Raw genomic sequence first — 57,157 nt, 5'->3', positions numbered from 1 at the left:
GGCCGGGTCGCCCGATCCGGACGACGACGTGGCGCGGGTCGAGGCGGTCAGGCAGGCCGCCCCCGGAGCGCGCCTGCTGCTCGACCCGAACGGCGCCTGGAGCGCCGAGCGGGCCGTCCGGCTGCTGGAACGGATGCCCTACGTGGACGCCGTGGAGCAGCCCATCGCGCCGGGCCGTCCCGACCTGCTCGCCTGGGTCGGCCGGCGGGTCCCGATGCCGGTGATCGCCGACGAGGACGCCGGGGGAGCGGCCGAGGTCGAGCGGCTGGTGGGAGCCGTCCGGGGGGTCAACGTCAAACTCGCCCGGTGCGGCGGCGTGCTGGCCGCGCTCGGCGTCATCGACGCGGCGCGGCGCCACGGCATGGACGTCATGCTCGGCTGCCTGGTGTCCAGCTCGCTCGGCATCGCCCCCGCCGTTCACCTGGCGGGACACGCGCGCTGGGTCGACCTCGACGGGCACCTGCTGCTGGACCGCGACCCGTGGACCGGCCTCGGCGGGAGGACGGCGTGCTGCGGCTCTCCGGCCTCCCCGGTCTCGGCGTGCGGCCGGCGACATGAGGGCGTTCTGGTCCTTCCCGCTGTCGGTGCGGCTCCTGCTGGTCAACCAGATGGGCGTCAACACCGGTTTCTACCTGCTGATCCCCTACCTCGCCGGCCATCTCGGCGGGAGCCTGGGCATGTCGGCCGCGGCCGTCGGGGTGGTGCTCGGTGTGCGCAACCTCAGCCAGCAGGGCCTGTTCCTGATCGGCGGGACGGCCTCCGACCGGCTCGGTGCCCGCACGGTCATCATCGCCGGGTGCGCCCTGCGCGCCGTCGGCTTCGGACTCTTCGCGCTCGGCGGCTCGCTGCCCGTGCTGCTCGGCGCCTCGGTCCTGTCCGGTCTGGCCGGGGCGCTGTTCAACCCGGCGGTCCGCTCCTACCTGGCCGTCGAGGCGGGCGACCGCCGCGCGGAGGTGTTCGCCCTGTTCAACGTGTTCGCCAACACCGGGGCGCTGCTCGGCCCGCTGCTGGGTAGCGCGCTGCTGCTGGTCGACTTCCGGGTGGCGGCCGTCGCCGCGGCGCTGATCTTCGCCGGGCTGACGGTGGCGCAGGCGCTGACGCTGCCGTCGCGGCCCGTGCCGCCCGGCGGGGGGTCGGTGCTCGCCGACTGGCGGGAGTGCCTGGCCAACCGCGGGTTCGTCGCCTTCACGCTGGCGCTGAGCGGGATGTTCGCCCTGCAGAACCAGCTCTACCTGATCCTGCCGATGCGGGCCGAGGAGGTCACCGGCTCCGCGGCCTCGGTCGCGGCGCTGTTCCTGGTCTCCACCGTGGCCACCCTGCTGCTGCAGGTACGGATCACCCGGTGGCTGCGGGACCACCTCGGCGGGAGCGCCGCCATCGCGCTCGGCCTGGCGGTGATGGGCGCGGCCTTCCTGGTCCCGCTGCTGCCGGGCCTGCTCCCTGTGCTGCTCGCCGCGTTCGGGCTGGCCCTGGGAGTGATGATCGCGCAGCCGTTCGTGCTGGAGCTGATCCCCGCCTTTGGCAGGGAGGGCGTCATCGGCACCTATTTCGGGATGTTCTACCTCGCCTCGGGCCTGGTCGCCGCGGCGGGCAACGTCGTCGTGGGCTGGGCGGGCGACACGGCGGACTGGCTCGCCTGGCCGCTGTGCGCCGCGCTCGGGCTGGGCTCCGCGATCGCGGTGCGCCGCGCCGGCGTACCGGAGGCGGTGCCACCGGCGGAGACCTCCCCGGTACGGGGGCCGGACCCGGCCGGCCGGTCACGCGGCGCGCCGGAGAGCGGTTCCCCCGAGGACTCCCCGGCGGAGGAGAAGGCGCCGTGACCCCCCAGGCACCGGAAAGGACCGTGCGGCCGTGAACTTCCTGACCGACAATCCCGAGCTGTACGAGCTGCGCTTCCCCGACCCCGACCGCCTCGCGGCCCGGTTCGCCGGCGATCTCGCCCGCCGCTTCGGCGGCGGGACCCGGCTGCTCGACATCGGCTGCGGCACCGGCCGCGACGCCGGTCACCTGGCGGGCGAGGGCTACGCCGTCACCGGCCTGGACGTCTCCGAGCCGATGCTCGCCCACGCGCGCGGCCGGTATCCGGGCGTGGAGTTCGTCAACGCCGACATGAGGTCGTTCGACCTCGGCCGCCGGTTCGACGTGGTCACCTGCCTGGACAGCGCGCTGCTCTACTGCCACGAGAACGCCGACCTGACCGCGTTCCTGTCCCGCTGCCGCGCGCACCTGGCGCCCGGCGGGCTGCTCGTCGCCGAGATGCGCAACGGCGCGTTCTTCCTCGGCAACACCGAGCTGCTGGAGGGGACGGTCACTGGGACCGTGCTCTGGGACGGGGTGCCGTACACCTCCCGTACCCGGCTGTGGATCGACCACGCGGCCCAGCTGCTCCGCAGGCACCGCACCTGGGAGTGGCCGGGTCGCGCCGGGCCGCTGCACCAGCGCTCGGCCTGGCGGCTGCTCTTCCCCCGGGAACTGGAGTACTTCCTCGACGTCGCCGGTTTCGAGGTCCTGGCCCTGTTCGACGGGCCGGGGCCGCGCACCCGGCCCCCCCTGGACCCCCGGTGCGCCGCCGTCGGACGGCCTGTCCGGCGACCGGCTCCATGTCGTGGCCCGCCTGCGTCCCCCGCCCGGCGGCCCACCCGACCGCACCGCGAATCGTCCGGCCGCCTGACCGGCCGATGTCACCGCGGATCGTCCGGCCGCCCGCGCGGCCGGCCCCGCCACCGGCACAACCGATGAAAGGACCCTTTTCCATGCACTCCCTGAACCGCCGCGGTTTCCTCGGCACCGCCGCCGGGCTGTCCGCCGTCCTGCTCTCCGGGTGCGGCACCGGCCCCAGCACCGGCCCCAGCACCGGCCCCGGCGGCGGTCCCGCCGCCGGGACCGCCGCCGCGGGCAAGCCCCGCGCGGGGGGCCGGCTGCGCGTCGTGTTCGCCGGGGGGCGGGGCCCAGGAGACCCTGGACCCGCACCTGTCCAACCTGTTCGTCGAGGCGTCCCGGTCCAAGGCGCTGTTCGACAAGCTCGCCGACTACGGCCCCGACCTGTCGGTCGTGCCGCGCCTCGCCGAGCGCTGGGAGCCCTCCGCCGACCTCACCACCTGGCGGGTCACCCTGCGCAGGGCGACCTTCCACGACGGCAGGCCGGTGCGCGCCGCCGACGTCCTCTACAGCTACGCCAGGATCGCCGACCCCGCCCGTGCCTTCCGCGCCAGGTCCACCCTGGCGGTCATCGACCTGGCCGCCAGCAGGGCCGTCGGCGACCGTACGGTCGAGTTCGCGCTCAGGCAGCCGTTCGCCGAGTTCCCCAACATGCTGGCCGCCTTCGGCGTGTTCGTCGTCCCCGAGGGCACCGAGGACTTCACCAGGCCGATCGGGTCCGGTCCGTTCGCCTTCGGCTCCTTCGAACCGGGCCGCTCCCTGCTGCTCAAGCGCAACCCCGACTACTGGGAGGGCGCACCCCACGTCGACGAGCTGCGGTATCTGATCGCCAACGAGGAGTCGGCCCGGGTCAACGCCCTGCTGGGCGGGCAGGCCGACTACGCCCACGACATCACCGCGACCACCGCCAGAACCTATGCGGGTGACGACCGCCTGGCCGTCACCCGGCTCACCAACAGCGGCATGCAGGCGTTCGCCATGAAGCTGGACCGCCCGCCCTTCGACGACCGGAACCTGCGCGAGGCCATGTTCCTGCTGGCCGACCGCGGGGAACTGGTCGACACCGTGCTGGCCGGCGCCGGGCAGGTCGGCAACGACCTCTTCGGCAGGGGCTACCAGTACTACGCCGAGGAGATCCCGCAGCGTGTCCGTGACCTGGACAAGGCCAGGTGGCTGGTGGAGAAGGCCGGTGCGAAGGGGTTGAAGGTGCGGCTCGACACCTCGGCGGCGGCGAGCGGCTTCGTCGAGTCGTCGAGCGTCTTCGCCGACCAGATGCGCCAGGCCGGTCTCGACGTCGAGGTCGCGGTGGGCGACAAGGACACCTACTGGAAGGACGTCCTGGACAGGGGCACGCTGTGCTGCTTCCGGTCCGGCGCGATGCCCATCGAGTCGCACTTCGCGCAGCGCCTGCTCAGCACGTCCACCACCAACATCACCAAGTGGAAGCGCCCGGAGTTCGACGCGCTCTACGCCAAGGCCGTCTCGCTCGCCGACGAGAAGGCGCGCCACGACGTGTACGCCGAGATGCAGCGCGCCCAGCACTCCGAGGGCGGCTACCTCGTCTGGGGTTTCGCCGACTGGCTCGTCGCGACCGCGCCGGGGGTGGGCGGCGTCGCCGACGCCCCGGCCAACACCCTCGACTGGGCCCGGTTCGACAAGGTGTGGCTGGCTTGACGATCCTTCGGCCCGCCCCGCCGTCCCCGCGCTCCCGCTCCGGGGGCCGGACGAGCCTGCCCGGGTACGCCGCGCGGCGCCTGTCGCTCGGCCTGGCGCAGGTCGTGGCGGTCACCGCGCTGGTGTTCGCCCTCACCGAGGCGCTGCCGGGAGACGCCGCCGTGGTGCTGGCCGGGGACACGCCCGACCCGGCGCGGATCGAGCGGATCCGCCAGGAGCTGGGACTCGACCGGCCCGCGCCGGTCCGCTACGCCGAGTGGCTGCTCGGCCTGTTCCGCGGTGACCTCGGGACGTCGCTGACGGCCGGGCGCCCGGTCGCCGGTTTCCTCGCCGACGCCGGTGGGCCGACCCTCCAGCTCGCCGCGATCACCCTGCTGCTCCTGGTGCCGCTGGCGGTGGCCGCGGGCGTCGTCGCCGCGATCCGCGAGGGCCGGTTGCTCGACCGGGTCCTCACCTCGGCCGGCATCGCCCTGTACTCGGTGCCGGAGTTCGCCCTCGCCGTGCTCTTGGTCGCGCTGTTCTCCCTGAGGCTCGGCTGGTTCCCGCCCACCGCGGTGGGCGTCGGCCCGGACCTGCTCGCGCAGCCGGCCGTGCTGGTGCTTCCCCTCCTGGTCCTGCTCGCCCGGCCGATCTGCTCGATCAGCAGGCTGGTCAGGGCCGGGATGATCGACGCGCTGGGCTCCGAGTACGTCCGCCACGCCCGCAGGCTCGGGCTCTCCGGCCGGAGGGTGGTCGTGGCGCACGCCCTGCCCAACGCGGTGGCGCCGGCCGTGCAGCAGCTCGCCAGGACCACCGACTGGCTGCTCGGCGGCGTGATCACCGTGGAGGCCGTCTTCGTCATCCCGGGTCTCGGCACCTCCCTGGTGAGCGCGGTCTCCGCCCGCGACATCCCGGTGATCCAGGGACTTGCCCTAGTCTTCGCGGTCACCACCGTGGCCGTGAACCTCACTGCCGACGTCGTCGCGTTCCGTCTCGCCCCGCGCGAGGCGGGTGCGACATGAGGCCGGGACGGGAACCGGGCCCGAGGGGGAGGACGGGGCCGGTGCCGAGGTGGGGGCTGGGCGGGGTGCTGCTGGGCGTGCCGCTGGTGATAGCCCTCGCCGGTCCGTGGTTCGCGGGCGAACCGGCCCCCCGAGGTGTCCCGTTCGGCTCCGGCCCGTTCCTGGGCACGGACTTCGTCGGCCGTGACGTGTGGCGGCAGGTACTTCTCGGTGGCCGTACGGTCGTGGTGGTCGCCCTGGCCGCCACCGCCCTGGCCTTCCTGGCCGGCACGCCACTGGGGCTGCTGACCGCGATGACCCGGCGGCGATGGCTCGACGAGCTGCTGATGCGCCCGCTGGACCTGCTGCTGGCCGTTCCCTCGCTGTTGAGGCTCATCCTGCTCGCCGCCGTCGCACCGCCAGGCCCCGTCACCCTGGTCGTCATCGTCGCGGTGATCAGCCTGCCGGAGGTGGCCCGGATCTCCCGTGCGGCGGCCCTGGAGATCGCCTCCAGGCCCGCGATGGAGGCGATGCGGCTCCAGGGCGAGAGCTGGTGGCGCCGGGCGTTCGGCTACGTGGGCCGGTCGATGCTCCGTACCCTTCTGGCCGACCTGGGCGTCCGCGTCGTCGGCGCGCTCTATCTCGTCGCGACGGCGAGTTTCCTGGGGGTCGGCGTCTCCCCGGACGCCGGCGACTGGGCGGTGATGGTCGACCGGAACCGGGCGGGCATGTTCCTCCAGCCGTGGGCGGTGCTCGTCCCGGCGCTGCTGCTCGTGGCGCTGTCGGTCGGGCTGAACCTGCTCTTCGACGAGGCACGGCGCGGCCGGGGGGAGGCCGCGTGATCCGCGTCGTGGGACTGCGCGCCGAGGCCGGCGGCGCCACGCTGGTCGACGGCGTCTCCTTCGAGCTCGCGCCCGGCCGGGTGCTCGCCCTGGTCGGGGCCTCGGGCAGCGGCAAGACCACCATCGGGCGGGCGCTGCTCGGCGAGCACGCGCCCGGCGTGGTCCTGTCGGGGACGGTCGAGGTGGCCGGGACGGTGGGCTACCTGCCGCAGCACCCCGCGTCCGCGCTCAACCCGGTCCGCCGCGCGGGGGCGGTGCTGCGCGAGGTCGCCCGGCGGCACGCGCCGGGCGGCGCCGTGGCGAATGAGTCCGTGGTGGACGAGTCCGTGGCGGGCCGGATCTCGTCCGTGCTCCGCCGCGTCGACCTGCCCGCCGCCGGGGAGATGGCGCGCCGCTACCCGCACGAGCTCTCCGGGGGGCAGCGGCAACGCCTGGTGCTCGCCCAGACGCTGCTGACGGCGCCGTCGGCGATCGTGGCGGACGAGCCCACCACCGGCCAGGACGCCATCACCAAGCGGGAGGTCGTGGCCGAACTGGAGGATCTCGTACGGCAGGGCATCGCGCTGGTCCTGCTCAGCCACGACCTGGACGTGGTGCGCGCGCTCGCCGACCACGTCGTCGTGTTGCGCGCGGGCCGGGCGGTGGAGAGCGGGCCGGCCGGGGAGGTGCTCGTTCGGCCCCGGCACGACTACACCCGGCGCCTGCTCGCCGCCCGGCTCCCGGTGGTCCCCTCTCCCCATGAGTCCGGTTCGTCCACCGGCCTCATGGGGAGAGCGGAGCCGTTCCCGTCCGAGGTGGGCTCGTCTCCCGGAGGGACCGGTTTCTCCGGAGGGGGCCGGCCCTCCGGTGAGGCCGCGCCGCCGCGGGAGGCCGTGCCGGGCCGGTCCGGCTCGGCGTCGACGGCCTGACGGCGAGGCACCGCTCGGTGCCGGTGCTCCACGATGTGTCGCTGCGGGTGGCCGCCGGGCGGTGCCTGGCGCTGGTCGGACGCTCGGGAAGCGGGAAGACGACCCTCGCGCGCTGTGTCGCGGGGCTGCACGAGCCCGCGCGGGGAGCGGTGCTGCTCGACGGGAGGCCGCTGGCGGGGTCGCTGTCACGACGGCGGCGCGAGGACGTGGCCCGCGTGCAGTACGTCTTCCAGGACGCGCACGCCTCCTTCGACCCGAACCGGACGGTGGCCGACCAGGTGAGCCGCACCGCCGTGCGGTTGCGCGGCCTGAGGTCCGGCGCGGCTCGGGACGCGGCGCTGGAGATGCTCGAACGCGTCGGGCTCGGTGCCGCGTCGGCGGCCCGCCGGCCTGCCGGACTGTCCGGCGGGGAGCTCCAGCGCGCGGCGCTCGCCCGCGCGCTGCTCGCCTCCCCCGAGGTCCTCGTCTGCGACGAGATCACCTCGGGGCTGGACACGATCACCCAGGCCGGGGTGCTCGACCTGCTCGACGAGCTGCGCCGCGGGTCCGGGCCGGCCCTCGTGCTGATCAGCCACGACATGGGTGTCGTCGCGCGGCTGGCGGACGACGTCGTGATCCTCTCAGGGGGGAGGGTCGTGGAGGAGGGCGCCGTCGCCCGCGTCCTCGGCCGGCCTCGGCACCCGCTGACCCGCGAGCTGCTCGCTTCGCACGTCCCCCCGGATCCGCGCGTCACACCGGGTTCGTACGTTCCGCCGGAGCCGCGCGTTCGCCGGACGGGCCGGGGCTGAGCGCGTGGAGGACGGGCCGGGACGGGGCGGGCGGGCGGCCCGGTCAGGAGCCGCCGGTGAGGTCGTACGCCTGGGCGATGAGCTCGAAGGAGCGGGTCCGGTCGGCGGTGCTGTGGACCATCGTGGTGATCATCAACTCGTCGGCCTCGGTGCGCTTGCGGAGATCCTCCAACCCCTGCCGCACCTCGACGGCGTCTCCCAGCACCACCTTGGACAGGTGGTCGTCGATGAAGTCCTGCTCCAACGGGTTGTACGGGTAGCTCTCGGCCTCCTCGGGCGTGGGGATCGGCTGCGGCGCCCCGCGCCGCAGCCGCAGCATGGACAGCCCGCCGGAGCGGGCCAGGCGCAGCGCCTGCTCGCGGCTGTCGGCGGCGATCGCGGAGACGCCGATCATCGCGTACGGCCGGTCGAGGACGGCGGAGGGCTCGAAGGACGACCGGTACAGCTCCAGGGCCGGGATGGTGTTGTTGCCGCTGAAGTGGTGCGCGAAGGCGAACGGCAGGCCGAGCATCCCGGCGAGCTGGGCGCTGAAGCCGCTGGAACCGAGCAGCCAGATCGGCGGGCGGCCCGACTCGGGGGAGCGGGGCACCGCGACGACCCGCTCCAGCGGGTGGCCCTGCGGGAACGTGCCGTCCAGGAAGGCCGTCAGCTCGGCCAGCTGCTCGGGGAAGTCGTCGGCGTCCAGGCTGTGCCGCCCGCGCAGGGCCCTCGCCGTGGCGGGGTCGGTGCCGGGGGCCCGGCCGAGCCCGAGGTCGATGCGGCCCGGATGCAGCGCGTGCAGGGTGCCGAACTGCTCGGCGACGATCAGCGGGGCGTGGTTGGGCAGCATGACGCCGCCGGACCCCAGCCGGATGCTCCTGGTCGCGGCGGCCAGATGGGCGATCAACACGGCGGGCGAGGAACTGGCCACGGACGGCATGCCGTGGTGCTCGGCCACCCAGATCCGGTGGTAACCCCACTCCTCCGCACGCCTGGCCAGCCGGGTGCTCGCCTCCAGGGTTTCGGTGGGTGTCACTCCCGAACCGACGGTCGCCAGTTCGAGGATCGACAGGGGTACCTCGGAGGAGCCGCGGGCCGTCCCACGGATGTCGTCATCAGCCATGTAGGCGGCAACCAGGCGAAGCGGGGGTTTATTTCTGTTGACCACCTGAGATTGATCTTGCAAGGGTGACATCACTGAGTCAGGATCTGTCATGCGGCTTGAAAACCGCACCGCCCACGGGCACGCTTCTCCACCCCCCTCGGAGGCCGTTTTGCGTTTCCCCGCCCGTTTCCCCGCCCGTTTCCCCGCCCGTTTCTCCGCCCGTTTTCCCGTGCATTTCCCTCTCCGTTTCCCCGCCCGTTTCCTCGCCCGTTTCTCCGTTCGTCTCGCCGTCGTGGTCGCGCTGGTCGCGTCCGTGACCACCTCGATCATCGGCACCCCCGCCCACGGGAGCGCCGCCCCCCTGACCGGCCTCACCTTCGGCGGCGTTCACAACGCCTACGAGAGGGCGGCCTACCCTTACCTGATCGACGCGCTCGACGCGGGTAACCGGATGATCGAGATCGACCTGTGGACCTTCTTCGGCCAGTGGACCGTCAGCCACTCCAACCCCTTCGGCAACGACAACAACTGCGAACAGGGCGCGACCGTCGGAGAGCTGCGCGACTCCTCTCGCAGCCAGCCGTTCAACCGCTGCCTGGACAACGTCAAGGCGTGGCACGACGCCAACCCCGGACACGAGCTTCTCGTCGTCAAGCTGGAGATGAAGGACGGGTTCCACGACAACCGGGGCAAGGGGCCCGACGAGCTCGACACCGTCCTGCGCGACCGCTTCGCCGGGGCGATGATCACACCGTCCACCCTCAGGGGCGGCCACCCCACCCCCGACGCGGCGGCCAGGGCCGGTGCCTGGCCGTCCGACACGCGAGGCAAGATCCTGGTCTACGTCATCAGGGGCACCGTCGAGAACGACAGCCTGCCCACCGAGCTGGAGTACGCCCGCCACCTGCGCGACCATCCCGCCGACGCGCAGGTGTTCCCGGTTCCCCAGGGGTCGTACGGCGGCGGCGACCCGCGCCAGGGCTACGAGGAGTCGCTGCGTCCCTGGTTCGTGGTCTTCGACGGCGGCGCGACGAGCTTCGCCGGGCTGTCGGCCGAGTCGCGGGCGTTCTACCGCGACTACTTCACCACGGTGACCGGCGCCCACAGTGTCGCGCCCGCCCTGGACACCTACAACCCGACTCCGCAGCAGGCCCTCGACCGGACCCGGCAGCTCGGCTGCCTGGGCGCGACCGTCGTCTCCAGCGACTGGCGCACCGTACCCGGCTGGCAGGGACCGCACGACCGCGCCGCCTGCTAGCACGATGATCACGCCGCTCCCCTGGAGGGCCTCGCGTGAAGGAACTCGCGTACTCGCGTGAAGGAACTCGCGTGAAGGAAAAGGCCACGCGGGCGGCACGACGCTCCTCGGTCCTCCCCAGTCCTCCCCGGTCCTTCCCGGCCGGGGAGCGTCGCGTTCTGTGACGGAGGCGCGGGGAGGCACGGGAGATCTGTCAGGAGCCGCTCGCGGTGGCGTGCGCGGGCGGGACGGCGTGGAGGTCGTGGCCGGAGCCGAGCCGCTGGGCGGTGGCGGTGAGCCGGGTGATCAGCTCGGGGAGCCGGTCGTCGCCGAGCCGTACGGCCGGGCCCTGGATGGCCAGCGCGGCCAGCACGTTGCCGTGGCCGTCGTGGACCGGGACGGCCGCGGCCCGGACCCCGGCGACGCGCTCCTCGAAGTTGATGGCCGTACCCCGGGCGCGGATGCGGTCGAGCTCCGCCTCCAGCCCGGCGCGGGTGGTGATCGTGGTGTCGGTGTAGCGGGCGAAGGGCTCCTGCATGCCGACCCTCGGATCCCCGAAGGCGAGCAGGACCTTGCCCATCGCGCACACGTGGATCGGGTTGCGCTGGCCGGGCTCCTGCTCGTAGCGGAGCGGCTGCCGTGAGGGGACCTGGAGCAGCACGGCCACCTCGTCGCCGATGCGCACGCCCAGGTTGACGGCCTCCCCGGTCAGGTCGCGCAGGGCCTCCAGCTCGGGGAGCATCGTGGTCGCGCCGAGGCGTTCCAGGGCCAGGCGGCCCAGCGTGGCGGTGGTGATCCCGAGGTGGTAGCGCTCGGTCACCGGGTCCTGGCCGAGCATCCCCGCCGCGTGCAGGGCGCGGACGATGCGGTGGGCGGTGCTGACCGACAGGTGGAGCCGCTGCGCCACCTCGGTGGGGGAGAGGGTCACCGACCGCTCGAACGCCCGCAGCACCGCGATGGCGCGTTCGATCGCCTGGGTGCCCCTGCGGGTGGCGTCTTCAGGCTTCGGCTTCATCAGGTCCACCATCCCAGCTTAGGGTCAAAAGCTATTCCCTACACTCTTGACGGGTTTTTGGGGTATTACTACTATGTGGAATGAAGATCTTGCCATGTGGGATCTGGCTCGTTTCCCTGAGAGGACCCCCGTCATGCCTGTCCGTCGGCTTCTGCGACCGCTGGCCCTGCTCTTCTCGGTCGTTCTCGCGTTGACCGCCTGTGGCGGTGGCACCCAGTCGGCCACCACCGGCTCCGGTGGCGAGGGGGGCACCCTCAAGTGGGGTTGGACCCTTCCCACAACGTGGGATCCGGTCACCTCCAGCGCCGGTAACGACGTCAACGCCCTGTCCCTCGTCTACAGTGCCGTCACCCGCCTGGACGACACGGGCGACGCCGTCCCCGGCCTGGCCACCGCCTGGAAGTACGCCGACGGGGGCAAAAACGTCACCTTCACCCTCAGAGCCGGGCTGACCTTCTCCGACGGCTCCCCGCTCGACGCCGACGCCGTCCGCAGGAGCGTCCTGCGCGGCCGGGACCAGAAGGACTCGCTGATCGCCTCCCAGTTGCGCGGGGTGAAGGACGTCGAGGTCGTCTCGCCCACCGAGTTCAGGATCCTGCTCGACCGGCCCGACTACCAGATCCCCAACCTGCTCGCGGGGAAGACCGGGATGATCGTCAACCCCCGGGTCTTCGAGGCGGACGCCAAGGCCGTCAGCGCCAAGCCCGCCGGCGCCGGACCCTTCACCCTCACCCAGCTCGTCCCCGGCTCGCACGCCAACCTGGACCGCAACCCGTCCTACTACGACGTCGCGAACATTCATCTGGCCAAGTTCGAGCTCAAGACCGTCTCCGAGCCCGCCACCGTCGTCGCCGGGCTCCAGTCCGGCCAGTTCGACGTCGCGATACTGCCCGCCGCCCAGATCGACGCGGCCAAGGCGGCCGGGCTGAAGGTGGACCTCATCCCGTCGCTGACCGTCCGGGTCCTGGACGTCAACAACAAGATCGCGCCGTTCGACAACCCCAAGGTCACCGAGGCGCTGAAGTACGCGGTCGACCGCAGGGCCCTGCTGGAGACCTCCGGCTTCGGCGTCGGCGAGGTCAACACGCAGCCGTTCCCCAAGGGCCACCTCGGCTACAACCCCGAGCTGGAGAACCTCTACCCGTACGACCCCGCCAAGGCCAGGAAACTGCTCGCCGAGGCCGGGTTCCCCAACGGCGTCGACGTCCCGCTGACCACCGCCACCCCCGAGGGCCTGCCCGAGCAGGTCCAGGAGCAGCTCAAGGCCGCCGGGATCAGGACCGCCATCAAACTCATCGCCCCGGCGCAGCACACCCAGCTCGTCTACGTCCAGCACAATGTGGCCCTCGCCCCCGACGGCTTCGTCGGCCGCGAGTCGCCGCTGCAGGCGCTCGGCGTCGTGTACGGGCCCGAGGGGCTGATGAACCCCGGACGCAACACGCCCAAGGCGCTGCTGGAGCAGTTCGACAGGATCCGCACCACGCCGCCGGACGACCCCGGCTACGCCAAGGCCGTCCAGGACGCGGTCGCCATCGGCGTCAAGGAGCTCCCCAACGTCTGGCTGTTCACCACGCCGCGCATCTTCGCCCGCAGCCCCAGGGTCTCCGAGCTTCCCGCCAACCTCGCGGTGCAGCGCTTCGACGGCGTACGGGTGGCGAACCCGTGACCGCGCTCGGATCACGCGCCCCCGCGACCGCGCGGGGAGCCAGGGAGGACAGGGCGGCCGGGGGGAGCGGGGAGGGTGGGGCGGTTCGCCGGCCCGTCGTGACGGCGGGCCGGGCGGGACCCTCTCACGCCCGCCGGACCGCGGGGAGGGCCCGGTGGCGCGCGGTGGCGCGCGGGTCGGCCGCCCTGGTGGTCGTGGCGCTCACCTCCACCTTCATCACCTACGGGCTGGGCGCGCTCGGCGACGCCAACCCGGCGGCGGCCGTGCTGGGGGAGACCGCGACCCCCGCGGACATCGCCAGGATGAGCCACGAGTTCGGGCTCGACCGCCCTTTCCTCGGGCAGTACGTCACCTGGCTGGGCAACGCCCTCACCGGAGACCTGGGCCGCTCCTGGTTCACCCAGATCCCGGTCGCCGAGAGCATCGCGCAGCGCCTCCCCGTCGACCTGTCGATCACCGGCCTGGCCGTGCTCATCGCGGTCCTCGCCGGAGGCGCGGCGGGCATCGGCGCGGCGGTGAGCAACGGCGGCAGGTTCGACCGGATCGTGACCGCCCTCTGCGCGGTCGCCTCCACCCTGCCCGCGTTCGTCGTCGGCATCGGGTTGATCGTGGTCCTCGCCGTGATCGTCCCGGTGTTCCCCTCCGGCGGGTACGTGCCGTTCTCCCAGGATCCCGTGCAGTGGCTGCGGCTGATCACCCTCCCGGCGATCGCGCTCAGCCTCGACGCCGCCGCCGACCTCGCCAGGCAGCTCCGTACCGGCCTGGTGGCCGCGCTGAGGGAGAACTACGTGACCGGCGCGGTGGTCCGCGGGCTCCCGGCAGGGCGGGTGCTGTTCCGGCACGCGCTGCGCAACGCCGCAGGCCCGGCGCTCACCGTGCTCGGGATGCACATCCCCCGCCTGATCGGCGGCGCGGTGGTCACCGAGGCGGTGTTCGCGCTGCCGGGTCTCGGCCAGCTCACCGGCGAGGCGGCGCTCAAGCACGACGTCCCGGTGATCCAGGGCGCGCTGCTGGCCACCATCGCGCTGGTGCTCGTCTCCAACGTCGCCGTCAACGCGGCCGTCGCCAGGCTGCGGGGTGCGCGATGACCTCCCTGCGCAGGGCGTGGCGGTTGCCCTCCGTCAAGCTGTCCGTGGCGATCCTCGCCGTCGTGCTCCTCGTCGCCGTGTTCGGCGGCCTGCTCGCCCCGTACGACCCGATCGCGCAGAACCCCGGGCTGCGCCTGCGGGGGCCGTCGGGGGAACACCTCCTCGGCACCGACTACCTCGGCCGCGACGTGTTCAGCCGGCTGCTCGCCGGGACCGGGCTCTCGATCGCCGGGGCGGCGGAGGCGGTCGCCGTCGGGCTGTTCCTGGGCGCGATCCCCGGCCTGGCCTCGATGTTCTTCGGCAGGGTCTTCGAGTGGACGACGATGCGGCTGGTGGACGCGCTGCTCACGCTGCCGTTCGTCATCTTCGCCATCGCCGTCGCCGGGATCCTCGGCAACGGCCTGCACCAGGCGATGGCCGCCATCGGGCTGCTGCTCGCGCCGGTGTTCTACCGGGTCACCCGCACGGCGGCGCTGAGTTTCACCCGGGCCCAGTACGTCGAGGCGGCCGAACTGCTCGGCGCGTCCCGCTCCCGCATCCTGCGCACCCACATCGCGGGCAAGGTGCTGCCGACGGTCGCGGTGACCGCGGCCGGGGCGTCCGCGGCGGCGTTGCTGGTCGTCTCCTCCCTCGCCTTCCTCGGTATCGGCGTCGAGCCCCCCGCCCCCACCTGGGGCGGGATGCTGGCCAGCGACCTGGGCTACCTTCACCAGCGTCCTCTGGCCCCGCTCGCGCCCGCCCTCGTGATCATGCTGACCGTCGGCGCGCTCAACGCCCTCGCCGACGCCGTACGCGACACGACCGGCCTCCACGCGGAGAGCTTTCCCACCGAAGCGACCGAAGGCGTCGACGGCCTCCGGGCCGGAAGCCTCCACACCGACGAGAGCGAGGAGCTCCATGCCCGCTGAAGCGCTGTTGAGCGTGCGCGACCTGCGCGTGACCGTCTCGGGAGGCCGGGCCGAGGCCGTGCGCGGCGTCTCCTTCGAGGTCGCCCCCGGCGAGGCCGTCGGCCTGGTCGGCGAGTCGGGCAGCGGCAAGACTCTCACCTGCCGCGCGGTCCTGGGCGCCCTGCCGCCCGGCTGCTCGGTGAGCTCGGGCGAGATCGGGTTCGGCGGCCACGACCTGACGGGGACGAGCCGGGGGGAGTGGCTAGGGATCCGCGGGAGCAGGATCGGCGCGGTCTTCCAGGACCCGGCCTCCTACCTGAACCCGTCCCTGCCGGTCGGCGGCCAGCTCGCCGAGGTGCTGCGGGTCAAGCTCGGCCTGCGACGGCGCGCGGCCCGCGAGCGCGCCGTCGAGCTGCTGGACGCGATGGGCCTGCGCGACCCGGCCCGTGTCTGCGGCCAGTACCCGCACGAGCTGTCCGGCGGCATGCTCCAGCGCGTCCTGATCGCCATCGCCGTCTCCTGCGACCCCGAGCTGCTGATCGCCGACGAGGCCACCACCGCGCTCGACGTGACCGTCCAGGCCGAGGTGCTCGAACTCCTCGCCCGGCTGCGCGCCGAGCGCGGCCTGTCGATCGTGTGCGTCTCCCACGACCTGGCGGTCATCGCGGCGCTCTGCGACCGGATCGTCGTCTTCTACGGGGGCGAGATCGTCGAGTCGGGGCCGACGCGGGAGGTCCTGGCCCGGCCCCGGCACCCTTACACCGAGGCCCTGCTGCGGGTCGCCTCGGTCGGCGACTGGGGCAGGCGAGACCTGGAGGTCATCCCCGGCCAGCCACCGCCCGCGGGCGCCTCCCTGCCGGGCTGCCGCTTCGCCGGCCGCTGCGCCTTCGCCGAGGAGGCCTGCTCGGCGGCGCCCGTTCCGCTCACCGCCCGCCCCGGCGGGTGCGAGGTCCGCTGCCTGCGCCCGGAGCCGGCGGATCGCGACGCGGTGCCCGCCGGTGCCGGGGCGCGGGGGACGGACCTGTGACCGGCCCCGCGAGCACCTCCGCGACCGGCTCCACGGGTATCCCCGTGACCGGCGCCGGCGCCGTGACCGGTTCTGTGAGCACCCCCGCGAACGCTCCCGTGACCGGCTCCGTCGTCGCGGCCGGTTCGGCGAGCGTGCCGCTGCTGGCCGTGCGGGGGGTGAACGTGTCGCTCGGCAGGCCCGCCGTGCGGATCCTCAGCGACGTCGACCTCACCGTCAGGGCCGGGGAGATCGTCGGGATCGTGGGGGAGACCGGCTCCGGCAAGACGACCCTGGCCAGGACCGTCGTCGGGCTGGTCCACCCCGACTCCGGTTCCGTCGAGGTGGAGGGCGTCGAGATCTCCTCGTTGCGGGGCAAGGCGCTGAGGGCGCACCGCCGTACGGGGAAGGTGCGGTTCGTCTTCCAGGACCCGCTCCGCTCGCTCGACCCCGACCACAGTGTGGGGGCCGTCGTCGGTGAGGGCCTGGCCGTGCGGGGCGTGCCCCCGGCCGAGCGTGCGGCCAGGGTGCGGGCGGCGCTGGAGCTCGTCGGCCTGGATCCCGGCCTCGCGGCCAGGACGCCCGGCCAGATCTCCGGCGGCCAGCGGCAGCGCGTCTCGATCGCCCGCGCGATCGTGTCGGAGCCGTCGCTGCTGATCTGTGACGAGCCGGTCAGCGCGCTGGACGCCTCCAACCGCAACCACATCCTGCGCCTCCTGGACGATCTGCGCGGGCGGCTCGGCGCCGGTGTCGTCGTCATCTCCCACGACCTCAGCTCCCTGGCGGGCGTCGCCGACCGGGTCGCGGTCCTCTACCGGGGCCGGATCGTCGAGGAGGGCCCGATCGGCGAGGTCTTCGACGATCCCCGCCACCCCTACACCGCGCTGCTCGTCGCCTCCGCCCCGCGCGTCACCGGTGCCGCGCGCCACTCCCTGGAACGGCTGCGGGCGGCATCGACCGGCGCCGCGGGCGGCTGCGTCTTCGCCCACCGCTGCCCGTTCGCCACCGAGGCCTGCTCGGTCGTCCCCGAGCCGGTCACCCGGGACGGGCGCACGGTCGCCTGCCACCACGCCGGCACCTGGCCCGCGCAGGCCGCCGCACCCCGGCACGCCCCCGGCCCCGGTCCCGGTCCCGCCCATGGTCCCCTCCTCCCCCCTGTCCCCGGCCCCGGCCTCGATCCCGGCTCCGTCCCGTCCCCGCCCCTCGGTTCCAACCCCGCCTCCGATCTCGCCTCCGATCTCGCCCCCGATTCCGTCCCCCGCTTCGTCGCCCGTTAAGGAGCACACGCATGTCCATCGAGATTCTCGGCATGGTCGGCACGAAGGACTTCTCAGAGACCCACGGTTCCTTCATCGACGGCCCGCCCATCGACGTCCCCTATCTGGCCGGGTTCGCCCGCGCCCACGAGGCCGCCGGGTTCGACCGGGTGCTGATCGGCTACGGGGCCTCCTCGCCCGACGGGTTCGCCGTCGCCGCGTCGGTGCTGCACGCCACCGAGCGGCTGCGCGTGCTGATCGCGCACCGGCCCGGCTTCGTCGCCCCGACGGTGGTGGCCAGGAAGCTCGCCACCCTCGACCAGCTCACCGGTGGAGGCAGGGTCGCCATCCACCACATCACCGGCGGAGACGAGGCCGACCAGCGCCGCGACGGCGACTTCCTCGACCACGGCGCCCGCTACCGGCGTACCGGCGAGTTCATGTCCGTGCTGCGCCGCACGCTCACCTCGGCCGAGCCGTTCGACCACGAGGGCGAGTTCTACCGGTTCGAGGGCGCGTACAGCTCGGTCAGGGCCGACATCCCGCTCTACTTCGGCGGCGCCTCCCCGGCGGCCGTCCAGACCGGGGCCGAGCACGCCGACGTCTACATGCTGTGGGGCGAGCCGCTGGCCGAGACCGCCGAGCGGATCCGGCGTGTCAGGGAGGAGGCGGCCAGGCACGGCCGCGAGATCACCTTCAGCCTGTCCACCCGGCCGATCGTCGCCGCCACCGAGGCCGAGGCCTGGGAGCGGGCCGAGCGGATCAGGGCGGCGACCGCCGAGCGGGTCTCCGGCGGCGGGCTCCGCTGGGGCAAGGGAAAGAGCGAGTCCACCTCCGTCGGGGCCGCCAGGCTCCAGGAGCAGGGCGCCGAGCGGGAGGTGCACGACGAGCGGCTCTGGTACGGCGTGACCAACCTGACCGGTCCCGGCGGCAACTCCACGGCCGTGGTCGGCACCGCGGAGCAGGTCGCCGAGGCGCTGCTGAGGTATCACGACCTCGGCGTCACGACCTTCCTCGTCCGGGGCTTCGACCCGGTGGACGACGTCGTGCGGTGGGGCGACGACCTGGTGCCGCTGCTCCGGCAGGGCGCCGACCGGCGCGAACCCGCGGGCGTGGGCGCGTGAGCGCGACCCGCGCGGCCAAGGGGGCCGGTCCCGAGCAGCCCGGGTGCGCCCGGCCGGGCAGGGCCGGGCACCCCCGGCGAACCGATCAGCCGGGACACGGCACGGGAGGTATCTCGATGAGCGCCGAGGCGGTCGGCGGCGGGCAGCCGCGCGATGTCTTCCTGTCCGCCTTCCGCAGGCACGCCGCCGGGGTCGCCGTCGTCACCGCCCCCGGTCCGGCCGGTTTCACCGCGACCTCGCTGACCTCGATGTCGCTCGACCCCCCGCTGCTGTCGTTCGGCATCTCGGTCGGCTCGTCGAGCTGGCCGGCGATCCGTGACGCGGACGGGTTCGTCGTCCACATTCTCGCCGGAGACCAGCGGGACGTGGCGGAGCTGTTCGCCAGGAAGGGCGCCGACAGGTTCGCCGACCGGGACCGCTGGGAACCTCTTCCCGGAGGGGAGCCGCTGCTGTACGGGACGGCCGCGTGGCTGCTCTGCCGCACCCAGGAGCGGTTCATCGCGGGAGATCACCGGCTGGTCGTCGGCCGGGTCGTGGAGGGGCACACCGATCCCGCCCACCCCCCGCTGCTGTACCACGATGGAGGTTTCGGCGCGCTCGCGCCGCACCCTTCCGACCGAACCAGGAGCGACTGATGCCGATCGTCCTTCCCGAGGACCCGTTCCACCGCCGCCTGCACCACATCGCGCCCGGCGGTCTCACCTCCGAGACCGCCCAGACCGGCGGCATGCGCCGCCTCGCGGCCATCAGCGGCGCCACCGTCGGCTCCAGCCGCTTGTGGATGGGCCAGACCCACGTGGCGCCCGCCACCGCCTCGGCGAACCACCACCACGGAGAGTCCGAGACCGCCATCTACGTCGTCAGCGGCAACCCCTCGTTCGTCTTCGCCGACATCGAGGGGGAGGAGCCCGTCGAGGTGCGCATCGACGCCAAGCCGGGCGACTACATCTTCGTGCCGCCCTTCGTCCCTCACCGGGAGGAGAATCCCGACCCCGACCTGGAGGCGATCGTGGTCATCGCCCGCAGCACCCAGGACGCCATCGTGATCAACCTGGACGACCTCACGTGGACGGGGCCGGTCCTGACCTCACGGTGACGGGCGGCCGCGGCGGACCGTGGGACCGTGGGACCACGGCGGACCGCCGTCACCCCGAGGTCCTCACGTGTCCGCCGCCCGTCTGATCCGCCCGCCCGATCCACCGGGCGGATCCGCCCGCCTGGTCCGCCGGACAGGATCCCCGTCCGATCACCCCCGCCGTCGCTCTTTGCTCATCCGGCCGCCGGGACGATCCCCGGCCGGCCGTTCACTCGCCGCCGGTGTCCCCGGCCGGTCGTCCCTCGGTCGCCCAGCCGCCGGTCGGCTCCCCGGCCAGCCGGTCACCCGCCATGACCCCGGTGTACACCAGGGCGGGCGGTACGTTGCGCCAGATCGGGCCCAGGGAGGCGACGGTGGCGAACGTGCCGTTCATGAGGCCGCGAAAGTGCCGGAAGCGCTGGAACGGCATCACGGTCAGCGTCGTGATGGTGCTGAAGGCGCCGCCGGGGGCGAGTGAGGCCGCGATCTCCTCCAGCATGCGCTTCTGCTGGGCCTCCTCGAACAGGGTCCAGGGAAGCGAGGAGACGATCGCGTCGGCGTGGGACAGACCGGCCTCCCGCAGCAGCTTGCCGAGGTCGCCCGCGTCGCCGGCGATCACCTCCAGCCAGGGCCTGCTGCGCCGCAGGTGGCTCACCATGCCCTCGTTGACCTCCACGGCGAGCTGCCGTCCCCCCGGGGGGAGGCGGTCGCGGATCGCGTCGCTGATCACTCCACCGCCGGCTCCGAGTTCGACGACCACGGCCCCGGGGGTTGCGGGGACGATCGAGGCCGCCAGGCGGGCGACGGCCTTCGAACTGGGAGCGATCGCCCCCAGCTGATGGGGATTACGCATGATCGCACCGAGGAATGTGAGCGTGTCACTACCGGCAGGACGAGTTTGAGAGAGCATCGACAGCTTATTCCCCCAGTTGAGAGGGTTATGCCAGTTGACGGGCTTTGATGATCGGGCTTCCGGCGCCGTACAGCGCCTGTACAGCCGCCGTACAGACGCCGGTCCGGTGGCCGGGAACGGGTAAGTGCGGTGGCGGGCCCGGTCCGCCACCGGTGACGGTTCCCACCCGCCTCTGCCCGGGGGCGACGGAGCGAGGTACCGTCGTCTTATCGGATCCCGGTCATGAGGGGAGCCGTCATGCCAGACGATTCCGATCACGTGCTCGACTCCATCGACGGCGCCGTCGACGAATGGCTCGCCATGAGCGACGACTCGATGCGCTGGACGCCGCCGGAGAAGGCACGGCCGAAGCCTCAGTTCGGCCTGCCGGTGCCGCCGCTGCCGCAGGTGCTGGAAGACTTCCTCCAGGAGGTCGGCACCCGCCTCGGCCCGCCCGCCCAGGCCGTGGTCGACGCGTTCCGCCCCCTGGGGGAGGGGGTGGTCGACGCCGTCTCCACCTTCCTCGACAGCCCGCCCATGCGGCAGCTCCTCGATCCGCCCGGCCCGTCGGGCGACCGTCCGGAGACGCTCGGGATCAACGCGTTTCCCGAGACGTTCGGGCCGCCGGAAGGCGCGTCCCGGCCGCGCATGATCGAGGCGCGGCCGGCCGAGGTCGAGCCGCCGTCCGGTCCGCCGGGTCCGTCCGGTCCGTCGGGCGCCTCCGGTTCGTCGGGCGCCTCCGGCCCGTCCGGCCCGTCCAGCCCGTCAGACCTGTCGGACCCGCTCGGTCCGGCGGGCCCGTCCGGCGCGTCCCCGGTGCGGGAGCGCCCGGATGCCGGGCCGTCAGGGCGCGGCGGGTCTCCGGCCGGGCAGCCGCCCGCGTAGGCCCCGGCGACCTCCGGGTCACCTCCGGCCGTACCGTGGTCACATTCGGTCGAGGGCCGGTCACCTTTGGTTGCCGGGCCGAGCGTGACAGGGGCGCACCCACCCTCGGGCGGAGCCCTCCGAAGGGGCCTCGCGCCGGCCCGCCGCCGGAGCTCGGCGGCGTCCTGTCCGGAATTCGCGGAGATCTCCTGGCCGTAACAGGTGAGTCCTCCCGCCGGAGGGGAAGCGGTCTGTCCCGATCTCAGGTAACGAGTCCGCGGCTTCACTTTCCCCCAAAGTGCCCCGTGAAGTGCGGAACTCCTTTTTTCGGGCAATGAATAAAAAACCCGATGAATCGGCATACTTCAGGAGTGGTGAAATGGCGGGTCTGGCGGGGCCGATCGCGGTCGGTGTCGAAGAGGAGTTTCACGTCGTCGATGTGGAGACCCGGCACCTCGTCCCACGGGCGGGCGTCCTGCTTGAGCAGCTGCCCGCGGAGCGCTTCACCCACGAGTTGCAGCGTTCGGTGGTCGAGGCCAACAGCAGGCCTTTCATGCATCTGGAGGACCTCGGGCACGACCTGACCGCGCTGCGCCGCACGGTGATCCAGGCGGCGGACGGCCTCGGCCTGGGAATCGTGGCGGCGGGAAGCGTGCCGCTGGTGGATCTGGAGGCCTTGAAGATCTCCCCTGATCCCCGCTACGAGCAGATGCTCGCCGACTACCAGCTGCTCACCCGCGAGCAGCTGATCTGCGGGACGCAGTTCCACGCCGACGTCGAGGATCGCGACCTGGCCGTGGCCGTCGCACACCGCCTGGCCCCCTGGCTGCCCCCGCTGCTCGCCCTCAGCTCCAGCTCGCCGTACTGGCTGGGCTCCGACACCGGGTACGCCAGCTACCGCCCGCTGCTGTGGCAGCGCTGGCCCACCGCCGGCCCCGTGCCCAGGTTCGAGTCGGCCGCCGAGTATGACCAGGTGGTGCGGGACCTCGTCGCCTCCGGGGTGATCACCGACCCCGGCATGATCTACTTCGACATCCGGCCCTCGGCGCACCTGCCCACCATCGAGCTGCGGGTGTGCGACGCCTGTCCCCGGGTGGGCGACATCGTGCTGATCGCCGGGCTGTTCAGGGCGCTGGTGGCCAGGGAGCTGGAGGCGGCGCAGAACGGCCCCGAGCGCACCGTCCGGCTGGAGATGGTCCGCGCCGCGTCCTGGCGGGCGTCGCGCTCCGGGCTGGAGGGCGACCTCGTCGACCCGGTCGACGGCGCCCCGGCACCGGCCGCCGAGGTGATCCGGCGGATGATCGACAACCTGCGCCCGCAGCTGGAGCAGAGCGGCGACTGGGAGCTCGTCACCTCCCTGGCCAGGGAATCGCTGGCGCGAGGAAGCTCCGCGGCCCGCCAGCGGGAGGCGTACGCCCGCGGCGGCCGGCTGGCCGACGTGGTCGACCTCGTCATCGCCGAGACGCGGTCCGAGGAGTGGGAGACCGCCTTCGGCGGTCCGACGCCGAGGATGCACACCAGCCTCCTCGACGGCTACGAGGCCCCCGGCGACGAGGCGATCATCGAGGGCACGGTGCGCGAGTCCTACCAGCCGGTGCTTCGGGCCCTCGACCGCCTGGGCGTCGAGGGACTGCGCGACCGGGAGGAGAAGCGCGACGCCTACCAGCGCCGCAACGGCATGACCTTCCAGGTGGAGGGCGGCGGCGAGAGCCGGATCTACCCGTTCGACCTGGTCCCCCGGCTGGTCCAGGCCGGTGAGTGGGCCGGGATCCAGCGGGCCCTGCCGCAGCGGGTGCGCGCGCTGGAGGCGTTCCTGCACGACGTCTACGACGGGCGCGAGATCATCAGGGACGGCACGATCCCCGCGTGGGTGGTCGACGAGTCCCCCGGCTACCGCAAGCCCGGCAGGAGGGTGCCGCAGGGCACCGTGCGCTGCGCCGTGGCCGGGCTGGACCTGGTCCGCGACAACGTCGGCCGCTGGGCGGTGCTCGAGGACAACCTGCGGGTGCCCTCGGGCCTCGGATACGCCGTGACCAACAGGCGGCTGATCACCGAGCTGATGCCGGATCTCGTCCCCGGCGCGGGGGTCGCCGACCCGGGGGAGGGCCTGCGGACTCTGCGGGAGGCGCTGCTCGCGGCGGGATCCGGCGATCCGTCGGCCCTCGCCGTGGTCTCGGCGGGCCCCGAGGACTCCGCCTACTACGAGCACAAGATGCTCGCCGAGGAGCTGGGGGCGGTCCTGGCCGTACCGGCCGACCTGTCCTTCAAGAACGGTCGTCTGGAGATCGACGGGCGCCGGATCGAGGTGCTCTACCGCAGGATCGACGAGAACGAGCTGCTCGAAGGCCACCTCGGTCTGGAGATCATGGACGCCGTCGAGCGTTCCACGCTCGTCCTGGCCAACGCGCCGGGCAACGGCGTCGCCGACGACAAGTGCCTGTACCGGTACGTGCCGCGCCTCATCCAGTACTACCTGGGCGAGCGGCCCCTCATCGACAACGTCACCACCTACCTGTGCCGCGACCCGAAAGACCGCGAGCAGGTGCTCGACCGGCTGGCCGAGCTGGTCGTCAAGCCGGTGGACGGGTTCGGCGGGCAGGGCGTGGTCGTCGGCCCCGACGCCTCCGCCGAGGAGCTCGAAGAGGTCAGGAAGACGATCCTCGACGCGCCCGAGGGCTGGGTCGCCCAGGAGACGATCCGGCTGTCGACGCACCCGACCTTCGACGGGCGCAGGCTGAGCCCGCGCGTGGTCGACCTGCGGGCCTTCGTCTGCTTCGGCGAGACGGCGACGGTGCCGCCGACGGCGCTGACCCGCGTCGCCCCGGCCGGAAGCATGATCGTCAACTCCTCGCAGGGAGGTGGTTCCAAGGACACCTGGCTTCCGAGGGGGACCGCCGAGGCGCGGCCCGAGCGGTGAGCTCAGGCGTGGTCCCGAGGTGTGAGAAGTGACTGATCTGAGCGGTGAGTTCCGGCGTGAGCCGGTCACCGGGGGGTTTCGATGTGTGGTTTGAGCGGTGAGCTCCGGTTCGACGGCCGCCCGGCGGACGTCGCCGCCGTGGCCAGGATGAACGACGTCATGCACGACAGAGGGCCCGACGGGGCGGGCCTGTGGTCGCTGGGGCCGATCGCCCTCGGCCACCGGCGGCTGAGGATCATCGACCTGTCGGACCGGGGCGCCCAGCCGATGGTGGACAGCGACCTCGGCCTGGCCGGGGTCTTCAACGGGTGCCTGTACAACTACCGCGAGTTACGCCGGGAGCTGGAGGGCCTGGGCTACCGCTTCTTCTCCACCTCCGACACCGAGGTGCTGGTGAAGTCCTTCCACCGCTGGGGGACCGGCTGCGTCGACCGCTTCAAGGGCATGTTCGCCTTCGCGGTCACCGAGCGAGACACCGGCAGGCTCACCCTCGGCCGCGACCGGCTGGGGATCAAGCCGCTGTACGTCACCCAGGACGCCGGGCTGCTGCGCTTCGCCTCGTCCCTGCCCGCGCTGCTCGCCGGGGGAGGGGTGGACACCGGCATCGACCGGGTGGCCCTGCACCAGTACATGACCTTCCACTCGGTGGTGCCCGGCGAGCGCACCATCCTGGCCGGGGTGCGCAAGCTCCCTCCGGCCACCGTGCGCACCGTCGAGCCCGACGGCACCGTCACCGACCACCTCTACTGGCAGCCGCCCCACACCCGGTCGGCCCTGCCCGAGTACGCCGGGCTGACCCCGGACGGGTGGCACGAGGCCGTGCTCGACCGGCTGCGGACGGCCGTACGCAGGCGCATGGTCGCGGACGTGCCCGTGGGCGTGCTGCTCTCCGGAGGCCTGGACTCCAGCCTGATCGTCGCGCTGCTGGCCGAGGAGGGGCAGGAGGGGCTGTCGACCTTCAGCATCGGGTTCTCCTCGGCCGGAGGGGAGCGGGGGGACGAGTTCGCCTACTCCGACCTGGTCGCCAGGGAGTTCGGCACCGATCACCACCGCATCCCCGTCGACGACGCCCGCATGCTGCCCGCCCTGGAGAACGCGGTGCGGGCCATGAGCGAGCCGATGGTCAGCCACGACTGCGTCGCCTTCCACCTGCTGTCGGAGGAGGTCTCCAAGCACGTCAAGGTCGTCCAGTCCGGCCAGGGCGCCGACGAGGTGTTCGCCGGATACAGCTGGTACCCGCCGCTCGCCGGCGTGGCACGCGAGGACGCCGCCGCCACGTACGAGAGGGAGTTCTTCGACCGCTCGCACGGGACGCTGGGCGCGATCCTGTCGCCCGGGTACATGCTGGACGAGGACGTCAGCGGCGATTTCGTCCGGCGCCACCTCGCCCGGCCCGGCGCCGAAACCGCGCTCGACGCGGTGCTGCGCCTGGACACGAACGTCATGCTCGTCGAGGACCCGGTCAAGCGGGTGGACAACATGACCATGGCCTTCGGGCTGGAGGCCAGGACCCCGTTCCTCGACCACGAGCTGGTCGAGCTGGCGGCGGCCTGCCCGCCCGAGCTCAAGCTCGCCTCCGGCGGCAAGGGCGTCCTGAAGGAGGCCGCCCGCAAGCTGCTGCCCGCCGAGATCATCGACCGGCCCAAGGGGTACTTTCCGGTCCCCGCCATCAGGCACATCCACGGCCCGTTCCTGGAACTCGTCAGGGACGCGCTGACCGGCCGGGCCGCGAGGTCCCGCGGTCTGTTCGACCAGCCGTACGTCGACAAGCTGCTCGCGGCCCCGGACGAACACCGCACTACCCTGGGTGCCAACGCGTTGTGGCAACTCGGACTCCTGGAGCTGTGGTTGCAGGCACAAGGAGTTTGATGACCGAAATTCTCGGCGCTCGTTCCCGCCCCTCGATGGGCACGGGCCTGACCGCCTGGAGCTGCCGGGCGCCCGCCCTGGCGCCCGATCTGAGCGCCGTCGCCTTCGTCGGCGACAGGGACGGCTCGCCGCGCGTCTGGATCCGGCCCCTCGGCAGGGACCTGGAGGAGTGGCTCCCGGGGGAGACCCAGGAGGCGCTCCAGGCCCTCCGGGACGAGGACCCGGAGGCCTGGCCGGTGGACACGGGGCCCGAGCCCGTCGCCGACGTGAGCTGGTCACCCGACGCCGGGCGGCTGGCCGTCCTCGTCGTGCCGGGCGGCGGGGAGCACACGCAGGTCTGGACGGTCAGGCCCGACGGCGGCGACCTGCGCCCGCTGGCCGCGCCCGAGGGCGGGTCGGCGTCGTTCGTGCGCTGGACCGGCCAGGGGGAGGTCCTCCTCGTCGAGGAGGTGTCCTCGTCGGGCCGTACGGACGCGGTGCTGATCGACGCGAGCTCCGGAAGCCGGGAGGTCATCGCGGGCGGGGCGCTCATGCACCCGGCCGCGGTCAGCCGCGACCACCGGCGGATGCTGCTGCGGCGCGGCCCGCGCGGCGTGCGCCGGATGTACGTGGCCGACCTTCCCGCCCTTTTCGGCGATCCCGCGGGCCACCTTCCCGCCCTCCCCGCCGACTCTCCCGCGGGAATCCGTTTCGATCTTCCCGCGGGCCACCTCTCCGACGTCCCGCCCGGCCTCCCCGCGAGCCTTCCCGACGAGGCCGCGGGCGACCTGCCGGGTCACGGGGAGCGACCGCTGCTGGCCGGTCTGACCGGCACCACCGACTACGGCATCCTCTCTCCCGACGGGACGACCGCCTACCTGCTGTCAGACGTCGGCCGCGACCGGGCCGCGCTGGTCGCGGTGGGCGAGGACGGCGCGGAGGTCGTGCTGGCCGAGCGCTCCGACGCCGAACTGGACCAGTTCGCGCTGAGCTCCGACGGCCGCCTCGCCGTCCTGGTGTGGAACGCCTCCGGCCGGTCGGAGCTGAAGGTGATCGAGCTGGACACCGGCGAGACACGCCCGCTCCCGCCCCTGCCCGCCGAGGTGGTGTCCTCGATCAGGGTGTCCCTGGACGGCAGCCTGGCCGTCCTGGCGGCCGAGGGACCCGGCCAGCCCTCCCACGTGCTGCTCTGCGACCTGGCGACCGGCGGCTACCGGCGGATCGCGGGATCCGGGCCGATCCCCGAGGCGGCCGGCGCGGAGCTGATGCGCTTCCAGGCGGGCGACGGCATGGAGCTGACCGGCTGGCTCTACCGGGTCCCGGGCGCCAGGGGCCCGGCGCCCTTCGTCGTCTACCTGCACGGCGGTCCGGAGAGCCAGGAAAGGCCCACCTTCAACCCGCTGTTCCAGAACCTGCTGGCCGCCGGGATCGGGGTGCTCGCGCCGAACATCCGCGGCTCGTCGGGGTTCGGGCGGGCCTTCCGCAACGCCGACAACCACGCCCTCCGCTTCGACGCGATCAACGACGTCGCCGACTGCGCCCTGGAACTGGCGCGGGCGGGCATCGCCGACCCGTCCAGGATCGCCTGCATGGGACGCTCGTACGGCGGCTACATGACGCTGGCCGCCCTCGTCACCCACCCGCGCCTCTTCCGCGCCGGGGTCGACGTCTGCGGCATGGCCGACTTCGAGACCTTCTACGAGCGGACCGAGCCGTGGATCGCCGCGGCGGCCGTCAGCGAGTACGGCCACCCCGTCGCCGACCGTGACCTGCTGCGAGCCCTGTCGCCCCTGCACTCCTTCGACCGGCTGGCCGCCCCGCTGCTGGTCGTGCACGGTGCCCGTGACACCAACGTCCCCCTCTACGAGGCCGAGCAGGTGCTCCAGGCGGCGCGGGCCAGAAAGGTGCCCTGCGAGCTCCTGCTGTTCGAGGACGAGGGGCACGAGATCCGGCAGATCGCCAACCGGGTCACCTTCGTCAAGAACGTCGTCGAATGGCTCAGGTGGCACCTGGCCGTCCCCGATCAGGAGTGACGGATCCCCGGAGGTCCCCGCGGCCCCGGGGAACGGGACCTGTTCCGCGATCTCGCGCGGGCGGGTGCCCGGCCCCGGCCGGGCACGCTCCGCGCTCTCGCCCTGCGGCGTTCGACCGTGTCACGTCGCGGCTCGACGGCTTCGGGAAACCGGCCGAAACGCCGGGCTGATCACGCGGTGGACGTGCCGTCCGGCTCGATGGGCCGGTGGATGGTGACGATCGTCTGCGTGCCCTCCGCGTCCACGACGTCGAAAACCCGGGGCGTGGCGGGCGAGACGATGTCGCTGAATATCTTCTGCGGATGCTCGACGGCGTGGCGCAGCACCACCGGATAGCGCCCGTCGCGCCCGCCCACCCCCACGGAGAAGATGTCGTCCCTGTCGTCGTACTCGATATAGGACAGAGGGAGCCTCTCGACCGGCAGGAGGTCACCGAACGACAGGCTCAGCACCTCGATGGTCACGTCCGAGCCCTCGTACTGCCTTGTCAAGTCGTCCAAGAACGGGCGCCACCTCTCGCGGGGCAGCTCGGATCGTTCCTGAGTCATCTGGAGGCTCCTTCCGGCAGGAAACGGCCGGCGGGGATGGTCAAGCCCCCCGGCGACCTCCTTCCCATACTGGTGCCGGCCCCGATCGCCGCACATCACACGATCAGGTAGGAAGCCACCCGGCATGCCGCGCCCCGGCCGGGCGGGCCGCTCCGCCACAGGGGGCCGGTCACCGTGGGGCGGGACGCCCCGTCCCGGACCCGATCCGGCCGACACCGTGGGCGAGGACCTCCAAGGGGTTGGCCAGTATCTCGGAGAAGGCGAGTTCGGCCGCGCCGATCAGGGTGGCGTCGTCCCCGAGAGCCGAGGTGCGGAGTCGCACCCTCTCCCGGGAGATCACCAGCACGTTGGCCTCCACCCTGCTGTGGACCTGGGCCGCCGAGCCCTGGTAGACCTCGCGCAGCATCCCGCCGAAGATCACCATGCCGGGGTTGAAGAGGTTGATCAGGTTCGCCACCCCGATGCCGAGCCAGTCGCCGATCCGGCGCAGCGCGTCCCCGGCCGCGACGTCCCCGCGAGCGGCGGCGTCCACCACGGTCCGTACGCCCTCGCGGCCGACCAGGTCGGAGGACCGGCCGGCGGTGTCGAGCAGGGCCCGCTCGCCGACCTCCGCCTCAAGGCAGCCGCGGGAGCCGCACCCGCAGGGCCGCCCGTCGTACGGGTTCACCATCATGTGCCCGAGCTCGCAGCCGTACCCGCCGTCGCCGTCGAGCAGCTTTCCGCCGACGATGATCCCGCCGCCCACGCCGACGTCCCCGTGCAGGTAGACCAGGTTCTGGAAGCCCACGCCCACCCCGCGTTCGTGCTCGGCCAGCGCGCCCAGGTGCGCCTCGTTGCCCACCGGCACCGGTAGCCCGAGCCCCAGCCTGAGGCCGAGTTCGGTACCGAAGGCCTGGTCCACCCAGCCCATGTCCGGCCCGAAACGCACCATCCCGTCACCGGGCCGGATCATGCCGCAGTAGGCGGCGCCGACCCCGACGCACACCGCGTCGGGGCGTGTCCCGCGGTACATCTCGCGGGCGAACCCGGCGAGGGTGCCGACCACGTCGTCGAGGTCGGCACCGGCGCGCGGCCGGACCGCCTCTCTGCGGTCGAGAACCGTCCCGCCCAGCCCGACCCTGGCGGCGACCAGCCGGTCCACGCGGACGTCGAAGGCCATCACGTAGACCCGGTCGGACTCCGGGCGGACCACCAGCGACGGCCGGCCCGCCTTGCCGGTGTCTCGGGGAAGCTCCTCGCGGACCAGGCCCGCCGAGGTGAGCTCCCCGGTCAGTCCCATGATCGTGCTGCGGTTCAGGCCCATCCGGCCGGCCAGCGCCGCGCGGGAGAGCGGGCCGCCCAGGTGCACGTGCCGGAGCAGGGCGCCGAGGTTGTGCCGGCGAATCTCCTCCTGGGACCGACCGGCTTTCAGCATCGTGGGGATCCTGACGACTCGGGGCCTGTCATTGTCGTGCGCCGCGACGGCGGGACAGGGCGGCCACGCCGGCCGGGAGCACTGGAACAGATCCTGTCACACCGAGGGAACGCCGACCTGTGGCCCCGGGAGTATTTCCTCGTCGCCCCGGCCGGTTCGGGGACGGCGTCACGGCGACGAGGCGTCCCCGAACCGGCCGGAGCCGTCACCGGCCGCCGTTACGGGCCGCCGTTACGGGCCGCCGTCACGGGCCGCTGTCACAGGACTCCACCTCGGGGTCCTCGGGCGCCGGCGGATTCGGGACGTCCGGATGCCCACCTCATGCCATAGGCGAAAAGCCGTCTTTGTTGGCTTTCCAGGCCATATGATCATCCCGATCGCCCCGAGATCGCGAGGAAGGATCCCTGTGACCGACAAGCGGGATGAGCGAAACAGCGGCATCGACACGACGAGGCCGAGCATCGCCAGGGCCTACGACGTCGTCCTCAACGGCAAGGACAACTTCGAGGTCGACCGCGCCTTCGTCGCCGAGATCGTGAAGGTCGTCCCCGAGATCTACGACGTGGCGACCTACAACCGGGAGATCCTCGGCCGGGGGGTGCGGTTCCTGACGGGACAGGGCGTCACCCAGTTCGTCGACCTCGGCTCGGGGCTGCCGACCGTGGAGAACACCCACCAGGTCGCGCAGGGCGCCGACCCGGAGTCGCGGGTCGTCTACGTCGACAACGACCCGATGGTGCTGGCCCACGGGCGGGCACTGCTGGCCGAGAACGAGCGCACGGAGGTCGTCACCTCCGACCTGCGCGACACGGCGGCGATCCTCGCCGATCCGGCCGTCAAGCGGCTCATCGACTTCGACCGGCCGGTGGGCGTGATGCTGGTCGGCGTCCTGCACCACCTGCACGACGACGACGACCCCCGGGGGATCGTCGAGGCCTACATGGCGGCGGTCCCCTCGGGCAGCTACCTCTTCATCACCCACTTCTGCGCCTCCACCCAGGAGTCGCGCGAAGCCGAGCAGAAGTACCTCGCGCTGCTCGGTACCGGCCGGTTCCGGACGCCGGAGGAGATCACCGGGTTCTTCGACGGCTTCGAGCTGCTCGAACCGGGCGTCGTCCCGCTGCCCCTGTGGCGGCCCGACGCCCCCGTCCAGGGGGAACTGACCGTGGGGCAGCGGCTCATGTACGGCGGGATCGCCCGCAAGCGCTGACATCCGGACGGGAGGGCCCGCGCGGCACATCGTGCCGCGCGGGCCTTGTCGTTCCCGCGCGGGGCGTCCTGCCTCCACGGGGCTGGGTCCTCCTGCCGGAGGACCCCGGGACCCGCCGCGTCAGGGGGCGCCGTGGCTCCGCAGGCGCAGGAGGTGGCCGGTGAGGTGGTCGCGGGCGACGGTGACGGCGCGGGCGGCGACGCCGTCGACGTCCTGGGGTGGCCGGCCGTCCCTCGGGAGCAGGGTGGCGTAGCCGTGCGTGGTGGACAGGTGGACGTAGGCGAGGTCGGCGGTGTCGGCCCAGGAGGCGTCGCCGGGCAGAACCTCCGAGGTCAGGGCCATCAGGGTGTCCATGAGGCGACGGCTCTGCTCCAGGACGGCCTGGCGGTGGGGGGCGGCGAAGTCATGGGAGTGGATGAGGTCGAGACCGGCGCGATGCTCCAGCGCGTAGCGGGCGTAGGCCCCCGCGGTGGCGGCGAGCCGGTCGACCGGGTCGGGGCCCGCCAGCTCGGCCGCCCGGGCGAGGAGGTCGGTGAGGGCGGCGGTGAGGGCGGCCGCGCAGGCGGCCAGCAGGGCCTCGCGATCGGGGAAATGGCGGTAGGGCGCGGCCGACGACACGCCCGCGCGGACGGCGACCTTGGCCACGGAGAAGCCCGCGACACCCGTCTCGGCCAGGAGTGCGATGCCTTCGCTGATCAACCTGGCACGCAGGTCGCCGTGGTGGTAACCGCGTCGCGGTGTCGGGGGACTGCTCACGGCGAACGATTCTGCCCCCTTCCTGATGTTAGAGTGCTCTTACATCAATGTAAGAGCACTCTAACATCAACGAGAAACGCAGGCCGGAGCCTGTTCTGAGAGAACGAGCCCCGGCCGCGGGGAAAGAGCGTCATGCGGCAGCGAAACCTCGGACAGCAGGGCCTGACGGTGTCGGCACTGGGATACGGCGCGATGGGGATCTCCATGGCGTACGGGCCCTCCGACGAGAAGGAGGGGGCCGCGACGATCCGCCGGGCCCACGACCTGGGGGTGACGTTCTTCGACACGGCCGAGCTGTACGGGCGGGGCGAGAACGAGCGGATCGTCGGGGCCGCGCTCGCGCCGGTCCGGGACGAGGTCGTCATCGCCACCAAGTTCGGGTTCGACTTCACCGGCGCCAGGAAGAGCGGCGTCGACAGCCGTCCCGAGCACATCCGCGAGGTCGTCGACAACAGCCTGCGCAACCTCGGCGTCGACGTCATCGACGTGCTCTACCAGCACCGCGTCGACCCCGAGGTGCCGATCGAGGACGTGGCCGGGACGGTCGGGGAGTTCATCGACGCCGGCAAGGTCCGCTACTTCGGCCTGAGCGAGGCGGGCGAGGACACCATCCGCCGCGCGCACGCCGTCCGGCCCGTCTCGGTCCTGCAGACCGAGTACTCCCTGTTCGAGCGCGACGTCGAGACGCTTCTCCCCGTCCTGCGCGAACTCGGGATCGGGTTCGTCCCCTACTCGCCGCTCGGCAGGGGTTTCCTCACCGGCCAGGCCAAGCCCGGCGCCGAGTACGACCCCGGCGACATGCGCAGCTGGGACGCCCGCTTCCAGCCCGGCAACTACGAGAAGAACCTTGAGGCCACCCGCAGGCTCACCGACCTGGCCGCCGTCAAGGACGCCACCGTGGCCCAGCTCGCCCTGGCCTGGCTTCTCGCCCAGGGCGACGACATCGTCCCCATCCCCGGCACCCGCAGCCCCCGGCGCCTGGAGGAGAACGTCGCGGCCGTCGACCTCACCCTCGACGACGCCGATCTGAAGCGCATCGCCGAGATCCTCCCGGAGGGTGGCTTCGGCGCCCGCTACCCCGAGGCCATGCTCCCGACCTGGGACTGACCCGTCTTATGAATCTACGTTGTAAAGGGCGCGGGCCGCGGCAGAGAGCGGTGGAGCCTACCTTGAGGTGGGAGGACCGAGTCAGGGGTGCGCCAGCTCGGCCAGCAGCTCGTAGGAGCGCACCCGCGCCTCGTGGTCCGAGACCATGGTCAGGGCCATCACCTCGTCGGCCCCGCTGTGCTTGACGAGTTCGGTGAGCCGGTCGCGCACGGTGCCGGGGTCGCCGATGATCTGCGGGTCGAGGCGCTCGCGGATGAACCGCTCGCCCGAGGGCGCGAACGAGCGGCGCTCGGCCTCCTCGGCGGTGGGGAAGAGGGTGAAGCGGTCCTCGGTGCGGATCAGGAGCTGGCCCGCGACGAAGCCCCGCGCCAGCCATCGGGCGCGCTCGCCGGACTCGGCGACGACCACCGTGGGGGCGACGATCGCGTACGGGCGGTCCAGCCACGCCGACGCCTCGAAGGCGTTGCGGTAGGCCTCCAGCGCGGCGGCCGTACCGGCCGGGGCGATCTGGTGCGCGTAGGCGTACGGCAGGCCGAGCGACCCGGCGAGGCGGGCGCTGGAGGTGCTCGTGCCCAGCAGGTACACGGGTGTCCGGGTGTCCGCCTGAGGGACGGCGCGCACGCCGGACGGGGGCCCTCCGGGCGTCAGGTAGCCCAGCAGCTCGTCGAGCAGGCCGGGGAAGTCCTCCTCGGCGGGTGGCAGGCCGCGCCGCAGCAGGTGGGCGGCGGCCGGGTCGGTGCCCGACGCCCGGCCGACGCCGAGGTCGACGCGGCCGGGGTGGAACGCCTCCAGCGTCCCGAACTGCTCGGCCACCGTCAGCGGCGCGTGGTTGGGCAGCAGCACCCCGCCCGAGCCGACCCTGATCGTGGTGGTGGCGGAGGCGATCTGCGCGATCAGCACGGGCGGGGCCGACGTGGCCAGGCACGGCGTGTTGTGGTGTTCGGCGACCCAGTAGCGCGTGTATCCGAGCGCTTCCGCCCGCCGGGCGAGGTCGACCGAGTTCCGCAGCGACCGGGCCGCCGACGAGCCTCGCCAGACGGGCACGGTGTCGAGCACCGACAGGCGGAGGCCGGACAGGTCTGTCATGGGGGTGTTCTCCGTTCGCAGGGTGTTGGGCGGGAGGCCGCGCCCCTCGGTGTGATCGTCGCGGTCGGGGCGTTCGGTGCGCGGCTGCCCAGAAGCTGAACTCGCGCGTTCATTTTAATCTGCGGCTTCGGTTCGGGACGGGAGGAACCAGGCCGCGAGGCCGACGACGATCGCCAGCCCGGCGACGGCGGCGGAGGCGAGGAAGGCCCGCGACACCCCGGCGGCGACGTCCTCCCCGCCGCCGGCGAACGCGGTCAGCAGCACGGCCGGCCCGAGCGAGCCGCCCAGGGCCAGCGACGCCTGCAGGACGCCCGAGGTGATCCCCGCGTCCTCGGGCGGGGTCTCGGACATGACGATGACGTTGAACGGGACGATCGCCGACCCGGCCCCCACACCCATGATCACCAGCGGGCCGAGAACCGCCGTCAGGTAGCCGCTGCCGGCGTTCACCCCGCTCAGCCACAGGGTCGCGACCACGATGAGCGCGAGCCCCGCGACGGCCAGGTTCCTCGGGCCGCCGGCCTTGGCGATCAGCGTGGGCGCCGACCTGGCCGTCACCAGCAGGGCCAGCCCGAAGGGCAGGAAGGCCAGGCCCGTGAGCAGCGGGTCCAGGCCCAGGACCCGCTGCAGGAACTGGGTCAGGAAGAACAGGAAGCCGGTCAGGACGAACGCGAGCAGCACCAGGTCGAGGAGGGCCCCGGCCCTGGCCCGGCGGGTGAACACCCGCGGGGGCAGGACGGGCGAGGCGGCGCGCGACTCCAGGAGCGCGAACGCGGCCAGCACCACCGCCCCGCCGGCCAGGGAGGCGATCGCGACCGGGTCCCGCCACCCCTCCTCGGCGACCCGTACGAAGCCGTGGACGACCGCGGTCATCCCCAGCGTCGACAGCAGCGCCCCCGGCAGGTCGAGGGCCGGGCGGACGCCCGCGCGCCCGGCCGGGGCGATCGTCCGCGCGCCGAGCGCGACGATGGCGAGCCCGACGGGCACGTTGACCAGCAGGGTCCAGCGCCAGTCCGCGGCCCAGGTCAGCACGCCGCCCAGGATCATCCCCGCCGCCGCGGCCAGGCCCGTCACCGTGGAGTAGACGCCGAACGCCCGCTGCCGCCGCTCGCCGTCGTAGGTGATGGACAGCAGGGCCAGTCCCGCGGGACCGGCCAGGGCCGCGCCGACCCCCTGCAGTGTCCGGCCCGCGAGCAGCCAGCCGAAACCGGGGGCGAGCCCGGCGAGCAGGGAGGCCGCCGCGAGCAGGCCCGTCCCGGCCAGGAAGATCGTCCGATGGCCGAACAGGTCGCCCAGCCGGCCGCCGAGCAGGAGCACGCCGCCGAAGGACAGGAGGAACGCGTTGATCACCCAGGACAGGGCGGCCGCCGACAGGCCGAGGTCGTTCTGCAGGTCCGGCAGGGCGACCGTCACGATGGTGCCGTCGAGCTGCAGCATGAACTCGCAGCCGACGATCGCGGCGAGCACCGGGCCGAGACTCCGCGCGGGCGGGATGCGGCCCGCGGAGTCTCCGGTGTTGACATCGGTGGCCATACGGCCCTCCATTCGTTACCTAAGTGGCCACTATTTTGAACTCGCTGGTTCAGATTGGCAAGCCGGATGTGACGGCGACTGCGGTAATCTCGAACGGTGACCACCATCGAACGCGCGGTGCCCGGCAGGGGACGGATCGACAAGCGGACGGCGATCCTGGACGCCGCCGTGAAGGTCTTCTCCCAGGAGGGCTACGCCCAGGCGAACATCGACGCGATCGCGAGCCTCGCGGGGGTCGCCAAGCCCACCGTCTACAACCACTTCCACGACAAGGAGACCCTGTTCCGCACGGTCATGCGCGACAGCGCCGACCGGTCGGCGGCCAGGATCATCGCCGCGTTCGCCACCCTTCCCGGTGACGGCGCCGACCTCGCCGGCGAGCTGGAGAGGGTGGGCCACCTTATGGTCGAGTGCCAGCTCAGCGAGGAGGGCTGGGCGCTGCAGCGGCTGCTGTACGCCGAGGCCGCGCGCCTGCCCGACCTCTACGACGAGGTGGTCGCCCGAGCCGGCGTCCCCGCGCTGAACGTCCTCGCCGGCCGCCTGGCCGGCCTGGCCAACCGGGGCCACCTGGAGATCGACGATCCGGCGGTCGCGGCAGGCCAGTTCATGGCGCTCGTTGCCGGCAACCTTCCCGCGCTGTCCGCGCTGGGCACCCGCCCGGTCGGTCCGGACGCCCTGGCCGCCGCGGTCCGCGACGGCGTGAGCACCTTCCTGCGAGCCTTCGCCGCCCCCGCCAGGCGCCGTTCTCCCCGCCGCCCCCGCGAGACCTGACCTCCCAGGGCCGCACGCGCCTCCCGCCTTTACCGGTCAGGCCGGTTTTTCGTCGTATTTATTTATCTTTGCGGCCTGCTGCTGATAACAGATCGGTAAGACCGTACTGTCATGGGCCGCATACAGTGTGTGATTTTGCCAGGGTGGGAGGGCAGACGCGACACGGGAGGCGAGATGCACGGTGAGCACGATCGGACTCACGGCCACGGCCTCAAGGCGAGACCGCGAGGGCGCATGCCGTACAGCGACCCGCCGCTTCCGCAACCCCCGCGTCCCGCCGAACCTCCCGACCTCACCGGATCGCCGAGGCCGGCGGGACCATGGGATTTCGCGGGGCCTCCGCGTCCCGTACGCCCTCAGGAGCCCCCGCGACCCGTGAGTATCCCGGAGTCCTCGGAGCCCCCGCGGCCCGTGAGCACTCCGGAGCCCGTGGAGCCTCCGCGACCCGCGCGGCATCGGAAGGACGAGGAGTGGGACGAGGAGTGGGACGAGGAGGCCGATGCCGTCACGTGTTCACCGGTCCGCCGCTCCTGGACATATCTCGACAGCAGGCCGTTCTCCATGCCCCCGCCACCAAGCCCGTGGCGGCGGCCGTGGTCGCGGCTCTCGCGTGACCACTTCCTGAGACCCGCGCTGATCGCCGGGTTCCTCGCCGCCGCGGGGGTCGGCGTCTGGTCGTCCGGCTGGTCCCCGTGGGACGGCGTGCCCACCGCCGACACCTCTCCCGCGCCTCCCGGGGAACGCCTCCTCGCGGGACGCGACAGGGTGATCACACCCTCGCGGGCCCCGGTGCCGGCCGGGGTGGGCGCGAGGGCTCCGGCCGGGAAGGAGCAGGGCGGCGGGGAGAGGAAGGTCCCGCGTCGTGCCCCGGGGCGGGCGCTCCCGGCGGAACGGGCCCTTTCCGGCGCCGGAGACACTCGCGACGAGTGGATCGAGCGGGTGGAGCGGGCCAAGCCAGTCAAGAAACCGGTCAAGCCGGACAAAACAGCCGAGCGGGCCGGGCGGCACCGCGAGGGCGGCGGCTCCGCACGGGCCGGCGCCGGGTCGGGGGGGACGGGGAGCACCGCGCCGGTGGCCGGCGCCGGACGGAAGAACAGAGGCGGCGTGCCTGAGACCGGTGGGCGGGCGAGCGAAGGCGCCGGGCGCGAGAGCGGGAGGGGAGACGGAGGCGCCGGGCGCGAGACGAGGAACGCCCGAGGGGGCGGCGCGAACACCGGCGGCGACGCCGGGAGCGCCGGGACGGCGGGACGGTCGCGGCCCGGGGCGCGGGAGGGCAGGACGGAGTCCCGGGCGAGCAGGACGGGCGCACCGGCCACCAGGACACCGTCGCCCTCGGCCTCCAGGAGCAGGCCGCCGTCGGCCGGAGGCGGGAGCGCCGCCGGTATCAGTGCCGCCTACGCCTGCCGCCACCTGCCCTCCGGGGACTGGCGCCACGCCTACTGCGTGCGGGTCTGGAACGACTACAAGAACAGGAACGGCCTGCCCTAGCCGTGCCGGCCGCCCACCGGGGGAGCATGGGGCGGCGCGGAGCCGGGCAGGGTGTCGTTCCCCGCCCGGCTCCGATGGCTCAGGTCATGCCCCGCCGGCCCGTCATTCCGCCGTGGCCGCGGCGAAGCCGGCGATCGCCCGGGTGAAGGCCTCGGGCTCCTCGAGGTGGCCGAAGTGACCGCTGTCCTCCAGGATGAGCAGCTCGGAGCCGGGGATCAGCTTGTTGAGTTCGTGTGCCCAGCGCACCCCGCAGATGACGTCATGCCGGCCGACGATCACCAGGGTCGGAGTGGTGATCGCCCCCAGCAGCTCCCGGTCGTCGATGATGTCGGGGGCCAGGTGCTCGTCGAGGCCCGAGATGTGTGATCCGCTCACCGTGGCACGCATGGGCGCGAACTCCTCCTCGCGTCCCCAGTAGTCGGCGAAGTAGGCCGGGAGCAGCCCGCGGATCGCGGCGGCGAACTCCTCGTCGTTCGAGATGGCGGGGATCGAGCCGAAGGCGTCGAGGACCCGCTGGAGCCCGGGGTTGCCCGCGTTCCGGCGGGTGAACTCCTCCATGTTGCGCATGGCCTCGGCGAAGTGCTCGGCCCCGGTGACCGGTGCGCTGTCGTACAGGACGATCCCGGCGAGACGGCCGGCGTGGCGCAGGGCGTAGTGCTGTGTCACGAAGCCGCCGTGCGAGTGGCCGAGGAGATACACCTTCGGGAGCGCGAGGTGATCGATCAGGCCGTCGAGGACCTCCGCGTAGCGGTCGCGCGTGTAGCCGTGAGGGTGCGTTCCAAGGCGGCCCGATCCGCCGGTGCCGATCGGCTCCACGTACACCATGGTCAGGTGCCGCTCCAGCGCCGGCATTCTCATGTACTCCCAGAGGACTCCGGGGCCGCCGGGGTGTGCCAGGCACACCGGTCCGGTGCCGTGGACGTGGTAGCGCTGGGCGACGCCGCTCACGTCGACGGTGTGGGTGCCGGGTGACAGCGGGTTCGTGGCGAGGGTGTTCATGGGATCTCCGGTCGTGTGGTGTCGTCACTGACACCGACAGGACGCGGAGGCGGCGGGTAAGTTCGACGCCGCCCCTGTGATCGTGGTCACAGAGAGGGGCTGCGGGTGCCCAGGTCGTTCCCGGAGGGGGACCGCGGGTGCTCGGGCCGTTCACAGAGAGGGCTGCGGGTGCTCGGGCCGTTCCCGGAGAGGGGCCGCGGGTGCCCAGGTCGTTCACGGAGAGGAGCGCGGGTGCTCAGGCCGTTCCCGAGGGCCGCGGGTGATAGAGCCGCAGCTGGTGGACCCGGCCCCCGTCGAGGGACATGAGCCAGGTCACGGCGGGCGGGCAGTGTTCCGGGTTCTCCGCCGGATTGACGAGGTCCATTTCCCAGATGGTGATGTCACGGCTGGCGACCACGTGGGCGAGGCGCTGACGGACCCCGGCCTCCAGGTCGCCCTCCATTCCCCTGAGGAGGAATTCGTGCCCGATCGCCAGGTGCCGCTCGCTGAGCAACGCGACCTCCGGTGACCACCGTTCGGCCAGGATCTCGGCGAACCTCCCCCTCTCGGCGGCCGCCAGGGTCTCCAGGGCCTCCCTGCGGCTCGCCGCGGCCAGCTCACCGGCGTCGCCGTGCGCCGAGGCCGCGGTCGCCAGCAGGCTCTCGGCCAGCCTGGCCCTTCCCTGGCTGAGCCGGCTGCGGACCGTGCCCACCGGCACCGCGCAGGCCGCCGCTATCTCCTGGTAGGACGTGACGCCGCTGCTGAAGTGCCGCAGCATGACCGTCATGCGGATGGGCGGAGGCAGTTCCTCGATCGCGCGCCAGACCCAGTCTCGCAGCGCGTGCCGCTCCAGCGCCTGCTCGGGGGTCGCGTCCGGGGAGGGCAGCACCAGCTCGTCGACGGACCACGTGTCATGAGCGGACCGTAGCCGCGTCCGGCACGCGTTGCGGACGATCATCCGCAGCCACGGCCCCACCGCGGCGGGGTCGCGGACGTCGCCGATCCGCCGGAGCGCGACCAGCGCCGCGTCCTGTACGGCGTCGTCGGCGTCCGGTCCGTGACCCAGAAGGCTCAGCGCCACCGCGCGCATGCCCGCCTGGTGGCGCGCCAGCAGGAGCCCCAGCGCTGCGACGTCCCCGGACTGGGCGCCGAGGGTGAGGTCCCGGTCCGGGATCTCGCTGGGCGTCATGCTGGTCCACCTCTCGCTCCGGCCGTCCGCGCCGTCCGCGCCGTTCGGCCGGGCACGGCTCGGGGGCGCGACCCCGCGGGCGGTGACGGCCCGTGATCGTCGTTGACGGTGCTCGGTCCCGCAGGTCAACCAGGATATGCGGACGATTCGCCCCACCGGTGCCGCGGGCCGCGTGTCAGTACCTCCCGGCGCGGCGCATGGCGCGGGGGCGGCCGTCGGGGTCGCAGAGGAACCGGTAGAACGGGGTGGCCCAGGCGGTGGTCAGGGGGGACATCCGCGACACCTCGTACGTGCGGAGCCGTCCGGGTGGGCGGGGGCCCCGGCGGCCCTCGGCGTACCAGCGTTCGAGCCGCGCCGCCGAGGAGGCGAAGGCGTCGAAGAAGGAGGCGGCGTCGAGCAGGTCCGCGTCGGAGCCCTCACTCCGGTCGAGGTGCTCGCGGGCGAGGGTCAGCCGCAGGTCCCTGGGCAGGCGGCGGGCGCCGTCGCCGAGCCCTCCGGGGTCGAGCGGCTCGCGGCCGTCGGGGGTCTCGTCGAGCACCGCGCAGGTCAGCTCGGAGTCGTAGGTCCAGGAGCGCCGGTTGAAGTTGTCGGAGCCGATGGTCGACCACACGTCGTCGATGACGCAGACCTTGGCGTGGACGTACACCGGGGTGCCCTCCCGGTTCTCGACCCCGTAGACCGCGACCCGGTCACCGCCCGCGCGCTTCAGGACGGCCAGCGCCTGGTTGCGGCCCAGGATCTGCGGGACACCGCTGATCAGGCCGTCCTGGTCGGGGTGGAGCGGCAGGACGCTGATCATTCTCAGCTCGGGGTTGGCCTTCAGCGCCTCGGCGAAGGACTCGGCGACCTGGGGCGACCACAGGTACTGGTCCTCGATGTAGATCAGGCCGCGGGCGCGGCGCAGGGCCTTGAGGTAGCCGCGGGCGACGCTGCGCTCTCCGCGCGGCGCGAAGGAGTAGCGGGTCCTGCGGTGGGCGTAGGTCCGCAGGAGCTGTACGGAGTGCGGGCCGCAGGCGGGCGGGTCGGGCGATTGCGGGGGCAGCGGATCCGGCTGGGTGTCCTCACGCCGGACGAGGTCGGCGACGCGGTGCACGGGGTTGCGGGTCAGCGGCTGGGGATCGTCCCAGCGCTCCCTGAAGACGGCCTCGACGTCGCCGACGGCCGGTCCCTGGATCGCGGCCTGCACGTCGTGCCAGGGTGGGCGGCTGCCGTACACCTTGGCCATGGGCGCGGCCTGCGCGTCGCCCTCGTGGTCGGAGTCGTCGCGGCGGCTCCAGCACAGGTCGATGCCGCCGACGAATGCGATGTCGCGCCGGGGGTCGTCGCGGTGGCGCAGCACCACGAGCTTCTGGTGGTGCGAGCCTCCGAGGGGTACGCGCATGTCGCGCAGGCACTCGCCGCCCGCCGCCTCGATGACGTCGCCGAGGTGGCGGTTCTCCTCCGCGCTGAAGAAGAGTTTGTCCCAGTGCGAACGCCACAGGAGGCCCTTGACCACGACGCCGCGCCTGGCGGCCTCGGCGAACACGTCGGCGACCTCCGTACCGGGGCCGTCCAGCCTCTCTCCGGGGTCGCCGCGCCAGTCGGTGAACATCAGCAGGTCGCCCGAGCGCAGCTCGCTGACGCGGGCGAGCAGCTCGGTGAAGTAGGGGGCGCCGTGCGGGATGGGCCGCACGGCGTTGCCGCGCGACCAGGCGGTCCCGGTCTCGTGCCGGGTGTCGATCCGGGACGCCGGGTTGTCGCGCTCCTCGCGGTCGAGAAACCATTCGTCTTCGGTCACCATGTCCGATCTACCCGTTTTTTACATGCTTTCACCCCGAGAGTCAGACGATCACCGTCCCGGCGCCCGTCCCTCGGGTTCCGGAGGGGGCCGGAACCGCGACACTCACGGCGCTCCCGCATCAGGGGAGTGACCTGGGAAGCTCTGACAGGGGGTTTACACGAAGTTGCTTGCGTGTTAAAAATCTGTAACTCGCACATCGAGTCGCGAAAAAAACAGACTGTTAGGTCTCACAGGTCTGTTCTCGGAGACGGCACCCTCCGGGACCGCGCGCACCATCGCACCACCGCACGAACAAACCCGGTATCACCGGTAGCGCGTGACAGCGCTGCCGGCGGCATAAGCGCGGCGGCGCGCGCCTTGCCTGACTGATCCCCCCAAGTCAGGAAAGGACCCTCCATGTCCCCACGCCCTCGGCCGTGGGCCAGGCTGCTGACCGCAGCCCTGCTCATCACCACCGGCGCCGCGGCCACCGGATCGACGGCCTCCGCGGCCACCGGATCGGCCACCGGCGCGGCGGCCCGCGCGATGGTCGACATCCCGGCCTCCGACTACCAGCAGGTCTCCCTGGCCACCGGCCCGAGCGAGCTCGGCGAGGCCATGTCGCTGACGGTGCTGCCCGACAGGTCGATCCTGCACACGGCGCGCGACGGCACGATCCGCCGCACCACCGCCGCCGGCGACACCACGACCGCCGGCAAGCTCGACGTCTACACGCACGACGAGGAGGGGCTGCAGGGCATCGCCGCCGACCCCGCCTTCGCCACCAACCGCTACGTGTACGTGTACTACTCGCCGAAGCTGAACACCCCCGGCGGTGACGCGCCCACCAGCGGCAGCGCGGCGACCTTCGAGCAGTGGAAGGGACACCTGAACCTGTCCCGCTTCACCCTCAAGGCCGACAACACCCTGGACCTGGCCAGCGAGAAGGTCGTGCTGCAGGTGGCCAACGACCGTGGCCAGTGCTGCCACGTGGGCGGTGACATCGACTTCGACGCGGCCGGGAACCTTTACCTGACCACGGGCGACGACACCAACCCGTTCGAGTCGAACTCCTACACCCCCATCGACGAGCGCACCGACCGCAACCCGCAGTTCGACGCCCAGCGCTCCTCGGGCAACACCAACGACCTGCGCGGCAAGGTGCTCCGCATCAAGCCGCAGGCCGACGGGACCTACACCATCCCCAGCGGGAACATGTTCGCCCCGGGCACGGCCAAGACCCGTCCCGAGATCTACGCGATGGGCTTCCGCAACCCGTTCCGCATGTCGGTCGACAAGGCCACCGGGATCGTCTACCTGGGCGACTACGGCCCGGACGCCGGCGGCGCCGACGCCAACCGCGGCCCCGGCGGCCAGGTGGAGTTCAACCGCATCACGGCCCCGGGCAACTACGGCTGGCCGTACTGCACCGGCACCAACACCACGGCCGAGACCTACAACGAGTACACCTTCCCGTCAGGACCGTCCTCGGCCAAGTACAACTGCGCCGGCGGCCCGACGAACAACTCGTTCCGCAACACCGGTCTGACCACCCTGCCCGCGGCCAAGCCGAGCTGGATCCGCTACGGCGGCGAGGCCGGTTCCCCGCCGGAGTTCGGCGGCGGCTCCGAGTCGCCGATGGGCGGCCCGGTCTACCGCTACGACGCGGCCCTGAACTCGGCCATCAAGTTCCCCGCCTCGCTCAACGGCCGCTACTTCGCCGCCGAGTACGGCCGCCGCTGGATCAAGGCCATCGAGGTCACCGCCTCCGGCGCGCCCGGCACGATCGACGCCTTCCCGTGGACCGGCACCCAGGTCATGGACCTGACCTTCGGCCCCGACGGCGCCCTGTACGTGCTCGACTACGGCACCGGCTCCGGCAACCAGACGCTGTTCCGCGTCGAGTACATCGGGGGCAGCAACCGCAACCCGATCGCCAAGGCCGCCGCGAACAGGACCTCCGGGCCCGCCCCGCTGGCCGTCACCTTCTCCTCGGCCGGCAGCTCCGACCCCGAGGGCGGCGCGCTGACCTACTCGTGGAACTTCGGCAACGGAGCCACCTCCACCGCGGCCAACCCCACCTACACCTACACGGCCAACGGCACCTACACCGCCACGCTGACCGTCAGGGACTCGGGCGGGCTGACCGGCACCGCCAACGTCACCATCACGGTCGGCAACACCGCGCCCACGGTGAACCTCGCCCAGCCCGTCAACGGGCAGCTGTTCTCCTTCGGCGACACGGTGCCCTTCCAGGTCAACGTCAGCGACCCCGAGGACGGGACCATCGACTGCACCAAGGTCAAGGTCACCTACCTCCTCGGCCACGACAGCCACGCGCACGAGATCACCAGCAAGAACGGCTGCTCGGGAAGCATCGCGGTCCCGACCGACGGTGAGCACGACAGCGCCGCGAACATCTACGGCGTCTTCGTCGCCAGCTACACCGACAAGGGCGGCCTGACCAGCGAGAACACCCGCACCCTGCAGCCCCGCCACCGTCAGGCCGAGCACTTCGGCGCCCAGTCCGGCATCCAGATCGCCGACCACGGCCCCGCCGAGGGCACCAAGACCGCCGGGTTCATCGACAACGGCGACTGGATCTCCTTCACGCCGTACGCGCTCGGCAACGCGTCCTCCATCACCGCCCGCGTCTCCTCCGGCGGTGTCGGCGGAACGCTCGAGGTGAGGGCGGGGTCGGCCACCGGCACGCTCCTCGGTACGGCCACCGTGCCCGTCACCGGCGGCTGGGAGAACTTCCAGAACGTCTCGGCCAACCTGAGCAACGCGCCCTCGGGCACCACCACGCTGTTCCTGGTCTTCAAGGGGGTCACGGGTCAGGGCAACCTCTTCGACCTCGACGCCTTCACCCTGAACACCAGCGGGAGCGGCACCAGCACCACGGTCGAGGGGGAGGCCTACACCTCCAACTCCGGCGTGCAGCCGGCCGCCCACGCCGCCGCCAGCGGCGGCACCACCATGGGCTACATCGACAACGGCGACTGGGCCGGATACACCACGCTGACCGCGCCGGGGGCCAAGACCTTCAGCGCACGCGTCTCCTCGGGCGGCCCCGGCGGCACCATCCAGATCCGCGCGGGCTCGCAGACCGGGACGGTGCTCGGCTCGGTGGCCGTGCCGAACACCGGTAGCTGGGACACCTTCCAGAACGTCACCACCAACCTCACCGGGACGGGTTCAGGGTCGATCTTCCTGACCTTCACCGGCGGCTCCGGCGCGCTGTTGGACGTCGACACCCTCACCATCACCAAGTAGTGACGGATCTCCGGCGCGGCGCTCTCCCGCCGCGCCGGGGGTCTTTCCGCATACGAAAGGACAGCGATGCGCAGTTTCATCGCACGCGGGCTGGCGACAGCCGCGGCGGCCACCATGGCGGCCGCGACCGTGCTCGTCCCGGCCGCGGCCCAGGCCGCCGCGCCGTACGAGGTGCTGGTCTTCTCCAAGACGGCGGGGTTCCGCCACGACGCCATCCCGACCGGCATCCAGACCATCAGGGACCTGGGCGCCGCCAACGGCTTCACCGTCACCGCGACCGAGGACGCAGGAGCCTTCAACGCGTCCAACCTGGCCACGTACGAAGCCGTGATCTTCCTCAGCACCACCGGTGACGTCCTCAACGACACCCAGCAGACCGCGTTCCAGAACTACGTCAACGGCGGCGGCGGCTACTTCGGCATCCACGCCGCGGCCGACACCGAGTACGGCTGGCCCTACTACGGCCAGCTCGTCGGCGCCTGGTTCAGCGGCCACCCCGCGATCCAGCAGGCCACCGTCAAGACCGAGGACAACACGCACCCGGCCACCTCCCACCTCGGCCCCACCTGGAGCCGCAGCGACGAGTGGTACAACTACGGCACCAACCCCCGTTCCACCGCGCGCGTCCTGCAGTCTCTCGACGAGGGCAGCTACAGCGGCGGCACCATGAACGGTGACCACCCCATCACCTGGTGCCACCCGCAGGGTTCGGGCCGCTCGTTCTACACGGGCCTGGGCCACACCATCCAGTCCTACGCGGAACCGGCCTTCCGCGCCCTGCTCCTCGGCGGCATCAAGTACGCGGCGGGACAGGTCGCGGCGGACTGCAGCCCGAGGACCGGCGGATCCACCACGGTCGAGGGGGAGGCCTACACCTCCAACTTCGGCGTGCAGCCGGCGAACCACGGCCCGGCCAGCGGCGGCAGGACGGTGGGCTACATCGACAACGGCGACTGGGCCGGGTACGCGTCGGTGAACGCCTCCGGGGCGAAGACCTTCAGCGCCCGCGTCTCCTCGGCGGGTGCCGGCGGCACCATCCGGGTCCGCGCCGGTTCGCAGACCGGCACGGTGCTCGGCACGGTGACCGTGCCGAACACCGGAAGCTGGGACACCTTCAGGACCGTCTCCACCAACCTCACCGGCACGGGCTCGGGCCCGGTGTTCCTGACCTTCAGCGGCGGCTCCGGCTCGCTGTTCGACGTGGACACCTTCACCATCACCAAGTAGTGCCCCGCGGTCGGCGAGTGCCTCACACGATCGTGATCAACTTGATCAGTTGCTCGCGGAAGTGGTCGTACTCGTCGACCGCGCCCAGCAGGACGTCGGAGGCGCGCTCCTCGCGGCGCGCGGTCTCCAGCACCTCCCGCCCCTCGGGGGTGATCTCGATGAGGGTGCGCCGCCGGTCGCGCTCGTCGGTCCCGCGCTCCACGTATCCGGCCCGGTGCAGCCCCTCGATCGTCCGGCTCATCGTCTGGTCGGTCACCCGGCACAGGGTCGCGAGCTCCCGCTGCGCCAGCCGGCCGTCGACGACATGATGCAGGGCGATCAGGCCCGCGTGGGTGAGGCCGTGCGTCGAGAGGAAGTCGTGGAAGCGGCCCTCGACCATGCGGGCGGCCACCGACAGCAGGCGGCCCGTGGGCCAGGAACGGATGTCCGCGCGCATCGCCTGCGGATCCGGAGCGACTCGGTGCTCATCTCCCTCGGCCACCTGCCCATTGTCACAGACGCGAGGGGCGCGGAACCCCGCGCCACCGGGTGTCACACCCCGGTGATCTTCCCTCAGCCGCTCAGCCGCCGGCCGCATCGACGCGCGCCGGCCGTCATCGCCCGGCCACCGCGGTGATGAGCCAGATCCCGGTCGTCAACCGGTAGCCGGACGCCGGCTCGCGGAAGCGGGTCAGCAGCCGGGCCGCCCCGGCGCGTGCGGCCGCCTGCCGCGGTGGTGTGGCGTCGCGGTACGCGGCTCCGGCCGGGCCGATCTCGATCAGCCATTCGGCCACGGTGCCGGGGTCGTCGGGGGCATTCAGGGTGATGTCGTGAGGCTGGACGGTGACGGCCTCGAAACCGGCCTCGGTCAGGATGCGAATCACCCGTTCTGAGTCGGCGAACGCGAAGGGGCCCGGCTCGTCGCCGACGGGCATCGGCGGAAGCGGCCCGAGATGCGGCGCGGCGCCGAGCAGCACCGCGTGCATCCAGGAGCTGGTCGTGCCGTCACGGAAGACGGTGGCGGCCATGCGCCCACCCGGACGCAGCGCCCGCCGGATCGTGGAGCAGCCGGCGACCGGGTCGGCCAGCAGCATGAGGGCCGTCCGGGAGAAGACCGCGTCGAAGGGCGCCCCCGCGACGGTGCCGGCGGTTTCGATGTCGGCGGGGGCGAAGCGCAGGCCGGGATGGCGGTTGCTCGGGAACCGCGCGGCCGCGGCCGCCACCATGGAGTCGTCCAGGTCCAGGCCGACCACCGCGCCGGTCGGGGCGACCGCCGTCGCGAGCTCCGCGCTGGTGCCGCCGCACCCGCAGCCGACGTCGAGGATCCGCTCTCCGGGCTCGGGGCGCAGCCAGTCGAGCGCCGCGGCACCCAGCGGCCGGCCGTACTCGTCCTGACGGTCGGCGTGGTGTATCCATCCCGGGGCGGCCTGCGCCCAGAACGTGACGTTGCGGGCCCGCATGCCGGCGATGTCGGTCACTGGAAGGGCATCTCGGCGCCGTCGACCGTCACGGACCGGAAATTCGCGGCCTTGCCCGCGTCGAACCCGTCCGCCTGGGCGGCCAGACCGGCGGCGCGCATGAGCCGCTCGGACTGGAAGCGCCGGAACGCCTCCGCGTCCTGCCAGATGTTGATGATCCGCCAGCCGCCCTCGACCGGCCCGGCGACATGGGCGAGCAGGCCCGGCGGCCGGTCCGGGCCCAGATTGCGCTCCACCGCGAGGTATTCCTCCTCGGTCACGCCGGGCATCTCCTGCAGCACTCCGAACGGCATCGCGACCACCTCTCTATTGGATAGAGCGAGACTCTATCCAATGGAACCTTATACTAACGCGGGTGGACGGCAAGCGGAGCTACCAGTCGGAGCGACGCCGGGAGCAGGCCCGCCGGACCCGGCGGGCGATCCTGGACGCGGCCGGCAGGCTGTTCGTCGACCCCGGCTACGCGGCCACCCCGCTGACCGCCGTCGCCACCGAGGCGGGCGTGGCGGTCCAGACGATCTACGCGGCCTTCGGCAGCAAACACCAGCTGCTGTCCGAACTCGTCGACGTCACCGTCGCCGGTGACGACGAGCCGGTCGCGCTGCCCGACCGGCCGTTCGTGGCCGAGATCCGGGCCCTGTCCGACCCTCGCGCCAAGCTCGCCCGCTACGCCCGGCACCTCGCCGTCACCCACGCCCGCCAGACCGAGGTGATGATCGCGCTGGCCGGCGCGGCCACCGCGGACGCCGACGCCGCGCGCATCTGGCACAAGAACGTCGAAGACCGCAGGCGCGGCATGACCATGCTCGCCGCCGAGATCGTCGCCACCGGATCCGTGCGTTCCGACCACGACGTCGACAGCGTCGCCGACGTCCTGTGGCTGGCCATGGACTTCCGCAACTACGACTGGCTCGTACGCCAACGCGGCTGGCCGGCCGAACGGTTCGAACGCTGGTACATCGACACGGTCGCCGCCGCGGTGCTGACCTGAGCGGCCCAAAGTGGCCTGAGTGGTCCAAAGCGGCTGGGGCGGCTTGAGCGGCCGGGGCGGCTTGAGCGGCCCAAAGCGCGGTGCTGACCTGAGCGGCCCAAAGCGGCCTGAGTGGTCCAAAGCGGCCGGGGTGGCCTGAGGTCCTGCGCGATCCTCGAAGGGCTACAGGTGCCGCAGGCCACCTGGAACGGCCGATGCCCCACCTGCCGTCAACATCGCACTACTGGGCGGCGTCGGGGGCGCCCGTCACGCCGACCTGGCGGCCGACGCCGTCGGCCTGGGCCGCGGCCAGCACCGTTTGCATCAGCCCGGGAAAGCGCGCCTGCAGATCCTCCTGGCGCAGGACCACGTAGCAGCGGGTCCCCTCCTGCCGGGTGCGGGTCAGCCCGGCGTCGCGCAGGACCCGCAGGTGGTGGCTGAGCGTCGATTTGGCCACCGGTGCCCGTAGCTCTCCCCAGCCGCGCTCGCGCCCGTCGGCCAGCACGCGCACCAGCCCGACCCGGATCGGGTCGCTGAGGGCGGCCATCACCTTGGTCAGTGCGATATCGCCTGGCTCGGGGTGGTGTGCCTGCCTCATTCCTGCATGTTATACGTTGTTCGATGTTTCATAAACATCGAACATTGGGGGACGCCATGACCGACCAGCCCGCCGGCCGCCTGCAGGGAAACGCCGTGATCGTGACCGGAGCCGGGTCCGGGATCGGCCGCGCCACCGCGCTCGCCTTCGCCCGCGCCGGAGCGCACGTCCTCGGGGTGGGACGCCGCGAGGAAACCCTGCGCGACACGGCGGCCCAGCATCCCGGCATCGCCTTCCTGGCCGCCGACATCCGCGCCGACCAGGCCGCCCGGACGATCGTCGACGAGGCGATCGGCCGGTGGGGGCGTCTGGACGTCCTGGTGAACAACGCCGGAGCCACCGCGGTGATGTCGCTGGCCGACACCGACGCCCAGCGCGTCGGCGACCTGTTCGCTCTCAACGTCACCGCGCCCAGCATGCTCGCCCACGCCGCGCTGCCGCACCTTCGCGCCGGTCGCGGTGCGATCGTCAACATCTCCTCCACCTACGGGCATCGCCCGCTACCTGGTGCGGCCCACTACGCCGCGTCCAAGGCCGCCCTGGAGCAGTTGACCCGCAGCTGGGCGCTGGAGCTGGCCGCCGACGGCATCCGGGTCAACGCGCTGGCTCCCGGCCCCACGGAAAGCGAGGCCCTGGCCGCCGCCGGGCTGCCCGAGACGGTGGTCGAGCAGATCAAGCGGGACGAGGCCGCGCGTATCCCGCTCGGCCGCCGCGGGAACCCCGACGAGGTGGCCGCCTGGATCGTGCATCTGGCCGACCCCGCGGCCACCTGGATCACCGGCCAGATCCTCACCGTCGACGGCGGCCTGGAACTCACCTGAGGTGGCACGCGGGTCGTCACGCTCCGCCGTCCTTTGCGGGGTGGCGCCGGCCCGCACGGCGGTCTCGCGCCCGGCTCCCCGCCGCCGGGAACCGCGTGCGGCATGCGGCCTACTTCAGCCAGTCGGTGTAGTGGGTGGGGGCGATGCGGGCGCCGCCCTTGGCGGTGAGGGCGTCGCCGGGGACGGCGGCGAACATGCCGCCCTCGTCGTCGACGGTCACCGAGCGCTTGTCGCCCTTGGCGGCGAGGGTGATCCGGCCCAGTTCGTCCAGCGGGTAAACGTCGGGCCCGGCCAGGTCGAGGGTGCCGTTCAGGGGCGACCCGGCCGCGACGTCGGCGACGGTGGCGGCGACGTCCGCGGCGGCGACCGGCTGCAGGGGGGTGCGAGGCAGGCGGACGGTCTCGTCGTCGGCGGTCCAGGACAGGATGGCGTCGACGAACTCCATGAACTGGGCGGCGCGCACGATGGAGTAGGGGATGGGGCCGGCCTTGAGGAGGTCCTCCTGGAGGGTCTTGGCGCGGTAGTAGTCGGTGGGGACCTGGTCGACGCCGATGATGGACAGGATGACGAAGTGTCCGGCGCCCGAGCGCTGGGCGGCGGCCAGCAGGTTGTCCATCGAGGTCTGGAAGAACGCGGGGGAGGCCTCGTCGAAGGTCGGGGAGTTGGTCAGGTTGACGACCACGTCGGCGCCGGCCAGCGCCGCGTCCACCCCCTGACCGGTGAGCACGTCGACCCCGGTGGACAGCGAATGCGGCACCGCCTCGTGCCCGGCCGCGTTCAGGATCTTCACGACCTGTGACCCGATCAGCCCGGTTCCGCCGATGACTGCGAACTTCATGACACGTCCTGCCCTTCTTTGACGATTCACGCCCGCTAACTCGGACATTTGTTATCCGAGATGTTACACGGACATTTTTTATCCGAGTCAACAGGGGGGTGGATTAGGGTGAGGAGGTGAAGATTTCCGGTGGGGTCGAGTGGGCGTTGCACTGCTGTGTCGTGCTGACCTCGGTGGAAGAGCCGGCGCCGGCCGCACGGCTCGCGCAACTGCACGACGTCTCGCCCAGCTACCTCGCCAAACAGCTCCAGGCCCTCTCGCGCGCCGGGATCGTCCGATCGGTCCAGGGCAAGTCGGGCGGCTACGTCCTCACCCGCCCTCCCGAGCTGATCACCGTGCTCGACGTCGTGGAGGCCGTCGACGGGCCCGGCCCGGCCTTCGTCTGCACCGAGATCCGCCGGCGCGGCCCGATGGCCGCCCCGCCGCAGTCCTGCGTCGCCCCCTGCGCGATCAAGCGCGCCATGGCAGGCGCCGAGACCGCCTGGCGGGACGCTCTGCGATCCGTCTCCGTGGCCGACCTGGTCCGCGATGTCGGTTCCGACAACGGCCCCGGCGCGCTGGCCGGCATCGGCGCATGGCTGAGCGCGGGCGAGGCGTAGGCGCCTGGCCCTCGGCCCTGGGGGAGTGGTGGAACGACCGGTGGCGCCGCTGAGACGAGTATTTGTTCAGCAAGCTGAACAAATGCATAATGCTCAGTGTGCTGAACGATATTCGCCGCCCGAGCGCCGGCCGCACCCTTCTTCTGGGGATCGTGGCCAGCGCGGTTCTCACCGGGCTGGTCTGGCTGCTGGGCCAGCGGCTGCAGGGCATCCGGCTCCTGCCCGACCAGGGTGCCTCCTGGTACTACTGGAAGCTGCCGGAACCCACCGTCTGGACCCGAGCCTCCGCCTGGCTCGGCTACGCGGCCCACCAGCTCGCCGCCTGGGGGCTGATCTACTACGCCCAGACCAGGGTCCGCCGCTACACCACCGGCCTGCACCGGGTGAACGTCGTGGCGCTGGCGGTCAACTTCGGCTTCATCGTCCTGCACACCCTGCAGACCCACCTGTTCTACGACGGGCTCGCGCAGGACGTGTCGATCTTCAGCTCGCAGGGGTCGGTGGTCCTGCTGCTGGTCGCGGTCCTGCTGATGGAGAACGGCCGCCGGGGCCTGTTCGCCGGGCGTCCCGCCCCCATCTCCACGGAGGTGGTGGGATTCGCCCGCAAGTACCACGGCTACCTGTTCAGCTGGGCCGCGATATACACCTTCTGGTATCACCCCATGGAGAACACGAGCGGCCACCTGATCGGCTTCTTCTACATGTTCCTGCTCCTGCTCCAGGGCAGCCTGTTCATGACCCGCGCGCACACCAACCGCTGGTGGACCGCGACGCTGGAGATGCTCGTCGCCGTGCACGGCACCCTCGTGGCGGTGATGAACAGCGGCCCCGGCGGCATGTGGCCGATGTTCCTGTTCGGCTTCCTCGGGGTCTTCGTGATCACCCAGATGCACGGCCTCGGGCTGTCCCGCACCACCAGGTGGGTCCTCGCGGCCCTCTACGCCGGTGCCGTCCTGGTGGTGTACGGCGCCCGGGGCATCGGCGGGATCGACGAGATCGTCCGCATCCCCGCCATCGAATACCTGCTGGTCGCCGTACTGGCGGTGCTGCTCTGGCTGGGACTGCGCACCGCCAGGCTGGTGAGGGGCGGCGGCGAGCTCGCGCCGACCGGTGCCGGTGCCGCGTCGGCGGGCGGTGGCGGTGGCGGCGGCGGTGAGGGTGAGGGTGGTGAGGGCGCGGTGCCGGCGTCCACGGTCGCCGCGCGGGAGCGGAACCCCGACCCGCCGCGCTGAGATCATGAACTGTGAGGCTTTTCCGGATTCATGACCGATGTTTGGCGTCTTGTTCCCGTGCTCGGTACCCTTGATTCAAGGCCGAGAGGCGCTGCGACGGGCTCAAGCCCGCCACGCTCGGCCTGGATCTTTTTTGCAAGGGCGCCTCCCACGACGGGAGGCTGACCGATGAACGAATCCTTGAAGCACGACGAGCACGGTCTCGCCCCGCACGCACCCGGCGACGAGCGTCCCGGAAACGGCACACCGGGAGCCGATGATCGCGCGCGGGCCCTGCGAGAGCTCCTGGGGCAGCGGATCCTGGTGCTCGACGGGGCCTGGGGCACGATGCTGCAGGGAGCCTCGCTCACCGCGGCCGACTATCGTGGCGACCGGTTCCTCGATCACCCGCGCGACGTGACCGGCGACCCGGACCTGCTGAACCTGACGCGCCCCGACGTCATCCTGGACATCCACCGGCAGTACCTCGCGGCCGGCGCGGACATCACCACCACGAACACCTTCACCGCCACGAGCATCGGCCAGGCCGACTACGGGCTGGAGTCGCTGGTGCGGGAGATGAACCTGCGGGGCGCCCAGCTGGCGCGCCAGGCCGCGGACGAGGCGGGCGGGCGTTTCGTGGCCGGCTCGATCGGCCCGCTGAACGTCACGCTGTCGCTGTCCCCGCGCGTCGAGGACCCCGCCTACCGGGCGGTGTCGTTCGACGAGGTCCGTGCCGCGTACGCCGAGCAGATCAGCGCGCTGGCCGAGGGCGGGGTCGACCTGCTGCTGATCGAGACGATCTTCGACACGCTCAACGCGAAGGCCGCGATCGCCGCCGCGCGCGAGGTCGCCCCGCACCTGCCCCTGTGGATCTCGGTGACGATCGTCGACCTGAGCGGGCGCACGCTGTCGGGACAGACCGTCGAGGCGTTCTGGAGCGCGATCCGGCACGCCGAACCGCTCGTGGTCGGCGTGAACTGCGCGCTGGGCGCCAAGGAGGCGCGCCCGCACGTCGCCGAGCTGTCGCGCCTGGCCGGCACCTACGTCGCCTGCCACCCCAACGCGGGCCTGCCCAACGAGTTCGGCGGCTACGACGAGACCCCGGAGGAGACGGCGGCGCTGCTCGAGGAGTTCGCCGCTTCGGGCATGGTCAACGTCGTCGGCGGGTGCTGCGGGACCTCGCCGCAGCACATCGCGCGGATCGCGGACGCCGTTTCCAGCCTCCCGCCCCGCCAGGTCCCGGTGCCCGCGGCCCGCACCCGGTTCAGCGGCCTGGAGCCCTTCGAGATCGGCCCGGACACCGGGTTCGTCATGATCGGCGAGCGCACCAACGTCACCGGCTCGGCGCGCTTCCGGCGCCTGATCGAGGGCGGTGACCACCAGGCGGCCGTCGACGTCGCGCTGGAACAGGTACGCGGCGGGGCCAACCTGCTCGACGTCAACATGGACGCCGACCTGCTCGACAGCGTGCAGGCCATGACCACCTTCCTGAACCTGATCGCGACCGAGCCGGAGGTGGCCCGCATCCCGATCATGGTCGACAGCTCGCGGTGGAGCGTGCTGGAGGCCGGGCTCAAGTGCGTGCAGGGCAAGGGCGTCGTCAACTCGATCAGCCTTAAGGAGGGCGAGGAGGCGTTCCTGGAACAGGCGCGGATCATCCGTGACTACGGTGCCGGCGTGGTCGTCATGGCCTTCGACGAGCAGGGGCAGGCCGACACCGCCGAGCGCAAGGTGTCGATCTGCGCCCGCGCCTACGACCTGCTGACCCAGAAGGCCGGATTCGCCGCCGAGGACATCGTGTTCGACCCCAACGTGCTCGCGGTCGCCACCGGCATCGCCGAGCACAACGGCTACGCGAAGGCGTTCATCGAGGCGCTGCCGCTGATCAAGCAGCGATGCCCGGGGGCGCTGACCAGCGGCGGCATCTCCAACCTGTCGTTCTCCTTCCGCGGCAACGACGTCGTGCGCGAGGCGATGCACTCGGCGTTCCTCCTGCACGCGGTGCGCGCCGGGCTGGACATGGGCATCGTCAACGCGGGGCAGCTCGCGGTCTACCAGGACATCCCCGCGGACCTGCTCGAACTCGTCGAGGACGTGATCTTCGACCGGCGTGACGACGCCACCGACCGGCTCGTCACCTTCGCCGAGACGGTGAGCGGGTCCGGCACACGCCGCGTCGTGGACCTGTCCTGGCGTGACGCCTCGGTGGAGGAGCGCCTGTCGTACGCCCTCGTGCACGGCATCGTCGACTTCATCGAGGCCGACACCGAGGAGGCCCGGCAGCTGAGGGCACGACCCCTGGAGGTGATCGAGGGGCCGCTCATGGACGGCATGAAGATCGTGGGCGACCTGTTCGGCGCGGGGAAGATGTTCCTGCCGCAGGTGGTCAAGAGCGCGCGGGTGATGAAGCGCTCGGTCGCCTACCTTGAGCCCTACATGGAGGCGGAGAAGGAGCAGGCGAGGCTGGAGGGGCGTCTCGACACCGGCCGGGGCCAGGGCAAGGTGGTGCTCGCCACCGTCAAGGGCGACGTGCACGACATCGGCAAGAACATCGTGGGCGTCGTCCTGGGCTGCAACAACTACGAGGTCATCGACCTCGGGGTCATGGTCCCCGCCTCGGTCATCCTGGACACCGCGCTCGCCGAGGGAGCCGACGTCATCGGGCTCTCCGGGCTGATCACCCCGTCGCTGGACGAGATGGTCACCGTCGCCGCGGAGATGCAGCGCCGCGGGCTGAAGCTGCCCCTGCTGGTCGGCGGCGCCACGACCTCGCGCCAGCACACCGCGGTCCGCATCGCCCCCGCCTACGACAACCCCACGGTCCACGTGCTCGACGCCTCCCGCGTCGTCGGCGTGGTCTCCGACCTGCTGGACACCGACCGGGCCCAGACGCTGGAGGCGAGCAACCGCGCCGACCAGGATCGCCTGCGCGAGCAGTACGCGAACAAGCAGCGCACCCCCCTGCTGAGCGTCGAGCGGGCCCGCGCGAACCGGGAGCGCGTCCCCTTCGACGACCTGCCCGTCCCCGGCTTCACCGGCGTCCGCGTCGTGGAGCCGGACCTGGACACCCTCCGCGGGATGATCGACTGGCAGTTCCTCTTCCTGGCCTGGGAGCTGAAGGGCAAGTACCCGGCCATCCTCGACCAGCCGGTGGCCCGCGAGCTCTTCGACGACGCCAACACCCTGCTCGATCAGATCATCGCCGAGGGGAGCTTCCAGGCCAAGGGCGCTTACGCGTACTGGCCCGCCCACTCCGAGGGCGACGACATCGTGATCGACGGTCCTGGCGAGGGGCTTCGGCTGCCGATGCTCCGTCAGCAGACGGCCAAGCCCGAGGGCCGGCCCAACCGGTGCCTGGCGGACTACGTGGCCCCGGCCGGAGACCATCTGGGCGGGTTCGCCGTGACCGTGCACGGCGCCGAGACCCTCTCGGCCTTCTACGAGGCCCAGCAGGACGACTATCGGTCGATCATGGTGAAGGCCCTCGCCGACCGCCTGGCCGAGGCGTTCGCCGAGCACATCCACCTGGAGGCGCGGCGGGGCTGGTACGAGCCCGACGCCGATCCCCTCATCGAGGACCTGCACGCGGAGCGCTTCCGCGGCATCCGTCCCGCGCTCGGCTATCCCGCGAGCCCTGACCACAGCGAGAAGCAGGAGCTGTTCGACCTGCTGGGCGCCGACCTGCTCGGCATGGGCCTGACCGAGTCCTTCGCGATGACCCCGGCCGCCAGCGTCAGCGGGCTGCTCTTCGCCCACCCGTCGTCGCGGTACTTCACCGTGGGACGCCTCGGCAGGGACCAGATCGAGGACTACGCGCTGCGCCGGGGTCTCGGCCTTCCCGAGGTCGAGCGCTGGCTGCGCCCCAACCTCGCCTACGAGCCGAGCTGATCCTTGACGGTACGGGGCTGTCTCCCGCTGGTGGCCCGACCGGCGGGAGGCTGAACGGGAAGGTGCCTCATCGGTCACGTCCAGCGAAGTGGTGTATGAGTCGACCTTCGCGTGATCCTGTTTCTGCAGGTTAAGCGGTAAGTGTCTGCGGGATCGGATTGTGCTGCGGTGTGTCGCCGACGATGACACGCATCCGGATCTTGGCCAGTACGTCCAGTCCCATGTAGCGGCGGGCCTCGGTCCACTCATCGGTCTGCTCGGCCAAAACCGCACCGACAAGACGGACGATCGAGGTGCGGTCGGGGAAGATGCCGACCACGTCGGTGCGTCGGCGGATTTCCTTGTTCAGCCGTTCCTGGGGGTTGTTCGACCAGATCTGCCGCCAGATCTCTGGCGGAAACGCGGTGAAGGCCAGCAGTTCTTCGCGGGCGGCCTCCAGGTGCTCACACGCCGCCGGGTACTTGCTCTGCAACGCCTCGATCACCCAGCCGTGCTGGGTGCGCACCTGCTCTCCAGCTGGTTGATGCGCACCGTTAACTGCCTGCAGCGCTCGCGCAGTTCGCGGGCGATCTGCGCGACGACCCCTGG

General features: G+C 72.3%; 48 protein-coding genes, 1 pseudogene and 1 riboswitch (1 of these 50 cut by a window edge). Of the genes and pseudogenes, 32 read left to right on the top strand and 17 right to left on the bottom strand.

The window, feature by feature from the left end; translation table 11 throughout:
• From ACSDR0_RS28275 to ACSDR0_RS28240, 8 genes and pseudogenes are all read left to right on the top strand, one after another.
• A pseudogene (locus ACSDR0_RS28275) lies at positions 1–370 on the top strand (enolase C-terminal domain-like protein) (its annotated part extends 98 nt beyond the left edge of the window); the annotation flags it as partial.
• A 184-nt stretch (positions 371–554) separates the two neighbouring features.
• Positions 555–1,820 carry an MFS transporter gene (locus ACSDR0_RS28270; RefSeq protein WP_435291929.1) on the top strand — a complete coding sequence of 422 codons (1,266 nt, stop codon included), beginning with the start codon at positions 555–557 and terminating at the stop codon, positions 1,818–1,820.
• Between the two features lie 31 nt (positions 1,821–1,851).
• On the top strand, positions 1,852–2,739 hold the full coding sequence (locus tag ACSDR0_RS28265) for a class I SAM-dependent methyltransferase (protein WP_435291928.1): 888 nt from the start codon (positions 1,852–1,854) through the stop codon (positions 2,737–2,739).
• Positions 2,740–3,051: 312 nt separating this feature from the next.
• A complete protein-coding gene (locus ACSDR0_RS28260; RefSeq protein WP_435291927.1) occupies positions 3,052–4,332 on the top strand; it encodes an ABC transporter substrate-binding protein in 1,281 nt (426 codons plus the stop codon).
• On the top strand, positions 4,329–5,333 hold the full coding sequence (locus ACSDR0_RS28255) for an ABC transporter permease (RefSeq protein WP_435291926.1): 1,005 nt from the start codon (positions 4,329–4,331) through the stop codon (positions 5,331–5,333). Before ACSDR0_RS28260 ends, ACSDR0_RS28255 begins: the two co-directional genes overlap by 4 nt.
• 41 nt (positions 5,334–5,374) lie before the next feature.
• The gene (locus ACSDR0_RS28250; protein WP_435291925.1) at positions 5,375–6,154 is read left to right on the top strand and encodes an ABC transporter permease; all 780 of its coding nucleotides are present in this window, start codon (positions 5,375–5,377) and stop codon (positions 6,152–6,154) included.
• On the top strand, positions 6,151–7,062 hold the full coding sequence (locus tag ACSDR0_RS28245) for an ATP-binding cassette domain-containing protein (protein WP_435291924.1): 912 nt from the start codon (positions 6,151–6,153) through the stop codon (positions 7,060–7,062). The genes ACSDR0_RS28250 and ACSDR0_RS28245 overlap by 4 nt, the downstream gene beginning before the upstream one ends.
• Positions 7,063–7,079: 17 nt before the next feature.
• Positions 7,080–7,850 (top strand): ABC transporter ATP-binding protein, encoded by a 771-nt coding sequence (locus ACSDR0_RS28240; protein ID WP_435291923.1) that lies wholly within the window; start codon positions 7,080–7,082, stop codon positions 7,848–7,850.
• Positions 7,851–7,893: 43 nt separating this feature from the next.
• Here the strand turns inward: ACSDR0_RS28240 and ACSDR0_RS28235 are convergent, their stop codons facing one another.
• Positions 7,894–8,952, bottom strand: a complete 1,059-nt coding sequence (locus tag ACSDR0_RS28235) for an LLM class flavin-dependent oxidoreductase (protein ID WP_435291922.1) — start codon at positions 8,950–8,952, stop codon at positions 7,894–7,896.
• A gap of 211 nt (positions 8,953–9,163) precedes the next feature.
• Between ACSDR0_RS28235 and ACSDR0_RS28230 the strand changes: the two genes are divergently transcribed.
• On the top strand, positions 9,164–10,192 hold the full coding sequence (locus ACSDR0_RS28230; protein ID WP_435291921.1) for a Ca2+-dependent phosphoinositide-specific phospholipase C: 1,029 nt from the start codon (positions 9,164–9,166) through the stop codon (positions 10,190–10,192).
• A 193-nt stretch (positions 10,193–10,385) separates the two neighbouring features.
• Here the strand turns inward: ACSDR0_RS28230 and ACSDR0_RS28225 are convergent, their stop codons facing one another.
• Entirely contained in the window at positions 10,386–11,186 is an 801-nt protein-coding gene (locus ACSDR0_RS28225) for an IclR family transcriptional regulator (RefSeq protein ID WP_435291920.1), read from the bottom strand.
• 133 nt (positions 11,187–11,319) lie between these two features.
• On the opposite strand from ACSDR0_RS28225, the gene ACSDR0_RS28220 reads away from it, so the two are divergent.
• From ACSDR0_RS28220 to ACSDR0_RS28185, 8 genes are all read left to right on the top strand, one after another.
• Positions 11,320–12,852, top strand: coding sequence for an ABC transporter substrate-binding protein (locus ACSDR0_RS28220; protein ID WP_435291919.1), 1,533 nt, complete (start codon positions 11,320–11,322; stop codon positions 12,850–12,852).
• 164 nt (positions 12,853–13,016) lie between these two features.
• Entirely contained in the window at positions 13,017–13,940 is a 924-nt protein-coding gene (locus ACSDR0_RS28215) for an ABC transporter permease (protein WP_435291918.1), read from the top strand.
• Positions 13,937–14,848 (top strand): ABC transporter permease, encoded by a 912-nt coding sequence (locus tag ACSDR0_RS28210; protein WP_435291917.1) that lies wholly within the window; start codon positions 13,937–13,939, stop codon positions 14,846–14,848. Before ACSDR0_RS28215 ends, ACSDR0_RS28210 begins: the two co-directional genes overlap by 4 nt.
• Positions 14,838–15,854, top strand: a complete 1,017-nt coding sequence (locus ACSDR0_RS28205) for an ABC transporter ATP-binding protein (protein ID WP_435291916.1) — start codon at positions 14,838–14,840, stop codon at positions 15,852–15,854. The genes ACSDR0_RS28210 and ACSDR0_RS28205 overlap by 11 nt, the downstream gene beginning before the upstream one ends.
• A complete protein-coding gene (locus ACSDR0_RS28200) occupies positions 15,851–17,110 on the top strand; it encodes an ABC transporter ATP-binding protein (protein ID WP_435291915.1) in 1,260 nt (419 codons plus the stop codon). The genes ACSDR0_RS28205 and ACSDR0_RS28200 overlap by 4 nt, the downstream gene beginning before the upstream one ends.
• An 11-nt stretch (positions 17,111–17,121) precedes the next feature.
• Positions 17,122–18,213: an LLM class flavin-dependent oxidoreductase gene (locus tag ACSDR0_RS28195; protein ID WP_435291914.1), complete on the top strand. Its 1,092-nt coding sequence runs from the start codon at positions 17,122–17,124 to the stop codon at positions 18,211–18,213.
• 116 nt (positions 18,214–18,329) lie between these two features.
• Positions 18,330–18,848 carry a flavin reductase family protein gene (locus ACSDR0_RS28190; protein ID WP_435291913.1) on the top strand — a complete coding sequence of 173 codons (519 nt, stop codon included), beginning with the start codon at positions 18,330–18,332 and terminating at the stop codon, positions 18,846–18,848.
• Positions 18,848–19,309 (top strand): cupin domain-containing protein, encoded by a 462-nt coding sequence (locus tag ACSDR0_RS28185; RefSeq protein ID WP_435291912.1) that lies wholly within the window; start codon positions 18,848–18,850, stop codon positions 19,307–19,309. Before ACSDR0_RS28190 ends, ACSDR0_RS28185 begins: the two co-directional genes overlap by 1 nt.
• Before the next feature lie 208 nt (positions 19,310–19,517).
• Here ACSDR0_RS28185 and ACSDR0_RS28180 read toward each other — a convergent pair whose 3' ends face one another.
• Positions 19,518–20,141: a class I SAM-dependent methyltransferase gene (locus ACSDR0_RS28180; protein WP_435291911.1), complete on the bottom strand. Its 624-nt coding sequence runs from the start codon at positions 20,139–20,141 to the stop codon at positions 19,518–19,520.
• 297 nt (positions 20,142–20,438) lie between these two features.
• Here ACSDR0_RS28180 and ACSDR0_RS28175 point away from each other — a divergent pair, with 297 nt between their 5' ends.
• The 4 genes from ACSDR0_RS28175 (at position 20,439) to ACSDR0_RS28160 (ending at position 27,842) form a co-directional block, all read left to right on the top strand.
• Positions 20,439–21,065 (top strand): hypothetical protein, encoded by a 627-nt coding sequence (locus ACSDR0_RS28175; protein WP_435291910.1) that lies wholly within the window; start codon positions 20,439–20,441, stop codon positions 21,063–21,065.
• Positions 21,066–21,423: 358 nt separating this feature from the next.
• Complete coding sequence (locus tag ACSDR0_RS28170) at positions 21,424–23,961, top strand: glutamate--cysteine ligase (protein ID WP_435291909.1); 2,538 nt, start codon at positions 21,424–21,426, stop codon at positions 23,959–23,961.
• Between the two features lie 81 nt (positions 23,962–24,042).
• Positions 24,043–25,830 (top strand): N-acetylglutaminylglutamine amidotransferase, encoded by a 1,788-nt coding sequence (locus ACSDR0_RS28165; protein ID WP_435291908.1) that lies wholly within the window; start codon positions 24,043–24,045, stop codon positions 25,828–25,830.
• A complete protein-coding gene (locus ACSDR0_RS28160; protein ID WP_435291907.1) occupies positions 25,830–27,842 on the top strand; it encodes an alpha/beta fold hydrolase in 2,013 nt (670 codons plus the stop codon). Before ACSDR0_RS28165 ends, ACSDR0_RS28160 begins: the two co-directional genes overlap by 1 nt.
• Positions 27,843–28,012: 170 nt before the next feature.
• On the opposite strand, the gene ACSDR0_RS28155 is transcribed toward ACSDR0_RS28160, so the two are convergent.
• The gene (locus tag ACSDR0_RS28155) at positions 28,013–28,390 is read right to left on the bottom strand and encodes a DUF5335 family protein (RefSeq protein WP_435291906.1); all 378 of its coding nucleotides are present in this window, start codon (positions 28,388–28,390) and stop codon (positions 28,013–28,015) included.
• A 169-nt stretch (positions 28,391–28,559) separates the two neighbouring features.
• On the bottom strand, positions 28,560–29,804 hold the full coding sequence (locus ACSDR0_RS28150) for an ROK family protein (RefSeq protein WP_435291905.1): 1,245 nt from the start codon (positions 29,802–29,804) through the stop codon (positions 28,560–28,562).
• A 406-nt stretch (positions 29,805–30,210) separates the two neighbouring features.
• Here ACSDR0_RS28150 and ACSDR0_RS28145 point away from each other — a divergent pair, with 406 nt between their 5' ends.
• The gene (locus ACSDR0_RS28145) at positions 30,211–31,014 is read left to right on the top strand and encodes an SAM-dependent methyltransferase (RefSeq protein WP_435291904.1); all 804 of its coding nucleotides are present in this window, start codon (positions 30,211–30,213) and stop codon (positions 31,012–31,014) included.
• A 120-nt stretch (positions 31,015–31,134) separates the two neighbouring features.
• On the opposite strand, the gene ACSDR0_RS28140 is transcribed toward ACSDR0_RS28145, so the two are convergent.
• Entirely contained in the window at positions 31,135–31,770 is a 636-nt protein-coding gene (locus tag ACSDR0_RS28140) for a TetR/AcrR family transcriptional regulator (protein ID WP_435291903.1), read from the bottom strand.
• A gap of 132 nt (positions 31,771–31,902) precedes the next feature.
• Between ACSDR0_RS28140 and ACSDR0_RS28135 the strand changes: the two genes are divergently transcribed.
• On the top strand, positions 31,903–32,877 hold the full coding sequence (locus ACSDR0_RS28135) for an aldo/keto reductase (protein ID WP_435291902.1): 975 nt from the start codon (positions 31,903–31,905) through the stop codon (positions 32,875–32,877).
• An 81-nt stretch (positions 32,878–32,958) separates the two neighbouring features.
• On the opposite strand, the gene ACSDR0_RS28130 is transcribed toward ACSDR0_RS28135, so the two are convergent.
• Both ACSDR0_RS28130 and ACSDR0_RS28125 read right to left on the bottom strand, forming a co-directional pair.
• Entirely contained in the window at positions 32,959–33,963 is a 1,005-nt protein-coding gene (locus tag ACSDR0_RS28130) for an LLM class flavin-dependent oxidoreductase (RefSeq protein WP_435291901.1), read from the bottom strand.
• A 114-nt stretch (positions 33,964–34,077) separates the two neighbouring features.
• Positions 34,078–35,496, bottom strand: a complete 1,419-nt coding sequence (locus tag ACSDR0_RS28125) for an MFS transporter (protein WP_435291900.1) — start codon at positions 35,494–35,496, stop codon at positions 34,078–34,080.
• A gap of 96 nt (positions 35,497–35,592) precedes the next feature.
• Here ACSDR0_RS28125 and ACSDR0_RS28120 point away from each other — a divergent pair, with 96 nt between their 5' ends.
• Together ACSDR0_RS28120 and ACSDR0_RS28115 are read left to right on the top strand one after the other, a co-directional pair.
• On the top strand, positions 35,593–36,267 hold the full coding sequence (locus ACSDR0_RS28120; RefSeq protein ID WP_435291899.1) for a TetR/AcrR family transcriptional regulator: 675 nt from the start codon (positions 35,593–35,595) through the stop codon (positions 36,265–36,267).
• A 411-nt stretch (positions 36,268–36,678) separates the two neighbouring features.
• Positions 36,679–37,755 (top strand): hypothetical protein, encoded by a 1,077-nt coding sequence (locus ACSDR0_RS28115; RefSeq protein WP_435291898.1) that lies wholly within the window; start codon positions 36,679–36,681, stop codon positions 37,753–37,755.
• 102 nt (positions 37,756–37,857) lie between these two features.
• Here ACSDR0_RS28115 and ACSDR0_RS28110 read toward each other — a convergent pair whose 3' ends face one another.
• From ACSDR0_RS28110 to ACSDR0_RS28100, 3 genes are all read right to left on the bottom strand, one after another.
• On the bottom strand, positions 37,858–38,754 hold the full coding sequence (locus tag ACSDR0_RS28110; protein WP_435291897.1) for an alpha/beta fold hydrolase: 897 nt from the start codon (positions 38,752–38,754) through the stop codon (positions 37,858–37,860).
• A 235-nt stretch (positions 38,755–38,989) separates the two neighbouring features.
• Positions 38,990–39,922, bottom strand: a complete 933-nt coding sequence (locus ACSDR0_RS28105; RefSeq protein WP_435291896.1) for an RNA polymerase sigma factor — start codon at positions 39,920–39,922, stop codon at positions 38,990–38,992.
• Positions 39,923–40,097: 175 nt separating this feature from the next.
• Positions 40,098–41,702 carry a phospholipase D family protein gene (locus ACSDR0_RS28100; RefSeq protein WP_435291895.1) on the bottom strand — a complete coding sequence of 535 codons (1,605 nt, stop codon included), beginning with the start codon at positions 41,700–41,702 and terminating at the stop codon, positions 40,098–40,100.
• Positions 41,703–42,098: 396 nt separating this feature from the next.
• On the opposite strand from ACSDR0_RS28100, the gene ACSDR0_RS28095 reads away from it, so the two are divergent.
• Together ACSDR0_RS28095 and ACSDR0_RS28090 are read left to right on the top strand one after the other, a co-directional pair.
• On the top strand, positions 42,099–44,957 hold the full coding sequence (locus ACSDR0_RS28095) for a carbohydrate-binding protein (RefSeq protein ID WP_435291894.1): 2,859 nt from the start codon (positions 42,099–42,101) through the stop codon (positions 44,955–44,957).
• A gap of 66 nt (positions 44,958–45,023) precedes the next feature.
• On the top strand, positions 45,024–46,184 hold the full coding sequence (locus tag ACSDR0_RS28090; RefSeq protein ID WP_435291893.1) for a ThuA domain-containing protein: 1,161 nt from the start codon (positions 45,024–45,026) through the stop codon (positions 46,182–46,184).
• A 22-nt stretch (positions 46,185–46,206) separates the two neighbouring features.
• On the opposite strand, the gene ACSDR0_RS28085 is transcribed toward ACSDR0_RS28090, so the two are convergent.
• The 3 genes from ACSDR0_RS28085 to ACSDR0_RS28075 all read right to left on the bottom strand — a co-directional run bounded on the left by ACSDR0_RS28085 (position 46,207) and on the right by ACSDR0_RS28075 (position 47,934).
• A complete protein-coding gene (locus tag ACSDR0_RS28085) occupies positions 46,207–46,665 on the bottom strand; it encodes a MarR family winged helix-turn-helix transcriptional regulator (protein WP_435291892.1) in 459 nt (152 codons plus the stop codon).
• A 112-nt stretch (positions 46,666–46,777) separates the two neighbouring features.
• Positions 46,778–47,641: a class I SAM-dependent methyltransferase gene (locus ACSDR0_RS28080; RefSeq protein WP_435291891.1), complete on the bottom strand. Its 864-nt coding sequence runs from the start codon at positions 47,639–47,641 to the stop codon at positions 46,778–46,780.
• The gene (locus ACSDR0_RS28075; RefSeq protein ID WP_435291890.1) at positions 47,638–47,934 is read right to left on the bottom strand and encodes a hypothetical protein; all 297 of its coding nucleotides are present in this window, start codon (positions 47,932–47,934) and stop codon (positions 47,638–47,640) included. The genes ACSDR0_RS28080 and ACSDR0_RS28075 overlap by 4 nt, the downstream gene beginning before the upstream one ends.
• Positions 47,935–47,996: 62 nt before the next feature.
• On the opposite strand from ACSDR0_RS28075, the gene ACSDR0_RS28070 reads away from it, so the two are divergent.
• On the top strand, positions 47,997–48,632 hold the full coding sequence (locus ACSDR0_RS28070; RefSeq protein ID WP_435291889.1) for a TetR/AcrR family transcriptional regulator: 636 nt from the start codon (positions 47,997–47,999) through the stop codon (positions 48,630–48,632).
• Positions 48,633–48,852: 220 nt separating this feature from the next.
• Here ACSDR0_RS28070 and ACSDR0_RS28065 read toward each other — a convergent pair whose 3' ends face one another.
• Positions 48,853–49,209 carry an ArsR/SmtB family transcription factor gene (locus ACSDR0_RS28065; protein ID WP_435291888.1) on the bottom strand — a complete coding sequence of 119 codons (357 nt, stop codon included), beginning with the start codon at positions 49,207–49,209 and terminating at the stop codon, positions 48,853–48,855.
• A 56-nt stretch (positions 49,210–49,265) separates the two neighbouring features.
• On the opposite strand from ACSDR0_RS28065, the gene ACSDR0_RS28060 reads away from it, so the two are divergent.
• Positions 49,266–50,030, top strand: coding sequence for an SDR family NAD(P)-dependent oxidoreductase (locus ACSDR0_RS28060; RefSeq protein ID WP_435291887.1), 765 nt, complete (start codon positions 49,266–49,268; stop codon positions 50,028–50,030).
• 109 nt (positions 50,031–50,139) lie between these two features.
• Here ACSDR0_RS28060 and ACSDR0_RS28055 read toward each other — a convergent pair whose 3' ends face one another.
• Positions 50,140–50,868, bottom strand: a complete 729-nt coding sequence (locus ACSDR0_RS28055; RefSeq protein ID WP_435291886.1) for an SDR family oxidoreductase — start codon at positions 50,866–50,868, stop codon at positions 50,140–50,142.
• Positions 50,869–50,984: 116 nt separating this feature from the next.
• On the opposite strand from ACSDR0_RS28055, the gene ACSDR0_RS28050 reads away from it, so the two are divergent.
• From ACSDR0_RS28050 to metH, 3 genes are all read left to right on the top strand, one after another.
• On the top strand, positions 50,985–51,467 hold the full coding sequence (locus tag ACSDR0_RS28050; protein ID WP_435291885.1) for an RrF2 family transcriptional regulator: 483 nt from the start codon (positions 50,985–50,987) through the stop codon (positions 51,465–51,467).
• Between the two features lie 89 nt (positions 51,468–51,556).
• On the top strand, positions 51,557–52,699 hold the full coding sequence (locus ACSDR0_RS28045) for a hypothetical protein (protein ID WP_435291884.1): 1,143 nt from the start codon (positions 51,557–51,559) through the stop codon (positions 52,697–52,699).
• A 77-nt stretch (positions 52,700–52,776) separates the two neighbouring features.
• A riboswitch (S-adenosyl-L-homocysteine riboswitch) is annotated at positions 52,777–52,853 on the top strand.
• 14 nt (positions 52,854–52,867) lie between these two features.
• Entirely contained in the window at positions 52,868–56,569 is a 3,702-nt protein-coding gene (gene metH / locus ACSDR0_RS28040) for a methionine synthase (RefSeq protein ID WP_435291883.1), read from the top strand.
• Between the two features lie 130 nt (positions 56,570–56,699).
• Here metH and ACSDR0_RS28035 read toward each other — a convergent pair.
• Positions 56,700–57,157 (bottom strand): transposase (locus ACSDR0_RS28035; protein WP_435291882.1); only part of this gene is annotated, 458 nt, incomplete at its 5' end.

Origin of the sequence: Streptosporangium sp. G11, assembly GCF_051192615.1 — a bacterium.
Lineage (GTDB): Bacteria > Actinomycetota > Actinomycetes > Streptosporangiales > Streptosporangiaceae > Streptosporangium.
Note: the sequence above shows the minus strand (reverse complement) of the source record. Positions and strands in the feature narration are given on the sequence as shown.

Excerpts from the sequence above, each read along its gene's own strand:
- ACSDR0_RS28270 (WP_435291929.1), top strand. The coding sequence starts at position 555 with ATGAGGGCGTTCTGGTCCTTCCCGCTGTCGGTGCGGCTCCTGCTGGTC.
- ACSDR0_RS28235 (WP_435291922.1), bottom strand. The coding sequence starts at position 8,952 with ATGGCTGATGACGACATCCGTGGGACGGCCCGCGGCTCCTCCGAGGTA.
- ACSDR0_RS28225 (WP_435291920.1), bottom strand. The coding sequence starts at position 11,186 with ATGAAGCCGAAGCCTGAAGACGCCACCCGCAGGGGCACCCAGGCGATC.
- ACSDR0_RS28220 (WP_435291919.1), top strand. The coding sequence starts at position 11,320 with ATGCCTGTCCGTCGGCTTCTGCGACCGCTGGCCCTGCTCTTCTCGGTC.
- ACSDR0_RS28210 (WP_435291917.1), top strand. The coding sequence starts at position 13,937 with ATGACCTCCCTGCGCAGGGCGTGGCGGTTGCCCTCCGTCAAGCTGTCC.
- ACSDR0_RS28205 (WP_435291916.1), top strand. The coding sequence starts at position 14,838 with ATGCCCGCTGAAGCGCTGTTGAGCGTGCGCGACCTGCGCGTGACCGTC.
- ACSDR0_RS28195 (WP_435291914.1), top strand. The coding sequence starts at position 17,122 with ATGTCCATCGAGATTCTCGGCATGGTCGGCACGAAGGACTTCTCAGAG.
- ACSDR0_RS28190 (WP_435291913.1), top strand. The coding sequence starts at position 18,330 with ATGAGCGCCGAGGCGGTCGGCGGCGGGCAGCCGCGCGATGTCTTCCTG.
- ACSDR0_RS28185 (WP_435291912.1), top strand. The coding sequence starts at position 18,848 with ATGCCGATCGTCCTTCCCGAGGACCCGTTCCACCGCCGCCTGCACCAC.
- ACSDR0_RS28180 (WP_435291911.1), bottom strand. The coding sequence starts at position 20,141 with ATGCGTAATCCCCATCAGCTGGGGGCGATCGCTCCCAGTTCGAAGGCC.
- ACSDR0_RS28175 (WP_435291910.1), top strand. The coding sequence starts at position 20,439 with ATGCCAGACGATTCCGATCACGTGCTCGACTCCATCGACGGCGCCGTC.
- ACSDR0_RS28170 (WP_435291909.1), top strand. The coding sequence starts at position 21,424 with ATGGCGGGTCTGGCGGGGCCGATCGCGGTCGGTGTCGAAGAGGAGTTT.
- ACSDR0_RS28165 (WP_435291908.1), top strand. The coding sequence starts at position 24,043 with ATGTGTGGTTTGAGCGGTGAGCTCCGGTTCGACGGCCGCCCGGCGGAC.
- ACSDR0_RS28160 (WP_435291907.1), top strand. The coding sequence starts at position 25,830 with ATGACCGAAATTCTCGGCGCTCGTTCCCGCCCCTCGATGGGCACGGGC.
- ACSDR0_RS28155 (WP_435291906.1), bottom strand. The coding sequence starts at position 28,390 with ATGACTCAGGAACGATCCGAGCTGCCCCGCGAGAGGTGGCGCCCGTTC.
- ACSDR0_RS28150 (WP_435291905.1), bottom strand. The coding sequence starts at position 29,804 with ATGCTGAAAGCCGGTCGGTCCCAGGAGGAGATTCGCCGGCACAACCTC.
- ACSDR0_RS28135 (WP_435291902.1), top strand. The coding sequence starts at position 31,903 with ATGCGGCAGCGAAACCTCGGACAGCAGGGCCTGACGGTGTCGGCACTG.
- ACSDR0_RS28130 (WP_435291901.1), bottom strand. The coding sequence starts at position 33,963 with ATGACAGACCTGTCCGGCCTCCGCCTGTCGGTGCTCGACACCGTGCCC.
- ACSDR0_RS28125 (WP_435291900.1), bottom strand. The coding sequence starts at position 35,496 with ATGGCCACCGATGTCAACACCGGAGACTCCGCGGGCCGCATCCCGCCC.
- ACSDR0_RS28110 (WP_435291897.1), bottom strand. The coding sequence starts at position 38,754 with ATGAACACCCTCGCCACGAACCCGCTGTCACCCGGCACCCACACCGTC.
- ACSDR0_RS28105 (WP_435291896.1), bottom strand. The coding sequence starts at position 39,922 with ATGACGCCCAGCGAGATCCCGGACCGGGACCTCACCCTCGGCGCCCAG.
- ACSDR0_RS28100 (WP_435291895.1), bottom strand. The coding sequence starts at position 41,702 with ATGGTGACCGAAGACGAATGGTTTCTCGACCGCGAGGAGCGCGACAAC.
- ACSDR0_RS28095 (WP_435291894.1), top strand. The coding sequence starts at position 42,099 with ATGTCCCCACGCCCTCGGCCGTGGGCCAGGCTGCTGACCGCAGCCCTG.
- ACSDR0_RS28090 (WP_435291893.1), top strand. The coding sequence starts at position 45,024 with ATGCGCAGTTTCATCGCACGCGGGCTGGCGACAGCCGCGGCGGCCACC.
- ACSDR0_RS28075 (WP_435291890.1), bottom strand. The coding sequence starts at position 47,934 with ATGCCGTTCGGAGTGCTGCAGGAGATGCCCGGCGTGACCGAGGAGGAA.
- ACSDR0_RS28065 (WP_435291888.1), bottom strand. The coding sequence starts at position 49,209 with ATGAGGCAGGCACACCACCCCGAGCCAGGCGATATCGCACTGACCAAG.
- ACSDR0_RS28060 (WP_435291887.1), top strand. The coding sequence starts at position 49,266 with ATGACCGACCAGCCCGCCGGCCGCCTGCAGGGAAACGCCGTGATCGTG.
- ACSDR0_RS28055 (WP_435291886.1), bottom strand. The coding sequence starts at position 50,868 with ATGAAGTTCGCAGTCATCGGCGGAACCGGGCTGATCGGGTCACAGGTC.
- ACSDR0_RS28045 (WP_435291884.1), top strand. The coding sequence starts at position 51,557 with ATGCTCAGTGTGCTGAACGATATTCGCCGCCCGAGCGCCGGCCGCACC.
- metH (WP_435291883.1), top strand. The coding sequence starts at position 52,868 with ATGAACGAATCCTTGAAGCACGACGAGCACGGTCTCGCCCCGCACGCA.